Source organism: Dietzia sp. NPDC055877, assembly GCF_053615975.1.
In genome coordinates this window covers 170547-228217 of the sequence record NZ_JBSHCV010000003.1, presented here as the reverse complement: position 1 = coordinate 228217, position 57671 = coordinate 170547, and the positions used below count along the sequence as shown (strand labels likewise).

Sequence of the window (57671 nt, the reverse complement as noted above, 5' to 3'; positions counted from 1 at the left end):
CCTCATGGACGAGCAGGACTTCGAGCAGATCAACGTCTCGCCGGTCGTGATGGGGGACGGCGCGCGCTTCCTGCTCGAGAACACCAGCGTCCAGGTCTCGATGCACGAGGGCCTGCCGCTGTTCGCCGAGATGCCGGTCGCGGTCGACCTGGTCGTCCAGCACACCGATCCGGGCCTGCAGGGTGACAGGTCGACCGGCGGCACCAAGCCGGCGACCCTCGAGACCGGTGCCGAGGTCCAGGTTCCGCTGTTCATCAACACCGGCGACAAGCTGCGCATCGACACCCGTGACGGCCACTACCTCAGCCGGGTGAACGACTGATCATGGCGGAAGAGGTCGATCACCGGAGCCGGGGGTCCCGGTACCGGGCGCGCAGGCGTGCCGTCTCGCTCCTGTTCGAGGCGGAGCTGCGCGATGCCGATGTCGTCGAACTCGCTGAGGAGCGTCGCCGGATGGGCGAGGACTCCCAGGAGTTCCACGATGTCGCACCATTCACCATGGAGATCGTGGCAGGCGTCGCCGAGCGCCTGGACCGGCTCGATTCGATGATCTCCGAGCACCTACGTGAGTGGACGCTCGAGCGTCTGCCCGCGGTGGACCGTGCCGTGCTCCGTGCAGGCGCATGGGAGCTGCTGTTCGGGACCGAGCAGGTCGAATCGGCCATCGTGATCGATCAGTCGGTTCTGCTCGTGTCGGATCTGTCGGCTGAGAAGTCGGTGCCGTACGTCAATGCCGTCCTGGACCGGATCGCCGGCCTCGCCGAGCACATCCGGGCTGCCGAGCAGGCGGTCTCGGTGCTGGGGTCATCGTCGGCGTCGGCGTCGGCGTCGGCGTCCGAGTCGGTCGGGTCGGCAGAGTCGGCAGAGGATACTGCGGAAGCGGATCCCGAGGTGTCGAAGGACGTGTCGGAGGCCACTTCCACCGAGCCGGGAGCGGGGACCGCGGACTGATAGAGTTCGGTATCGAAAACTATCCCTTTAACGAGCCGTCCAGTGAGGCGGACAAGGAGGTGGTGATCGGTGAGCGCTGAAGGTTCGGATACGAACGCGAACTCGGTGTCACTCTTCACGTCCGAAGACGTGGCCAGGACGGTGTCCCGCCTGGCCCATCAGATCATTGAACGTACCGCCGCGGACTCCCCGGATGCGGGCTCCGTCGTCCTGCTCGGCATTCCCACGCGCGGCGTTCCACTGTCCGCCCGGCTGGCGGATCGAATCCGCGAGTTCAGCGGAGTCGCCGTCCATGCGGGATCGATCGACGTCACGTTGTACCGCGACGATCTGGCCGGCGGTCCGCACAGGCCGATGAACCCGACCAGGGTTCCCGCCGAGGGCATCGATGGCGCGACCGTCATCCTCGTCGACGATGTCCTGTTCTCTGGGCGGACGATCCGCGCGGCCTTCGACGCGCTGCGGGATCTCGGCCGCCCCGCCCGCGTCCAGCTGGCCGTGCTGGTCGACCGGGGCCACCGCGAACTACCCATCCGGGCGGACTACGTAGGCAAGAACGTCCCCACGTCGCGGGAGGAGGGCGTGTCGGTGCAGTTGAGCGAGATCGACGGGGCCGACGCGGTGGTACTCCGGCGCCCCGTCCCGGAGGAGAACCGATGAAGCACCTGCTCTCCGCCGCCGAGCTAGACCGGGACACGGCGCTGTCGATCCTCGACGAAGCCGGCAGGCTCAAAGAGACGCTCCTCGGCCGCGAGGTGCGCAAGCTTCCGACCCTGCGCGGGAAGACCGTGCTCACGGTGTTCTACGAAAATTCCACCCGGACGCGCGTCTCGTTCGAGACCGCCGGCAAGTGGATGAGCGCCGACGTCATCAACGTGTCGGCAAGTGCCTCCTCTGTGCAGAAGGGCGAATCACTGCGCGATACCGCCCTGACCCTCACGGCGATCGGCGCCGACGCACTGATCGTGCGGCACCCGGCCTCCGGATCGTCCACGCAGATCGCACGATGGGTGTCTCCGGGCGGCGTCGGGCCGTCGGTGATCAACGCCGGTGACGGGATGCACGAGCATCCGACCCAGGCTCTCCTCGATGCGATGACCCTCCGGGAGCGGATGGGGGGCATCGAGGGCCGTCGGGTCGTGATCGTCGGGGACATCCTCCACTCTCGCGTGGCCCGCTCCAACGCACTGCTCCTGTCAACTCTCGGCGCCGAGGTGGTCCTCGTCGCCCCGCCGACCCTGCTGCCCGTGGGCGTGGACGGCTGGCCCGTCCGCGCGTCCACCGATCTGGACGCCGAACTCGCCGGTGCGGACGCGGTGATGATGCTCCGGGTCCAGGCCGAGCGGATGAACGGCGGGTTCTTCCCGTCCGCCCGCGAGTACGCGGTGCGCTACGGGCTGGGACCCGCTCGCGCCGCTCGGCTGGGCGAGGATGTCGTGGTCCTGCACCCCGGGCCGATGGTCAGGGGGATGGAGATCGGCTTCGATGTGGCTGATGCCCCGTCCTCGGCGATCCTCCAGCAGGTGACCAACGGCGTCCACCTCCGCATGTCTGTTCTCCTCCACACTCTCGTCGGAATGGAAGGAACCACCGAGTGACCGTCCCCGAATCCCCGACCCTGCTGTTGCGTCGGGTCCGTCCCTACGGCGAGGGGGACCCCGTAGACGTCCTCATCCGGGACGGACACATCGCGGCGCTCGGGCCCGGCGCCGGCGAGGGGCCCCCCGCCGACGCGGAGGTCCACGATCTCGACGGCGCGGTCCTCCTCCCGGGTTTCGTCGATCTGCACACGCACCTGCGCGAGCCGGGCCGCGAGGACACCGAGACCATCGCCTCGGGTTCCGCGGCCGCAGCACTGGGCGGCTACACCGCCGTCTTCGCGATGGCCAACACTCAGCCACCTCAGGACAACCAGACGGTCACCGACTCCGTGTGGCGGATCGGGCGCGAGGTCGGATTGTGCGACGTCCATCCCGTCGGAGCGGTCACCGTCGGACTCAAGGGCGAGCAGCTCACAGAGATGGGGCAGATGGCCGACGGTGCGGCGAAGGTCAAGATCTTCTCGGACGACGGCATGTGCGTATACGACCCGCTGGTGATGCGTCGGGCCCTCGAGTATTCGGCCGGGCTCGGTGTCCTCATAGCCCAGCATGCCGAGGAGCCGCGGCTCACCCGTGGCGCCGTCGCACATGAGGGCCCGACCGCGGCTCGCCTCGGTCTCACCGGCTGGCCCCGGTCCGCCGAGGAATCCATCGTCGCCCGTGACGCGATTCTGGCGCGGGACGCCGGCGCGCGCGTGCACATCTGTCACGCGTCGACAACCGGGACGGTGGAACTGCTCGCGTGGGCGAAATCCCAGGGGATCTCGATCACCGCCGAGGTCACCCCCCATCATCTACTGCTGGACGACTCGCGGCTGGAGACCTACGACGGCGTCTACCGGGTCAACCCCCCGCTTCGCGAGGCACACGATGCCCGCGCGCTCCGCGAGGCGCTGGTTTCCGGGGTCATCGACTGCGTCGCGACCGATCACGCACCCCACGCAGCACAGGAGAAGTGCTGTGAGTTCGCCGCGGCCCGCCCGGGAATGCTGGGCCTCGAGACCGCGCTCCCGATCGTCGCCGCACTTCTGATCGACACCGGCGACATGACCTGGCGTGATCTCGCCCGCGTCATGAGCGTCCGGCCCGCCGAGATCGCCGGTCTGACCGACCAGGGGCGACCGATCGAGGTGGGGGAGCCCGCAAACCTCGCCGTCGTCGACCCCGATTCCTCCTGGACGGTGATCGGCGAGGACCTCGCCAGCCTGTCCGCCAATACCCCCTACGAGGGGATGACATTCGCGGCGAGGGTGGTGGGCACCGTCTACCACGGGCGCATGACCAGCCGCGACGGGAAGGTACTCGCATGAACCAGGACTTCTGGACAGCGCTCGTGATGATCGTCCTGCTGCTCCTCCTGATCGGCCTGATGACGCTGGGATGGCGCAACCGCAGCCGGTCACAGGCGGGCCTGTTCGACTCGCTACCGCAGCCCCCCGCCGATCCCGGCGCCGTGGTGCTGGGACCGCTGACCGGCGTCTACGTCGGCAGCACGGTGGCCGGGGACTGGCAGGCCAGGATCGCGCGCCCACCGCTCGGGCACCGTTCGGCCGCGACCCTCACGGCATACACCGACGGGCTTCTCCTCGAACTCGCCACCGACGTGGTGTGGATTCCCCGCGCCGACCTGATCGGCGTGCGCCGGACCTCCGCGCTGGCGAACAAGACCGTCCCCGGCGGAGGCATCCTCGCCGCCCGGTGGCAGGTCACCGCACCAGGAGGACGCACGGTCATCGACTCGGGATTCCGGGCCGACGACAAAGACAGCTATCCGCGCTGGGAGGCGCTCCGCGGTGACGCCGCGCCCTCCGACCGGACCGACACCCCGACCTCCACCACCGAGGAGAAGCAGTGACATCGCAGAACAACACGCCCGCGAAGCCAGGAGCACGCGAGCCCGCCGCGCTCGTCCTCGAGGACGGTCGCATCCATCGCGGCACCGCCTTCGGCGCTCGCGGCACCACGCTCGGCGAGGCTGTCTTCACCACGGCGATGTCCGGCTACCAGGAGACGATGACGGACCCGTCGTACTGCCGGCAGATCGTCGTGACGACCGCACCCCAGATCGGTAACACCGGCTGGAACGACGAGGACGGCGAGTCGCTCCTCGACGGCGAGGACCGAGGCGGTCGGATCTGGGTGTCCGGCCTGGTCGTCCGCGATCTATCGCGACGCGCCTCGAACTTCCGCGCGGAGCGCACCCTCGAGGACGAGATGATCGCCCAGGAGATCATCGGCGTCGCCGACATCGACACCCGCGCGGTCGTACGACACATCCGCGACCGGGGCGCCATGAAGGCCGGCATCTTCTCGGGTGAGGACCTGGCCGATGACGAGTCGATGGTCGCGACCGTGCGTGCGCAGGAATCCATGGCCGGGGCGTCCCTCTCTGACGAGGTCACCACGGAGAACGCGTATGTAGTGGAGCCGGCCGAGGGCGAGGCACGCTACTCGGTTGCCGCGCTGGATCTGGGAATCAAGTCCAACACCCCGCGGATGCTCGCCGAGCGCGGTGTGCGGGTCCATGTCATCCCCGCCTCGTCGACGCTGGCGGATGTGCTCGACCTGGACGTCGACGGCGTGTTCCTGTCGAACGGCCCCGGCGACCCCGCGACCGCCGACGCCGCGGTGCACCTGACCAAAGAGGTCCTAAGCCAGGGCATCCCGTTCTTCGGCATCTGCTTCGGTAACCAGATCCTCGGCCGCGCACTGGGCCTGGAGACCTACAAGATGCGCTTCGGCCACCGGGGAACCAACATCCCGGTGATCGAGAAAGCCACCGGCAACGTGGCGATCACCTCGCAGAACCATGGTTTCGCGCTCCGTGCACCCGAGTCCGAGACCTGGCAGACGCCGTGGGGATCGGCGAAGGTGACGCACATCTGCGCCAACGACGGGACCGTCGAGGGCGTCGCTCTCGCCGACGGCAGTGCGTTCTCCGTCCAGTACCACCCCGAGGCCGCGGCCGGCCCACGTGACGCCGCCAACCTCTTCGACCGCTTCGTCGACCTGCTCGGTTCGTCCGTCGCCGGGTCCGCAGACACCAGAAAGGGCGCCCTCTGATGCCCCGCCGCACAGACATCAACCACGTCCTCGTCATCGGCTCCGGCCCGATCGTCATCGGGCAGGCGTGCGAGTTCGACTACTCGGGCACACAGGCCTGCCGTGTCCTGCGCTCCGAGGGCCTGCGGGTCACGCTGGTCAACTCGAACCCGGCCACGATCATGACCGACCCGGAGTTCGCCGACGCCACGTACGTCGAGCCGATCACCCCCGAGTACATCGACAAGATCTTCACTAAGGAAGCGGCCGAGGGGCACCCCGTCGACGCCGTCCTGGCGACGCTCGGCGGTCAGACGGCCCTCAACGCCGCGATGCAGCTCGATGCGCAGGGGATCCTCGCCAAGCACGACGTCGAGCTCATCGGCGCCGACATCCCGGCCATCAACCGGGGCGAGGACCGTCAGATGTTCAAGGACATCGTCGCCGGCGTCGGTGGGGAGTCCGCCCGCAGCGCTGTCTGCCACACCATGGAGGAGGTCCACGCGACCGTCGCCGAGCTCGGACTGCCGGTCGTCGTGCGTCCGTCCTTCACCATGGGCGGCCTCGGTTCGGGCCTCGCCTACACCATGGACGACCTCGAGCGGATCGCCGGCGGCGGCCTCGCGGCCTCGCCGACCGCGAACGTCCTCATCGAGGAGTCGATCCTCGGGTGGAAGGAGTTCGAGCTCGAGCTCATGCGCGACAACAAGGACAACGTCGTCGTGATCTGCTCGATCGAGAACGTGGACGCGCTGGGTGTCCACACCGGTGACTCGGTGACCGTCGCGCCGTCGATGACGCTCACCGACCGCGAGTTCCAGAACATGCGGGACATCGGTATCGACATCCTCCGCGCCGTCGGCGTGGACACCGGCGGGTGCAACATCCAGTTCGCGATCAACCCGGTGGACGGCCGTCTCGTGGTGATCGAGATGAATCCGCGTGTGTCCCGCTCGTCGGCACTGGCCTCCAAGGCCACGGGATTCCCCATCGCGAAGATCGCGGCGCGCCTCGCCATCGGCTACTCGCTGGATGAGATCACCAACGACATCACGGGCGAGACTCCTGCGAGCTTCGAGCCCACCCTCGACTACGTCGTGGTGAAGGCACCGCGCTTCGCGTTCGAGAAGTTCCCCGGAGCCGACGACACGCTGACCACCACGATGAAGTCGGTCGGCGAGGCCATGAGCCTGGGACGCAACTACCGCGAGGCGCTGGGGAAGGTCATGCGCTCGCTCGAGACCAAGGCCGCCGGATTCTGGACCCTGACCGACGAAGCGATCGCCCCGGGTCGGTCCACGGACGTGGCGGCTGTTCTCGACGACCTGCGTCGCCCGACCGAGGGCCGCATGTACGACGTCGAGCTCGCGCTGCGCCTGGGTGCCACGGTCGAGCAGGTTTACGAGGCCTCGTCGATCGACCCGTGGTTCCTGTACGAGGTCGAGGAGCTCGTCGCCCTCCGCCGCGAGATCGTCGACGCCCCGGTCGTCGATGAGAGCCTTCTGCGCAGGGCCAAGCACAACGGCCTCTCCGATGCCCAGATCGCGGCGCTCCGTCCTGAGTTCGCCGGCGCCGAGGGGGTTCAGCGGCTGCGTCACCGGCTCGGGGTCCGACCGGTCTACAAGACGGTCGACACCTGTGCGGCCGAATTCGAGGCGAAGACGCCGTACCACTATTCGACCTACGAACTGGACCCGGCGGCCGAGTCCGAGGTGGCCCCGCAGACCGAGCGCGAGAAGGTCATCATCCTGGGTTCCGGCCCCAACCGGATCGGCCAGGGCATCGAGTTCGACTACTCGTGTGTCCACGCCGCGCTCACACTCTCCGAGGCCGGCTACGAGACGGTCATGGTCAACTGCAACCCGGAGACCGTCTCCACCGACTACGACACGGCCGACCGTCTGTACTTCGAGCCGCTGACGTTCGAGGACGTCATGGAGGTCTACCACGCTGAGTCGGAGTCCGGGACCGTGGCCGGCGTGCTCGTCCAGCTCGGCGGCCAGACGCCTCTGGGTCTCGCCGCGCAACTCGAGGACGCGGGCGTTCCGATCGTCGGGACCAGCCCGTCCGCCATCGACCTCGCCGAGGACCGCCGTGAATTCGGCGAGGTGCTCGTCAAGGCCGGCCTGCCGGCGCCCGCCTTCGGCACCGCCATCAACGCCGACGAGGCCACCGAGATCGCCGGGAACATCGGCTATCCGGTGCTCGTCCGTCCCTCGTACGTCCTCGGGGGACGTGGGATGGAGATCGTGTACGACGAGGACTCGCTCCGGTCCTACATCGATCGCGCCACCGAGATCAGCCCGGACCGTCCGGTCCTGGTCGACCGCTTCCTCGATGACGCGGTGGAGATCGACGTCGACGTGCTGTGCGACGGCACCGAGGTCTACCTGGGGGGCGTCATGGAGCACATCGAGGAGGCCGGGATCCACTCCGGCGACTCCGCGTGTGCGCTCCCGCCCATCACCCTGGGTCAGGACGACATCGACCGGGTTCGCCGCTCGAGCGAGGCACTCGCCTTCGGAATCGGCGTCAAGGGTCTGATGAACGTCCAGTACGCGATCAAGGACGACATCCTGTATGTCCTCGAGGCGAACCCGCGCGCCAGCCGCACGGTGCCGTTCGTGTCGAAGGCGACGGGTGTCCACCTGGCCAAGGCGTGCGCGCGCATCATGATGGGCGAGTCGATCGCCGACCTGCGTGCGGAAGGTCTGCTGCCCGCGGACCGCGACGGTGGCTCGCTGCCCTCCGACGCCCCTGTCGCGGTCAAGGAAGCGGTTCTGCCGTTCAACCGTTTCCGCACCCCGGAGGGGGACACCGTGGACTCCCTCCTCAGTCCTGAGATGAAGTCCACCGGCGAGGTCATGGGAATCGGCCCGGACTTCGCCGTGGCCTTCGCCAAGGGCCAGCTTTCCGCGGAGGGCGTCCTGCCGACGTCGGGCACGGTCTTCGTCTCCGTCGCCAACCGCGACAAGCGTTCGATGGTGTTCCCGGCCCAGCGCCTCGCGGCTCTCGGGTTCACCGTCCTGGCCACCGAGGGCACGGCTCTGATGCTCCGCCGATACGGGATCGCGTGCGAGACCGTCGCGAAGCTCACCGAGTCGGGCGCGGGACCGGTCGACGCCGACGGTGGGCCGGTTCGGACCATCGTCGATCGGATCAACGCGGACGAGGTCGACCTGATCCTGAACATCGCCTCGTCGACGGGCGGCACGCGCGCGGACGGTTACGAGATCCGTTCCGCTGCGATCTCACGCCGGGTCCCGTGCGTCACCACCGTTCAGGGTGCCACCGCCGCAGTGCACGGCATCGAGGCGATGCGTCAGGGCGACGTGGCGGTCAGCCCGTTGCAGCAGCTGCACTCGTGGTTCGCCACACGATGACCGAAACCGACCCCCGGGCCTCGTTCGGTGCTCGCCTCCGGTCCGCAGTCGCCGACCGCGGGAACCTGTGCGTGGGAATCGATCCGCACCCGGCGCTGCTCGAGGCCTGGGGGTTGGGGGTGGGCCCGGCCGGCGTCGCCGAGTTCTCCCGACGCGCGCTGGAGGCATTCGGCGACCTCGTCCCCGCGATCAAGCCCCAGGTGGCGTTCTTCGAGGAGCACGGTTCCGCTGGTATCGCCGTGCTCGAGGAGGTGCTCTCCTCGATCACTACCGCGGGAGCCCTCTCCGTCGCCGACGCCAAGCGTGGCGACATCGGGTCCACCATGGCGGGATACGCCCGGGCGTGGCTCGCCGACGGATCACCGCTCGCGTGTGACGCGCTCACCGTGTCGCCCTATCTCGGCGTGGGGTCGTTGGATGCCGCGTTCGACGCCGCGGCCTCGACCGGGCGCGGGCTGTTCGTGCTGGCACGTACGTCCAATCCGGAGGCCGGCGGGCTCCAGGGTGCGGTGGGGACGGACGGCACCGTCGCGCAGTCGGTGGTCGACGAGATCGGGCGTCGGAACACCGGTGCGTTCCCGGATGACGTGGGTTCGTTCGGCGTCGTCGTGGGTGCGACCGTCGCGGACCCGCCCGTCCTCGAGCGGCTCCGCGGCCCGGTTCTCATGCCGGGGGTGGGGGAGCAGGGGGGCACACTCGCGGACGTGCGACGAATCGCCGGCCCGGCACTGCCCGCCACCCTGGTGAACGTCTCCCGGCACGTCCTGCGGGCGGGCCCCGACGTCGGCGCGATGCGCGCTGTCGTCACGGATCTCTCGGGGCAGTTCAGCTTTGCCGACGCCCCCTGAGCACCGTTTTCCTCTCGGTACCCACCTCTCACAGCGGTAACGACCGCCGGGGCGTCGAGGAGATCATCGACTGCAATTTTCAGGCGTTTCGAGTCGCATCCACGAGCACGCAGGGCTAGTCTGCCTCTAACCTCAAAACGTCAAACCGCATGTCAGGCAGGGTTCCACACGGGACCCCGTGCGGGTGCACGGCCAACCGGCCGCGTACTGTTGCTGAGGTCATCAGGCCCGATGCGGTCGCCGGCTCCGTCAGGGAGGCGGTACCGCCCGGGTACGGTGAGCACGAGGGAGCGCCCGCTTCCGGAACGATCCGCAGCCCGCGGACGCGCCGGGGACGGTCACCGCACACCAGACGCTGGTGTCCTACCTTGGACATCCGCGTGAGTCATGAGACACACACGAACGAGACGGAGGAATTGTGGCCCTTCCCCAGTTGACCGATGAGCAGCGCGCTGCTGCTCTGGAGAAGGCGGCTGCGGCCCGTCGTGCCCGGGCTGAGCTCAAGGAGCGCCTGAAGCGCGGCGGCACCGACCTCAAGCAGGTGCTCAAGGACGCTGAGACCGATGAGATCCTCGGCAAGATGAAGGTCTCGGCGCTGCTCGAGGCTCTGCCCAAGGTCGGCAAGGTCAAGGCTCAGGAGATCATGACCGAGCTGGAGATCGCGCCCACGCGTCGCCTGCGTGGTCTCGGTGACCGCCAGCGCCGCGCGCTGCTCGAGCGGTTCGACTTCACGGTCGACTGATCGACGCATGAACACACCGTCGCCCGGGGCGAACAACCCGGAGACGACGGCGATGAGGGGCCGGCTGATCGTCTTGGCCGGCCCCTCCGCTGTCGGCAAGTCAACCGTTGTAGCCCGCCTTCGCGAGCGCGTCTCGGATCTCTACTTCAGCGTCTCGATGACCACCCGGGCCCCGCGCCCCGGTGAGGTCCACGGGCACGACTACTTCTTCGTGTCGACGGACGAGTTCCGGGACGCCGTTGCCGAGGGCCGCATGCTGGAGTGGGCGGAGATCCATCGAGGACTCCAGTTGTCCGGCACCCCCGCCGAACCGGTCCACGAGGCACTGGAGGCGGGGCGGCCGGTTCTCATCGAGGTCGACCTCGAAGGCGTCCGCCAGATCCGCGAGTCGATCCCGGAGGGGCGAACGGTCTTCCTGGCCCCGCCGTCCTGGGAGGAACTCGAGCAGCGGCTTCGCGGTCGCGGCACGGAGCCGAACGAGGTCGTGGCGCGCCGCCTCGAGACCGCGAAGGTCGAAATGGACGCTCGCGGCGAGTTCGACGAGGTCGTCGTCAACGACGAACTCGAGACCGCAGTCGAACAATTGGTATCATTGCTGGTCGGCTAGTGCCGTCGCCCGGGCACCACGTCAGTGTGGCCCGGGCCAGGGCCGAAACTTCCCGCATCACCCAGGCTTGTACCCAGAGGAGAACCCATAGTGGCCACCACCGAAGCCGCAGCGGCCACCCCGCTGTACGACACCCCGATCGGCATCACCAACCCCCCGATCGATGAGCTTCTCGAGCGGGCGTCCTCCAAGTACGCACTCGTGATCTTCGCCGCGAAGCGCGCTCGGCAGATCAACTCGTACTACAACCAGATCGAAGAGGGGATCCTCGAGTACGTCGGACCGCTCGTCGATCCCGGTCTCCACGAGAAGCCCCTGACCATCGCCCTGCGCGAACTCCACTCCGACCTTCTCGACTGCGCCGAGGGCGAGTGACCCCCGAGGGGGACGACAGACGCGCGATGCGTGTCGTCGTCGGCGTCGGAGGCGGGATCGCCGCCTATAAGGCCTGTGGCCTCATCAGGCTCCTCACCGAGTCCGGTTGCCACGTCGACGTCGTCCCCACAGAGGCGGCCCTGAACTTCGTCGGGGCCGCCACCTTCGAGGCACTGTCCGGGAACCCGGTGTCCACCGGTGTGTTCTCGGATGTTCCCTCCGTCCGGCACGTCGCCCTGGGGCAGAAGGCCGATCTGGTCGTCATCGCCCCTGCGACGGCGGACCTGATGGCCCGTGCGGCGTCCGGCCGCGCTGATGATCTGCTCACCTCCACCTTGTTGACCGCGAGGTGCCCGGTGTTGCTCGCTCCGGCGATGCACACCGAGATGTGGGAGCACCCGGCGACGCAGCGGAACGTCGAGACCCTGCGCGGAGACGGACTCCACGTGATGCCCCCGGCCCGCGGCCGACTCACGGGAGCGGATACCGGCGCGGGGCGGCTGCCCGAGCCGGCCGACATCGCCCGACTGGCGCGGTTGCTTCTCGACGGCGGTTCGCTTCCCTGGGACCTGGCCGGAAAACACATCGTCGTCACCTCCGGCGGGACGCGTGAGGAGATCGACCCAGTTCGATTCCTCGGCAATCGCAGTTCCGGAAAACAGGGACATGCGCTGGCGGCACTCGCGGTCGCCCGGGGCGCCGAGGTGACACTGGTGACCTCCGCGGACCTCCCGACACCGCCCGCGGTCACCGAGGTGCGGATCGAATCGGCCCGCGAGCTCCGCGAAGAGACGCTGCGCGCGGCAGCCACGGCCGACGTCGTGATCAAGGCGGCCGCTGTGGCCGATTTCCGGCCCAGTCACGTGTCGGAATCGAAATTGAAGAAGGGGACCGGCGCGGAACCGGCCGAGATCCGACTCGAGCGCAACCCCGATATCCTCGCTGATCTCGTCGCCGCGCGCGGCCGCGGCGAGGTGCCCACCTCGTGTCTGCTCGTCGGTTTCGCCGCGGAGACCGGTGACGCGTCCGGGTCCGTCCTCGAGCACGGTCGGGCGAAACTGGCGCGAAAGGGGTGCGACCTCCTCGTCGTCAACGAGGTCGGTCGGAACACCACATTCGGCAGAGACCACAACGGGGGTTGGATTCTCGATTCCGACGGCGGGGAGATACTCGTCGACCGCGCGAGCAAGGATGTCCTCGCCGGGCGCATCCTCGACGCGGTGGTGGAACGGTCCCGCTGACGGACCGCGCGCAGTGACGTGGGACGCACCGACTAGTCTGTTCTCACGCGGTCGGCGACGACCGCACGCGATCCGACGATGGAAGAGAGAATCACTGTGACGCAGGCACGTCGGCTGTTCACCAGCGAGTCCGTGACCGAGGGGCACCCGGACAAGATCTGTGACGCGATCTCAGACGCGATTCTGGACGCGATGCTGGAGCAGGATCCGGCGGCCCGGGTGGCCGTGGAGACGATGGTCACCACCGGCCAGGTCCATGTGGCCGGCGAGGTCAAGACCACCGGGTACGTCGAGATCCCCCAGCTGATTCGCGACAAGATCGTCGAGATCGGCTACGACTCGTCCGACAAGGGTTTCGACGGCATCTCCTGTGGTGTCTCGATCTCGATCGGACAACAGTCGCCCGAGATCGCGATGGGAGTGGATACCTCACACGAGGCCCGCACCTCGGTGGAGTCCGTCGAGGACGAGATCGCGCGTCAGGGCGCCGGTGACCAGGGTCTGATGTTCGGTTACGCCTGCTCGGATACCCCTGAGCTGATGCCGCTGCCGATCGCGCTCGCGCATCGACTGTCGCGCCGCCTGACGGAGGTTCGCAAGAGCGGCACTCTGGCCTACCTGCGTCCGGACGGCAAGACCCAGGTCACCGTCGAGTATGACGGCGACAAGGCGGTCCGGCTCGACACGATCGTGATCTCGACCCAACATGCGGACGGGATCGATCTGGAGACCACGCTTCGCGACGACCTGACCGAGCATGTGATCAAGCCCGTACTGGCAGAGGAAGCCGCCCTGGCGATCGACCAGAGCGATTACCGGCTCCTGGTGAACCCGACCGGCCGGTTCGTCCTGGGCGGGCCGATGGGTGACGCCGGCCTGACCGGCCGCAAGATCATCGTCGACACCTACGGCGGAATGGCCCGCCACGGGGGCGGCGCGTTCTCGGGCAAGGATCCGTCCAAGGTGGACCGGTCGGCTGCGTACGCCATGCGTTGGGTCGCCAAGAACATCGTCGCCGCCGAGCTAGCCGAGCGTGTCGAGGTACAGGTCGCGTACGCGATCGGCAAGGCCGCTCCGGTCGGCCTGTTCGTCGAGGCGTTCGGGACCGAGAAGGTCTCCCTGGACACGCTCCAGCAGGCCGTGTCCGAGGTGTTCGATCTCCGTCCGGGTGCGATCATCCGGGATCTGGACCTCAAGCGGCCGATCTACGCACCCACGGCTGCCTACGGGCACTTCGGCCGTACCGATATCGACCTCCCCTGGGAGCGGACCGATCGTGTCGACGAGCTGCGTAAGGCCGCAGGACTCTGACTCGACCTCTCGTCTGTCGTAACGGGATGCGAGGATCCCGTACGTGACGACCACACGGCCAGCGACCCGGGCCCCGGCGGCTGACGCCCCGGTGGCCCGGGTCCTGCCTCTGCTCGGGGTGCCGCATCTGGACCGCGAGTTCGACTATCAGGTGCCCGAGTCCCTGACGGGGCAGGCCCTGCCGGGCACGCGTGTAAGGGTTCGCTTCGCCGGTCGGTTGGTCGATGGATTCGTCATCGCGCGGTCGGAGGAGTCGGAGCATCGGGGCGAGTTGGCGTGGTTGGAGCGCGTCGTCTCGCCGGAGGCTGTGCTCACGCCCGCGTTGTTCGGGTTGGTGGAGGCGGTCGCGCGCCGGTGGATGGGCATGCGTTCGGATGTCATCCGGTTGGCGGTCCCTCCTCGACACGCCGCCGCGGAGAAGTCCGTGCCGGAGCCCCTCGAGCCGCTCGGGGTGACCACGGGCCCGGTCGAGCTCCCCGAAGGCTGGGACGACCACCCGATGGTCACCAGATTCCTCGAAGCCGCCACCGCCGGGATCCCCGCGCGAGCGGTATGGACGGCCCCGCCCGGCCGGGATTGGGCCACGGCTCTGGCGTCACTGGCGGACTCGGTCAGACGCAGGGGCCTGCAGGTTCTGCTGATCGTTCCGGACCAGCGGGATGTCGACCGTCTCACGGAGGCGTGTCGGGCGGCCGTGGGGGGAGGAGCGGCCGGCCGGGATCTCGTCGCGGACCTGTCCGCGGGTGTCGGCCCTTCCGCGCGCTACCGGCGCTGGCTGAGGGCGACCCGGGGGCATGCGCGAATCGTCGTGGGCACCCGGAGCGCGGTGTTCGCCCCGCTTCCGGAACTCGGTCTGATCGTCCTGCACGATGACGGCGACGATTCCTTCGTCGAACCGCGGGCGCCGTATCCGCATACGCGTGAGGTGGCGGTTCAGCGTTCACTTCTCGACGAGACCCCGCTCATGTTCAGTTCTGTCGACCGGACGCCGGAGGTCGCGGAGTACGTCCGGTCGGGCTGGGCCCACGAGGTACGTCCGCGGACGGGTCTCATCAGGGAACTCGCTCCGCGCGTCACCGCGGTGACCGATGCCGATCCGATCCAGGCGAGGGACGTGGCCGGGGGTCGCACCAGGTTGCCGGCCGTCGCGCTCACCATGGCGCGGGAGGCGATCGACGTGGATGCGCCGGTGCTGGTCCAGGTTCCGCGTAAGGGATACATTCCCACCCTGCTGTGCGGTTCATGTCGTGCGCCCGCGCGGTGCCGACGGTGCAACGGCCCCGTCAGGGCCGGCCGCATGGACGAGGTCTACGGGCCGGTGGATCTCGCGTGTGGTTGGTGTGGCGCACCGGAGACCGGATTCCGGTGCGTCGCGTGCGGGTCCAGGGCACTTCGTGCCGGCGTGGTCGGCGCCGGAAGGACCGCCGAGGAACTCGGACGGATGTTCCCGGGGGTGAGGGTGCGGACGAGCAGGGGAGGAGAGACCCTCGATTCCGTCCCCGCCGCCCCTGCGATCATCGTGTCGACCCCGGGGGCTGAACCGGTCGCCGAGGGTGGGTACGGGGCCGCGCTACTACTCGACTCGTGGGCCCTGCTCGGCAGGCCTGACCTGCGTGCGGTCCAGAAGGCACTGAGGCTCTGGATCGGCGCGGCGGGCCTGGTCCGCCCCGCCGAGGAAGGTGGCCGGGTCTTTCTGTCGGCGGATTCCGAATCGCCGGTGTCGCAGGCGCTGGTGAGATGGGCTCCGCAGGCCTGGGCGGAGCGTGAGCTGGCGGACCGGGCCGAGGTGGGGTTCCCGCCGGCGGTGCACATGATCGCCGTCGACGGCCCGGCCACCGCGCTTTCCGAGTTCCTCGATGGCTTCCGGCTCATCGATCGTGTCGAGGTACTGGGCCCGGTGGACCTCCCTGAGGGTGAGGAGCTTCCGGGTCAGGAGCAGATCGAGGATCCGGAACGACTACTGCTACGGATCCCTCCCGCCGACCTCCCCGTGGTCGTCACGGAGGTGCGGGCGTTCGTGGTCGGTCGATCCGGCAGGCGCAGTTCAGAGCCGGTCCGTGTGCGGCTGGACCCGGTCCACATCGGTTGACCCTACCGGCGCTCGTTCGGTCGGCTGGATTACCCCTAGAATGGACCGTCACCACCACCAGTGCTCGCGAGGAGACCAGATACGCATGCCCGTCCTTCCCGTCCGGCTCTTCGGCGACCCGGTACTCCGGACTCCGACCGACCCGGTCACGTCCTTCGATGACAGGTTGGAGCGGGCGGTGACGGACCTGATGGACACCGTCCGCCACGAGGACGGCGCCGGGCTGGCGGCCCCACAGATCGGGTTGTCCATCCGGGTGTTCGTCTACAGCTGTGGAGGCCGGGAAGGACATCTCGTCAACCCGGAGTGGGAGCCGATCGGTGACGACAGGACCCACGTGAACGAGGGGTGCCTGTCGATCCCCGGGGTGTCCGAGCCGACGGAGCGATTCGCCCGCGTGCGAGCGCGAGGCCGGGACCTCCATGGCCGGCCGGTGAGCTTCGAGGCCGACGGCATCCTCGCGAGGGCCGTCCAACACGAGACCGATCACCTCGACGGGATCCTGTTCCTCCAGCGCCTCGCTCCCGAGCAGAGGAGGTCGGCCATGGCACAGATCCGCTCGTCCTCCTGGTTCGGCAGTGCCGGGATCAGCGCGGGCGTTGTCCATGATCAACTGTCCGAGACGACGGGGGCGAGATAATCATGCGGCTCGTCTTTGCCGGGACGCCGGAGGTGGCGGTCCCCTCGCTCAGGGCGCTGTTGGACAGCGATGCACACGAAGTGGTGGCGGTTGTTTCCCGGCCGGACGCCAGGACTGGGCGGGGACGGGGTCTTTCCCGCAGCCCCGTCGCTGCGGCGGCGGATGCCGCGGGCATCGAGGTCCTGACACCTCCCAGTGCCCGCGACCCCGAGTTCGGTGAGCGTCTCCGAGAACTGGCTCCGGATGCGGCACCTGTGGTCGCCTACGGCCACCTCGTGCCCCGGCCGGTGCTCGAGATCCCCACGCATGGGTGGATCAACCTCCATTTCTCCCTACTGCCGGCCTGGCGGGGCGCTGCCCCCGTGAACGCCGCGATCGCGGCCGGGGATGAGGTCACCGGTGCCACGACCTTCCGACTCGACGAGGGCATGGACACCGGGCCGGTGCTGGGGACCATGACCGAGACCATCCGGCCGCGCGACACGGCGGGGGAGCTCCTGGGCCGATTGGCCGATGCGGGCTCCGGGTTGTTGTTGGCCACCCTCGACGGAATCGAGGCCGGGCGGTTGCGCGCCGAGCCGCAACCGCAGGACGGCGTGTCCTACGCGGGGAAGATCACCGTCGCTGACGCCCGCGTGCGGTGGACGGATCCGGCCATCGCGGTGGATCGTCATATCCGCTCCGTGACCCCGGCTCCGGGCGCGTGGACGACCATGGGGGGTGAGCGCGTCAAGATCGGGGTCGCGCGCCCGGCCGATCAGACCGAGATCGAGGCCCTGGGGCTCGAATCCTCGCTCGCACCGGGACGTATCCGGTGGGGCAAGCGAGCGTTCCTCGTGGGGACAGCGTCGGCCCCGATTCTCATCGAGAAGGTGCAGCCTCCGGGTAAAAAGATGATGGACGCGCTGGACTGGGCGCGCGGTGCACGGCTCGAGTCCGGGACGGTGTTCGAATGAGCGCCGACGATTCACGCGGCCGGGGACAGTCGCCTCGGGGCCGCGGCAAGGGCTCAGGACAGCGTCCACGCGGCGGCGCCGGTGGTCAGGGAACTCGACGGGACAGCGCGCACGGTCGGCGGGGGCCGCAGGGTCCGGGCCAGAACAAGCGTCCGCAGCCGCAGGCGCCCCGCCCCGACGCCCGGGCGGTCGCGCTGGCGGTCATGACCGCCGTGCGGGAACGCTCCGCGTACGCGAACCTCGCCCTCCCGGCCGAACTGCGCCGGGCCCGGCTGGACGCGAGGGACTCCGCCCTCGCGACGGAGCTCACCTACGGAACCCTGCGTGCGCAGGGCCTACTCGACCGCATCATCGCACTCGCGGCGTCACGTTCCGTCGACGAGATCGACCCTCCCGTGTTGGACCTGGTCCGGCTCGGTGCGTACCAGCTGCTGTTCACCCGAATCGGTGCCCACGCGGCGGTCGACACCACCGTGGAAGCCGCGCGGACCGAAGGTCTGGGCCGCGCGGGCGGATTCGTCAACGCGGTTCTGCGCAAGATCGCGGCGCGCACGACCGAGGAGTGGATCGACGCCCTCCGGGAGGCGGTGGCGGATCCGATCGCCCGGATGGCGATCGGCACGGCGCACCCGGAGTGGATCGCCCGGGCCTTCGCCGAGTCACTCGGTTCCGCGGCAGGCGAGCTTCCCGAACTGTTGGCGGCGGACGACGCGAGGCCCAGGGTTCATCTGGCCGCGCGCCCGGGTGCGATCACCGGCGAGGAACTGGCACTGGTGACAGGCGGACGGGAAGGGCGGCTGTCTCCGTACGCCGTGCACCTGGATTCCGGGGATCCGGGATCCCTCGACGCCGTCCGCGAGGGCATGGCCGCGGTACAGGACGAGGGGAGCCAGCTCGTCGCGCTGGCCGCTGCCGGGCTGCCGGTCCTCGGCGAGGACGGCGGGCGTTGGCTGGACCTGTGCGCGGGCCCGGGCGGTAAAGCCGTCCTACTCGGGGCGCTGGCGGAGATCGAAGGCGCCTCACTCACCGCGGTGGAGGTGTCCGAGCACCGTGCCGCTCTGGTGCGTGAGGCGACCAAGGATCTCCCGGTCACGGTGCACACCGCCGACGGTCGGAAACCGGGGCTCGAGCCGGGCTTCGATCGCGTGCTCCTGGACGCACCGTGTTCGGGACTGGGGGCCCTGCGTCGTCGTCCCGAGGCGCGCTGGCGCAAGACCGCGGCGGACGTTCCCGAGCTCGTGTCGCTGCAGCGCGCGCTCCTCGACTCGGCGTTGGATCTGGTCCGGCCGGGCGGGGTGGTGCTGTACGCCACGTGTTCGCCGCACCTGTCGGAGACGGTGTCGGTGGTCCGCGAGGCGGGGCGGCGGGCGGACGTGGAGACGCTCGACGTGCAGGAGGTGCTGGCCGGGATCTGCGTGGAGCCGATCGATGGTCTCGGTACCGGGCCGTGGGCCCAGCTCTGGCCTCACCGGCACGGGACGGACGCGATGTTCATGGCCGCGCTGCGCCGCGTCGGCTGATCAGGGGTGTTCGGCTGAGCGACAGCACGGAACGCCCCTGTCGGGCACGGGCCGCGGGCGAGAATCGAAGCAGCCGTACGCGAGGCCTAGACTGGACGGCATGTCGTACCAGCCGCTCATCGCGCCGTCGATCCTGTCCGCCGACTTCGCCCGTCTCGACCGCGAGATCGAGCGGATCCCGTCCGCCGACTGGATCCACGTCGACGTGATGGACGGCCACTTCGTCCCCAATCTCTCCTTCGGCGCGCCGGTCGCCAAGGCGGTCGGCGCGGTCACGGACAAGCCGATGGACTGCCACCTCATGATCGAGGACCCTGCCCGCTGGGTCGGCGATTACGTGGACGCCGGCGCGTTCAACGTCACCTTCCACGTGGAGGCGACCGACGACCCCGCGGGCGTGGCCGAGCTGCTGCACGCAAAGGACTGCAGGGCGGGGATCTCCCTCAAACCGGACACCCCGGTCGAGCCCTACCTGGAGCTTCTCGACCATGTCGACCTGGTGCTCGTGATGAGCGTCGAGCCCGGTTTCGGCGGCCAGAAGTTCATGCCCGAGATGCTCGACAAGGTCCGCACCCTGCGTGCGGAGATCGATCGTCGTGGGCTCGACGTGCTGATCCAGATCGACGGCGGGATCGACGCCGCCACGATCGGTGAGAGCGCCGCGGCGGGAGTCGACGTCTTCGTCGCCGGGTCGGCCGTCTACGGCGCGCCCGACCCCGACGCGAAGGTCGAGACCCTCCGCGCGGAGGCTCTGGGCGCCCGGGCGTGACCATGGCTGGATCCCCGGGCGCGGGCCGGGAACGCGAGCGGGCGGCACTCGCCGAAGCACTGGCGGTGTCGCGGTCGGCGCTCGGGGTCTCGACGCCCAATCCCCCGGTGGGTGCCGTGGTGCTCGACGCCGCCGGCGCGATCGTCGGACGCGGCGCGACCGAGGCCGCGGGAGGCCGGCACGCCGAGGTCGTGGCACTCGACGAAGCCGGGACCCGGGCTCGGGGCGGGACGTTGGTGGTGACGCTCGAACCCTGCTCGCATCACGGCCGTACCGGCCCCTGCACAACGCGGGCGATCGAGGACGGGATCGCACGGGTGGTGTACGCGGTGCCGGATCCGACGCCTGATGCGGCCGGCGGGGCGGAGACGTTGCGGCGGGCGGGAGTCGAGGCAGTACTCGTCGACGACGACGAGACGGCAGCCGCCCGGTCGGGCCCACTGAAGGCGTGGCTCCACCGGCAGTCCCGGGGCCGGCCGTTCGTGACCTGGAAGTACGCGGCCAGCCTCGACGGTCGAGTGGCCGCGGCCGACGGGAGCAGCATGTGGATCACCGGGCCCGAGGCCAGGCGACACGCACATGCCCGACGGCAGGAGATGGACGTCGTCGTCGTCGGGTCAGGGACGCTCCGCACCGACGACCCGGCACTGACCGCCCGCCTCGACGACGGCACGTCCGCCCCACGGCAACCACTCCGCGCCGTCATGGGGCTCACGGCCGTGCCCCGGGATGCCCGGGTGCGCGGCACCGACGGGCGGTTCCGCCACCTGGCGACGCGGGACCCGGGCGCGGCGCTGGACATGCTCGGTGACGTCCAACACGTCCTGATCGAAGGGGGCCCGCACCTGGCCGGGGCGTTCCTCGCGGCCGGGCTGGTCGACGAGGTGGACGCGTACCTGGCGCCCCTCGTCCTCGGCGACGGGCTGTCCGCGGTGGCCGGGGCCGGGGTCACCACCCTCCTCCAGGCGCACCGTTTCACCGTGCTCGAGTCCAGAACACTGGGCGTCGACGTGCACCTACGGATGACCACAGATCGACACACCGCGGCATCACCGGCCGCGCAGACGGAAGGACCCCGCTGATGTTCACCGGAATCGTCGAGGAGCTGGGCACGCTCGAATCCGTCGAACGGATGGGGGACTCGGCACGCCTGCGGATCCGGGGCCCGGTCGTGACCTCGGATGCCGGGCACGGCGACTCGATCGCCGTCAACGGTGTCTGCCTCACGGTCACCGGACACACCCCCGGCGAGACCTTCGACGCCGACGTGATGGCGGAGACCCTCGACCGCACCGCTCTCGGGGCGCTCGCCCCCGGCGACAGGGTCAACCTCGAGCGGGCGATGCGCGCCGACGCCCGGTTCGGTGGCCACATCGTGCAGGGGCACGTCGACGGCACCGGCGAGCTGCTCAGCCGGGTCGAGCACGAACACTGGCAGGTCGTCCGCTTCTCGCTGCCGGCCGCGCTCGCGAAGTATGTGGTGGAGAAGGGGTCGATGACGGTCTCGGGGACCTCGCTCACCGTCTCCGCGGTCAGTCACGCCGGCGCTACCGAGCCGTGGTTCGAGGTGTCCCTCATCCCGACGACGCTCGAGGCGACCGTCCTCGGGGCGTTGGCCGCAGGAGACACGGTGAACCTGGAAGTGGACGTGCTCGCCAAGTACGTCGAGAGGCTGCTCGGTGGACGCGGTGGCGGGGCCGGCTGACCTGATGCGCCATACTTGAGCCCGCGCCCGCGGCCGACGCGCGGGACACGATCAGACACAGGAGTACCCGAAGCAGTGACCATCTTCGACGGCATAGATCGCGCCATCGCCGACATCGCGGCGGGGAAGGCCGTGGTCGTCGTGGACAGCGAGGACCGGGAGAACGAGGGCGACCTGATCTTCGCCGCCGAGCTCGCGACCCCGGAGCTCATGGGCTTCCTCGTCCGGTACTCGTCCGGGTACGTGTGCGTGGCGCTCGAGGCCGAGGACTGTCTGCGGCTCGACCTGCCGCCCATGCGCGCCATCAACGAGGATCGTCACGACACGGCCTACACGGTGACCGTCGATGCCCGGACAGGCGTGTCCACCGGTATCTCCGCCTCGGACCGTGCGCGCACTTCACGGCTGCTCGCGTCGGGCGAGACCGTGCCGGGGGACTTCACCCGGCCCGGCCACGTCGTCCCGCTGCGCGCCCGGCCCGGCGGTGTGCTCACCCGCCCGGGCCACACGGAGGCCGCCGTGGACCTGGCCCGGCTCGCCGGGCTGCGCCCGGCCGGCGTGATCTGCGAGCTCGTGTCCGAGGACGATCCCACGACCATGGCCCGCACCCCCGAGCTCCGACGGTTCGCCGATGAGTACGGGCTGGCGATGGTCACTATCGAGGCGCTCCAGGCGTGGCGCCGGGCGCACGAGATCCAGATCGTGCACGAGGCCGCCGCCCGCATCCCGACCCCGTCCGGCACCATGACCGCGCACGGGTACCGCGACGTCCTCGACGGTGTCGAGCACGTGGCGATGGTGGCCGGCGACATCACGGGCGACGAACCGGTGTCCGTGCGGATCCACTCCGAATGTCTCACCGGGGACGTCTTCCACTCACTGCGCTGCGATTGCGGCCCCCAGCTCGACGCCGCGGTGGCCGCGGTCTGCGAGGAGGGCAGGGGGGTGGTGCTCTACATGCGCGGTCACGAGGGCCGGGGTATCGGCCTGGTCCAGAAACTCCGCGCCTACCAACTGCAGGACGAGGGCCGCGACACGGTCGACGCGAACCTCGATCTCGGTCTGCCGGCCGACGCCCGCGACTTCAGTCTCGCCGCCCAGATGTTGCGTAACCTCGGTGTCAGCCGGGTGCGCCTGATGACCAACAATCCGGCCAAGGCCGACGCGCTCCGCGCCGGCGGCGTGGAGGTCGTCGAGCGGGTTCCGACGCCCACGGCTGTCACCCCGGAGAACCTGCGATACCTGCGCACCAAGCGCGACCGCATGGGGCACCTGCTGGAGGGACTCGACGACGAGCTCGACGAGGCCCCGACCGATGCACCCGGAACCGACCACGACGGAGAGGAGCTGCGATGAGCGGCAGCGGTAGGCCTGAGCTGGTGATCCCCGACGCTCAGGGCCTGCGGCTCGGGATCGTCGCCGCGACCTGGCACGACGAGATCTGCACCCAGCTGCTCGATCGGGCACTGGCCGTGGCGGGCTCTGCCGGGGCCGCGGTGACCGTGGCGCGCGTGACCGGCGCGGTGGAGCTGCCGGTGGTGGCCCAGGAGCTCGCCCGGACACATGACGCCGTCGTGGCGCTCGGGGTCGTCATCCGGGGCGAGACCCCGCACTTCGACTATGTCTGCGGGTCCGTGACGGACGGACTCACCCGCATCGCGCTCGACGAGTCCACCCCGGTGGCCCACGGCGTGCTCACGACCGACACCGAACAGCAGGCCCGCGATCGTGATGGTCACGAGGGCGCCGTCGAGGACAAGGGTGGAGAGGCCGTCGCCGCGGCGCTCGGCTCCGCCGTCGTGCTCCGGGACCTCAGGAGCGGACGATGAGCGGACAGTCCATGGGCGGAGACGCCGCGGGCTCCGGCTCCGCGCCGGACGCGCGTGCCGCCGCCGCGGCCAGCGCGGCCGACACCTGGGAATTCGACCACCGCCCGACACGTATGCGCCAGATCGTCGTCGGGCTCGCCGTCGTGATCGTCATCGTCCACGTCATCTGGGCGATCATCCTCGTCCGGGGCGACACCGGCGTGACGGTCGGCCTTCCGGACCAGCTCGCGTTCGTGGTGACCGGGTTCATCTTCGCCGGGGTGCTGCTCACCCTGCTCCGCATCCGTGTTCGTGCCGGCGCTACCGGCGTCGAGATCACCGGTCCATTGCGTTCGCGTCTGTGGCCGTGGGCGGACGTCGTCGGGCTCACGTTCCCCCGCTCGAGCTACTGGCCGCGCCTCGAGCTGCCGGCCTACGAGCACGTGGGGATCTGGGCGATCCAGACCTTTGACGGCGCTGACGGGGTGACGGCCATGTCCCGCCTCCGCGAGGTCGTCCACGCGCACAAGCCGTCCGCGGCCGACCCCGAGACCGTCGCAGACCGCTGATCCGCAGTGGCCGACCCGCGCAGCTACCGTCCGGCCCCCGGTTCCATCCCCACGGAACCGGGGGTCTACCGGTTCCGTGACGAGCACGGTCGTGTCATCTATGTGGGCAAGGCCAAGAACCTCCGCAGTCGACTCGGTTCGTACTTCGCCGACCTGACGCTCCTGCATCCACGGACCCGGCAGATGGTGACCTCGGCGGCCGGCGTCCAGTGGACCGTCGTCTCAACAGAGGTAGAGGCGCTCCAGCTCGAGTACACCTGGATCAAGAAGTATGACCCGCGGTTCAACGTCCGTTACCGCGACGACAAGACGTACCCGATGCTCGCCGTGACCGTGGGCGAGGAGGTTCCGAGGGCCTTCGTCTACCGCGGCCCGCGCCGTCCCGGCACCCGTTACTTCGGTCCCTACTCCCACGCCTGGGCGATCCGCGACACGCTCGACACCCTGCAGCGGGTCTTCCCGGTGCGGTCGTGTTCGGCGGGGGTGTACAAGCGTCAGGCACAGCTCGGACGGCCCTGCCTGCTCGGGTACATCGACAAGTGTGCGGCCCCCTGCATCGGTCGGGTGACCCCGGACGAGCACCGCGAGATCGTCAACGAACTGATCGATTTCCTGGCCGGCCGGACCGACGCGATCATGCGCCGGATCGAGAAGCAGATGCTCGAAGCCTCCGCGGATCTGGATTTCGAGCGGGCCGCCCGCCTGCGCGACGACCTCGGGGCGATGCGACGTGCGATGGAGAAGCAGGCTGTCGTCCTCGGTGACGGTACGGATGCGGATGTGGTGGGCGTCGAGGCGGACGAGCTCCAGGTCTCGGTTCAGGTGTTCCATGTCCGCGGGGGACGAATCCGTGGCCAGCGCGGCTGGGTCGTCGAACACTCCCATGGTGTCGACGACGAGGGGCATTTCGACGCACAGAAGGCCGTCCCCGGTGTCGTCTCCGACTACCTCGCGCAGTTCTACGGCGGCGAGGCAGATCTCGCCGAGTCCGCCGAGTCCGGTGATATCGCCGCGGCCGTGCCCCGCGAGGTACTCGTTCCGGCGTTGCCCGAGGACTCGGACGAGCTGACCGACTGGTTGTCGGGTCTGCGGGGCTCACGGGTGTCACTGCGGATCCCGCAGCGCGGGGACAAGCGTGCCCTCGCCGAGACGGTCCATCGCAATGCCGTCGAAGCGCTCACCCAGCACAAGCTCCGCCGGAGCGGGGACCTCACGGCCCGCTCCGCCGCGCTGCAGGAGATCCAGGAGACTCTCGAGCTCGATTCCGCGCCGCTACGGATCGAATGTGTGGACATCTCGCACATCCAGGGCACCGACGTGATGGCCTCGCTGGTGGTGTTCGAGGACGGCATGGCGCGGAAGAGCGACTACCGGCTCTACCGGATCCGTGAGGCCGCCGGCGACGGCCGGTCGGACGACGTCGGCAGTATCGTGGAGGTGACCCGGCGACGGTTCCGCCGTCACCACGAGGATCCCGCTCTCACCCCCGACGAGACCGACGGCCCGGTCGACGACGAGTCGGGCCCCGATGCGAAAGCGACCCCGGCGCGGAGGTTCGCCTACCCTCCGCAGCTGTACGTCGTCGACGGCGGGCGGCCGCAGGTCGAAGCCGCGGCCGAGGTGCTGTCAGAACTCGGGGTCAACGACGTACCGGTGATCGGAATCGCCAAGCGCCTCGAGGAGATCTGGCTCCCCGGCGAGGAGTACCCCGTGATCTTCCCCCGACACGGCGAGGGACTGTTCCTGCTGCAGCGACTCCGAGACGAGGCGCACCGCTTCGCGATCCGGGCGCACCGCGGCGCACGATCGAAGCGGATGACCGCCTCCGTGCTCGACGACGTCCCCGGTCTGGGCCCCTCACGCCGTGCAGCTCTGACGGAGGCGTTCCCCACCGTCTCGGCGTTGCGGAAGGCCTCGACCGAGCAATTGTGCGCGGTACCCGGGATCGGCCCCGGCGTCGCGGCCGCCATACGCTCGGTGCTCGGCGCCGATGCCCGGGACACGGACACGGCCGCCGCCGGCGTGACAGACTCGACCGCACAGAGCGAGGGTGGGACCGATCAGAACGGCACAGACGATGCGAGGTGACACGATGGTCGACGGCGGGGACAAGCGCGAACTGCTCCTGATCAGCGGGATGTCCGGAGCCGGCAAGGGCACGGCCTCCAAGGTTCTCGAGGAGTTCGGCTGGTACGTGGTGGACAACCTGCCGTTGTCGTTCATGAGCGACTTTCTGGAGCGGATCAGCGAATCCGAGACCGGCCCGCAGCGACTTGCCATGGTGGTCGACACCCGCAGCATCGGTTTCGACGAGCACCTCGACGACCTGCTGGGCCACTTCGACGGTTCCGCGGGCGGCCGCATCCTGTTCCTCGAGGCCTCCGACGAGGCGTTGGTCAGCCGCTTCAACAACGTCCGCCGCTCCCACCCGCTGCAGTCCGGCGGCGGGCTCGTGGACGGGATCGTGCGCGAACGACGGATCCTCGAGGGACTGCGGGGGCGGGCCGACGTCGTCGTCGACACCTCCTCCCTCAGCGTCCACGACCTACGACACCGGCTGGAGACGCCCTTCGGCGACCTCGGGTTCGACTTCCACCTCACCGTCGAGTCCTTCGGCTTCAAATACGGCGTCCCGGTGGACGTCGACATGCTGCTCGACATGCGCTTCCTGCCCAACCCACACTGGATCCCCGAGCTGCAGCCGCACACCGGGCGCGACAAACCGGTGCAGGACTATGTGCTGGCCGACGAATCGATCGAGGAGTACCTTCGATCGGCCGAGACCATGATCCGCCTGGCCATGAAGGGCTACCGGCGCGAGGGCAAGCGGTACATGACGATCGCCGTCGGCTGCACCGGCGGCAAACATCGGAGCGTCGCGATCTCCGAGTCACTGGCCGGACGCCTGAGCACACTGGACGCGGTCGAGGTCCACGTGCGCCACCGCGACCTCGGTCGGGAATGAGTCGGTCATGACCGAAGGCAGCACCTCACGGGTCTCATCGCTGGTCGCACTGGGCGGGGGACACGGACTGTCCGCCACCCTCCGGGCGGCGCGGCTCGTCGCCGACGACGTCACCGCGGTGGTCACCGTCGCGGACGACGGTGGTTCCTCGGGTCGGCTACGACGTGAGCTCGGGATCCTGCCTCCCGGCGACCTGCGGATGGCACTCTGCGCCCTGGCCGGGGAAGACGACGAACACGACCGTCTGACCCGGCTGTTCCAGCACCGGTACGGGGGCACCGGTGCGCTCGCCGGGCACGCCGTCGGCAACCTGGTGTTCGCGGGCCTGTGGGAGCTTCTCGGTGATCCGATAGAGGCCCTCGACGCGGTGCGGTCGATTCTCGGTGTGGACGGCCGCGTCCTGCCGATGTCACCGGTGGCGCTGGACATCGCCGCGGAGGTGGTGGGACTCGAGGCCGATCCGCGCGTCGTGCGGACGATCATCGGACAGGTCGCGGTGGCCACCACGCCGGGGAGTGTGCGCCGGGTGCGGCTCATCCCACCCGACCCGCCCGCCGCCGCCGGTGTGGTGGAGGCGATCGACGCCGCCGATCTGGTCGTACTCGGGCCGGGCTCCTGGTTCACCAGCGTGATCCCCAACGTCCTGATCCGGGAGATCGCCGAGGCACTGGCCCGCACGTCCGCGACCAAGGTGCTCGTCCTCAACCTCGCACCGCAACCGGGGGAGACGGCGGGGTTCTCCGCCGAGCAGCACCTGCACGTCCTGCGCCAGCATGCGCCCGACATCGACTTCGACTCGGTCCTGGTCGACCCCCGGATGCCGCTGAGCGCGACCGAACGTGAGCACCTCGAACGCGCCGCCGCAGGACTGGGGGCCCGGGTCGTGACCGCGGAGATCGCGCGGACCCGGGCGGATGGGACCATGATGGCCGTCCACGACCCGGTCCTGCTGGCCTCCGTGCTGGCCGCCTCGACGTCCGCACCCGCGGGCGAGTGAACACAAGAACGAAGGAGCAGGGAGTGTCGCTGACCGCGCAGGTCAAGTCCGAACTGGTGAGGGTCCCGGTGGGGAGCTCGGAGACCAGGAAGGCAGAGGTCGCCGCCATCCTGAGGTTCGCGGGAACCCTGCAGGTCCTGTCGGGCCGCCTGGTGATCGAGTCGGAGGTCGACTCCGGCGACATCGCCGACCGCTTGGCCGCCGAACTCGACTCCCTTTTCGGCGTCTCCTGCGAGATCCACCCGATCGGGGGATCCGGTGGCAGAGCCGCGCGGAAATTCGTCATCCGGGTGATCGACCGCGGCGCCGACCTCGCCCGCCAACTCGGACTGGTCGACGGCGCCGGGCGCGGGGTCCGCGGCCTGCCGGCCGCCGTCGTGGGCGGCCCCGTCACCGCGGCCGAGGCCGCATGGCGGGGCGCGTTCCTCGCCCACGGCTCACTCACCAAGCCCGGCCGGTCGTCCGCCCTCGAGGTGACGGCGCCGGGTTCCGAGGCGGCGATGGCACTGGTCGGCGCCGCGCGCCGACTCGGCGTGACGGCCAAGGCCCGCGAGGTCCGCGGGGGCGACCGCGTGGTGATCCGCGACGGCGAGGCGATCGGGATCCTGCTCGCCCGGATGGGCGCCACGACCACCCGGGACGTCTGGGAGGAGCGCCGCTCCCGCGGCGAGGTGCGTGCGACCGCCAACCGGCTCGCCAATTTCGACGACGCGAACCTGCGGCGCTCGGCGCGCGCCGCCGTCGCGGCGGCCGCCCGTGTTCAGCGGGCATTGGAGATCCTCGGCGAGGACGTCCCGGATCATCTGCTGGCCGCCGGCGAACTCCGGGTTCAGCACCGGCAGTCCTCGCTCGAGGAACTCGGTCAGCTCGCCGACCCGCCGATGACCAAGGACGCCGTCGCGGGCCGGATCCGGCGCCTGTTGTCCATGGCGGACCGCAAGGCTTCCGAACTCGGTATCCCGGACACCGAGTCCGTCGTCACCGAGGACATGCTCGACGACGCCTGACCGCCGGTAGGACCCTGCACAGCGCCGGACGGCGGCGGGTAGTCTGGATCACGTCCCCGGGCTGTACCCGGCCCCGGTGACGTCCAGCGTTCTCGCACCACCAATAAGGAGACATCGAAGTGACCGTGCGCGTAGGCATCAACGGATTCGGACGTATCGGCCGCAACTTCTACCGCGCGGTGGAGGCTCTCAAGGCCGAAGGCAAGACGGACATCGAGATCGTGGCCGTCAACGACCTGACCACGAACGACATGCTCGCTCACCTCCTCAAGTACGACTCGACGCTCGGTCGTCTCGGCAAGGACGTCACCTTCGACGACTCGTCGCTGACCGTTGGTGGTACCAAGATCGGCGCCCTGGCCGTCAAGGAGGGACCCGCCTCCGTGCCGTGGGGCGACTACGGTGTCGACGTCGTCGTCGAGTCGACCGGCATCTTCACCGACGCCGAGAAGGCCCGCGGCCACCTCGAGGGTGGCGCCAAGAAGGTCATCATCTCGGCCCCCGCCTCCGGCGAGGACCTCACCGTGGTCATGGGCGTCAACGACGACCAGTACGACGGCTCGCAGACCATCATCTCCAACGCCTCCTGCACCACGAACTGCCTCGCCCCGGTGGCCAAGGTCCTGTCGGACGAGTTCGGCATCATCAAGGGCCTCATGACCACCGTCCACGCGTACACGGCCGACCAGAACCTGCTGGACGCCCCGCACAAGGACCCGCGTCGTGCCCGCGCCGCCGCACTGAACATGGTGCCCACCTCCACCGGTGCCGCGAAGGCCGTCGCCCTGGTCCTTCCCGAGCTCAAGGGCAAGTTCGACGGCTACGCCGTGCGCGTCCCCCTGCCCACCGGCTCGCTCACCGACCTCACGGTAGAGCTCGAGAAGAAGGCCTCGGTCGACGAGGTCAACGCCGCCGTCAAGGCTGCCGCCGAGGGGCCGATGAAGGGCATCCTCAAGTACACCGAGGACCCGATCGTCTCCTCGGACATCGTCACCGATCCGCACTCGTCTATCTTCGATGCGCCGCTCACCAAGGCGATCGACGGCCAGGTCAAGATCGCCTCCTGGTACGACAACGAGTGGGGTTACTCCAACCGCCTCGCCGACCTCATCGGCCTCGTCGGCAAGTCACTCTGACGGGTCGGAAGACCACGACGAGCCACGAGCACCACCACCGGGCCCGGCCCCGGGACGTCCACAGCGTTCCGGCCGGGCCCGGTACGGCATCACCCACCACCCAGACCACCACACAGCACCTCCCGGAGGAGTCCACCCCATGGCAGTGAGCATGCTCAAGGACCTGCTCGAGGCCGGCGTCGAGGGTCGCAAGATCCTCGTCCGCTGCGACCTCAACGTCCCGCTCGACGGCAATACCATCACCGACGCCGGACGCATCACGGCCTCGCTGCCCACACTCAACGCACTGCTGGACGGCGGCGCCGCCCTGGTGATCACCGCTCACCTCGGACGCCCCGGGGGTCAGGCGGATCCCGAGTTCTCGTTGGCGCCGGTCGCCGAGAAGCTCGGAGACGAACTGGGCCGGTACGTGCAGCTCGCGGGTGACGTGGTGGGCGCCGACACCCGCGAGCGTGCGAACGGGCTCACCGACGGGGATGTGCTGCTCGTCGAGAACGTCCGCTTCGACCCCCGCGAGACGAGCAAGGACGAGTCGGAGCGCGCCGCGTTCGCCGCCGAGTTGGCCGAGCTCGTCGGCGAGGACGGGGCGTTCGTCTCTAACGGCTTCGGTGTGGTCCATCGCGCCCAGGCCTCCGTCTACGACGTCGCCAAGCTGCTCCCGGCCTACGCGGGCGATCTTGTCCAGAGCGAGGTCGAGGTCCTGGCAGACCTGACGGGCGATCCGCAGCACCCCTATGCCGTCGTGCTGGGTGGCTCGAAGGTCTCCGACAAGCTGGCCGTCATCGAAGCGCTCGCCCCGAAGGTCGACACCCTCGTCATCGGTGGCGGCATGTGCTTCACCTTCCTCGCGGCGCAGGGTCACGGAGTGGGTTCGTCACTTCTCCAGGAGGAGATGATCGACACCTGCAAGGACCTGCTCGCCAAGTTCGGGGACGTGATCAGCCTGCCCGTGGACGTCGTGGCCGCTGACGGGTTCGCCGCCGATGCGCCGCATACCACCGTGCCCGCCGACGCGATTCCGGACGGCAAGATGGGCCTGGACATCGGACCCGAGTCGGTCGCCGCCTTCGCGGAGAAGCTCTCCGTCGCCAAGACCGTGTTCTGGAACGGCCCCATGGGCGTGTTCGAGTTCGAGGCGTTCTCCGCCGGCACCCGCGGTGTCGCGGAGTCCATCATCGAGGCCACCAGGAACGGCGCGTTCTCGGTCGTCGGCGGGGGCGATTCCGCGGCGGCGGTCCGCACCCTCGGCCTGGGGGAGGAGAACTTCTCCCACATCTCCACCGGTGGCGGCGCCTCGCTGGAGTACCTCGAGGGCAAGGAACTCCCCGGGGTCACCGCGCTCGAGCGCGGCAACTGACACCGACCGTCGACAACAGGAGAGAACATGGCACGCACCCCGCTCATCGCCGGCAACTGGAAGATGAACCTCAATCATCTCGAGGCCATCGCCCTCGTGCAGAAGGTCGCCTTCGCGCTGCCCGAGAAGTACCTCGAGAAGGTGGATGTGGCATTCATCCCGCCCTTCACCGATATCCGCGGCGTCCAGATCGTGATCGAGGGCGACAAACTCGGCTTCGCCTACGGCGCGCAGGACGTGTCGGTCCATGAATCCGGGGCGTACACCGGCGAGGTCTCGGCGGCGATGCTCGCCAAGCTCGGTTGCACCTACATCGTGGTCGGGCACTCCGAGCGTCGCGACTACCACGCGGAGTCCGATGAGCTCGTCGCCGCCAAGGCCGCGGCCAGCCACAAGCACGGTCTGACCCCGATCGTGTGCGTCGGCGAGAAGCTGGACGTCCGCGAGGCCGGTCAGCACGTCTCGTACGTGGTCGACCAGCTCAAGGGATCGCTCGCGGGCCTCTCCAGGGAGCAGCTCGCCGGCACCGTGATCGCCTATGAGCCGGTCTGGGCCATCGGCACCGGAAAGACCGCCTCGGCTGCGGACGCCCAGGAGGTGTGCGCCGCGATCCGCGCCGCACTGGCCGAGCTCGCGGACAACGAGATCGCTGAGAAGATGCGCGTACTGTACGGGGGCAGCGTCAACGCCTCGAATGTCGGCGAACTGCTCGAGCAGGCGGACGTCGACGGCGGCCTTGTCGGCGGCGCGTCCCTCAAGCCGGATGAGTTCGCGCAGCTCTCGGCGATCGCCGCCGGCGGCCCGCTGCCCTGACACATCCTTCCCGGCGCGTCCGGCCCTCGGGCCCGGGCGCGCCGGGATTCGCCATGAACATCCGACCGGGTAGTCTGGAGCGGTCGCTATCCGACCGCCCGACCTGACGTGAGGCACGATCTCTACATGAAGCTCGCCCTGGACCTCTTCCTCATCATCTCCAGCTTGCTGTTGATGCTGTTCATCCTGCTGCATCGCGGCAAGGGTGGCGGTCTGTCCTCGCTCTTCGGCGGCGGTGTCCAGTCGAGCCTGTCCGGATCGAGCGTCGTGGAGCGGAACCTCGACCGTGTCACCGTGATCGTGGCCGTTCTCTGGCTGATCGGCATCATCGCGATGGGGCTCGTGGTTCGCTTCGGCTGACCTCCCGGTCACCGACACACACCGCGCGCGGTTGCCCGCGCAAACAAGCGGGGTGCGTCATTTCCTGCACAACCGCGTGATGCGGGTCCCGCTCACGACAGCATCGACGCAGCCGGCCCGTCCAGGTGGTACGTCGTGGACACGACGCCCCGCGCTCCCGCGACCGGCCAGTCCACCGGATCCGCGCCCTCGATGCCGCGGGCGACCGCTTCGGCCTTGCCGTCCCCGGTGGCCACCACGATCACGTGCCGCGACCGGCATACGGCGGGAAGGGTGAACGTGAGCCGTTCCGGCGGCGGCTTGGGACAGTCGCGCACGCCGACCACCAGTTGCTCGCTCTCCGCGACCGCCGGGGTGTGGGGGAAGATCGAGTCGATGTGTCCCTCGGGCCCCATCCCGAGAAGCGTCACATCGAACAGCGTCTCGTCCCCGGCGGGCATGGGGTGTGCGGCGCGGAACGCGCTCGCCGCGGCATCGACATCGTCGTGCTCCGCGCCGCGTGCGGGCCAGCGGTGCACCGTGGGTCCTCCGCCCAGTGCATCGAGAAGGACGTCGTCGATCTGGCCGTCGTTACGCTCGGGGTCGTCAGCGGGAACGAATCGCTCGTCACCGAAGTAGATGGTGACCCGCTCCCACTCGATGGCCGCGTCGGCCAGCGCCGCTGCGGTCTTGACGCCCGCGCTCCCACCGGTCAGCGAGAGGACAGCTTGACCGGTGGCGGCGATTCGCTCATTGAGATGGCCGGTGACGGCCTGCGCCGCGGCGGCGGCGAGGCTGTCGATGTCCGGATGGACGAGATGGCGGATGTCTGACATCGGTGCTCCTGTCGTGGGCTTGATTCGGCGTACTGCCCGAGGCCGCGATCTGCGTCAGCGGACCGAGGCTGAGGTGTAGATGACCCGATCGAAGTTGGCCAGTGCGTCGGCGTAGACCCCGTCGGTATCCATGCGTCTGAGTTCTTCCGCCAGGCAGTCGGCGATACTACGACCGACCAGGGCGACCCGGGTGGGCGAGTGTCCGGTGATGTGAAGCTCTGCTGCCGTGGGGCTGACCTGCTTGAGCACAATCGATCCCGAGGCGCGCTCGAGGACGACCATCGACGGGCCCACCGCGCGGTGCACGTCGATCCCCAGGCGGGACGCCAGCCACGCGCCGGCCAGGTCGACCGATGCGGCGCGTTCGGGACCGCAGACCGTGGCGGCCGTGATGGGCTCGTACGGCGGGCGGTCCAGCGTTGCGGCGAGCAGCGACCGCCAGTGGGTGATCCGTGCCCACGCCAGATCGGTATCGCCCGGCGAGTAGCCCGCCGCACGTTTGACCAGCGCGTCAGTCGGGTGCCCCTCCGTGTCGGAGTCGACGATGCGACGCCGTGCCAGCCGCCCGACCTTGTCCTCGGACAACAGGGTCGGGGAGTGCCGGGGCCACCACACCGCCAGGGGGGTGTCGGGCAGGAGCAGGGGAGTGACGATCGCGGCCGATTGCGATGCCAGGCCGCCGGAGGTCCGCAGCACGACCACCTCCGCCGCGCCGGCGTCTCCACCGACCCGGATCTGTCCGTCGAGGCGATCACCGTCGGCGCGGCGTCCGCGGATCACCACGATCACGCGACAAGGGTGCTCGCGGCTCGCCTCGTTGGCGGCATCGATCGCCGCTTCGCTCCCACGGACATGGTCGGTGAGCACGATGAGCGTGAGGACGCGGCCGATGGTGCTGAGGCCGGATTCCTCACGGATCTGGACCAGCTTCTTGGCGATCTCCCGCGTGGAGGTGTCGGGAAGGTCGATGATCACGGTCGCCTCCATGCCCGGCCGCTACGGGCCAGTATCTCGTCGGCGCCCTCCGGCCCCCACGTTCCGGCCTGGTATTGCTCAGGGGTTCCCTGCGACGCCCACTCCCGGAGCACGGGATCGAGCAACATCCAGCTCAGTTCGACCTCTCGGGAGACGGGGAACAGGGACGGCTCGCCCAGGAGGACATCGAGGATGAGACGCTCGTACGCCTCCGGGGAGGACTCGGTGAACGCCTCGCCATAGGCGAAATCCATGTTGACGTCGCGGACCTCCATAGCCGTCCCCGGGACCTTCGAGCCGAATCGGAGCGTGACCCCCTCGTCGGGCTGAACCCTGATGACCAGCGCGTTCTGACCCAGCTCCTGGGTCATGGTCGCGTCGAACGGCAGGTGCGGGGCGCGGCGGAACACCACGGCGATCTCGGTGACGCGGCGTCCGAGACGCTTGCCGGTGCGCAGATAGAACGGCACGCCAGCCCATCGCCGATTGTGGACCTCGAGCGTGATCGCGGCGTACGTCTCGGTGGTGGACGAGGGGTCGTACCCCTCCTCCTCCTTGAGCCCGACGACGTGCTCGGAGCCCTGCCACCCGGCCGAGTACTGACCGCGCGCAGCGGTCTCGGCGATGGGCAGCGCCAGGGAAGTCGACTCCAGGACCTTGGTCTTCTCCGACCGGAGTGCTGCTGCGGAGAAGTCGGTCGGTTCCTCCATCGCCACCAGCGCCATCAACTGGATGAGGTGGTTCTGGATGACGTCCCGTGCCGCTCCGATCCCGTCGTAGTAGCCGGCACGGCCACCCAATCCGATGTCCTCGGCCATCGTGATCTGCACGTGGTCCACGTGATTGGCATTCCAGACGGGCTCGAACAGCTGGTTCGCGAACCGGAGGGCCAGAATGTTCTGGACGGTCTCCTTGCCCAGGTAGTGGTCGATCCGGAAGACGGAGTCCTCCGGGAATACCGCCCCCACCACGTCGTTCAGTTCTCTCGCGCTGTCGAGGTCATGACCGAACGGCTTCTCGATCACCACCCGTCGCCAGGAACCGTCCGGACCCCTGGTGGCGCCGGTCCGGTCGAGGTGCCGACAGACCGTGGGGAAGTCGTCCGGGGGAATCGACAGGTAGAACGCATAGTTCCCGGCTGTGCCGCGCTCTGACTCCAGCACTCCCAACTCATCCGCGAGGCGGTCGAAGCCCTCGTCGTCGTCGAACGTTCCGGTCACGAACCGGAGTCCGGCGGCGAGTTGGTCCCACACATCCTCGCGGAACGGGGTCCGGCACTTCTCCCGCGCGCACTCGCGCGCGAACTCCGCGAACTGTTCGCTCGACCATTTCCTACGGCCGAAACCGATGAGCGAGAACCCGGGAGGGAGCAGACCGCGGTTGGCGAGGTCGTACACCGCCGGGATCAGCTTCTTCTTGGACAGATCACCGGTGACGCCGAAGATCACCAGGCCCGACGGCCCGGCGATCCGGGGGAGACGTCGGTCGCGCGGATCGCGTAGTGGGTTGGTCCGCTCCGGAACCTCGGAGCCGACCGCGCCGGGGCGGTGCCCCGGGGCCGACTCGCTCACGAACCCGCCGGGATCTCGTCGATCCGCGACCTCACGGTGTCCGAGAGGTCGTCCCACGCCGTGACGAACTTCTCCACGCCCTGCTGCTCGAGCAGCGCGAAAACCTCGTCGAGGTCGATCCCGTCCGCGCGGAGGGCATCGAGGGTCGCACGGGAGGCAACAGCCGAGCCACGCACGGTGTCACCCTCGAGTACCCCGTGATCCGCGAATGCCTCCATGGTGGCGAAGGGCATCGTGTTGACCGTCCCGTGCGTGACCAGCCCCGTCACGTACAGCGTGTCGGGGTAGGCGGGGTCCTTGACGCCGGTCGATGCCCAGAGCAGGCGCTGCGGGCGAGCACCGCGATCTGCGAGTGCGCCGAAACGCCCGGACGGATCGAACAGCTCGTCGTAGACCTCCTGGCACAGACGCGCATTCGCGAGCCCGGCCTGACCCCGCAGCGCGGAGTCCTCCGGGAGACGTGAATCGATCTCGGTGTCGAGTCGGGAGACGAAGACGGACGCGACCGAGTGGATCGTCGACAGGTCATGACCTGCCTCCGCTGCCTGTTCGAGACCGGCGATGTACGCCTGCGCGACTCTGCGGTACTGATCGACCGAGAAGATCAGCGTGACGTTGACGTCGATGCCCTTACCGATCACCTCGGTGATGGCCGGCAACCCGGCCGCGGTGGCGGGAATCTTGATCATGACGTTCGGACGGTCCACGACGTCGGCGAGTTCCACGGCCTGGGTGACCGTGGCCTCGGTCTGATCCGCGAGGCGAGGATCGACCTCGAGGGACACCCGTCCGTCGACACCATCGGTCGACCGGAAGGTGTCCGCCAGGACATCGCACGCGTCGCGGACATCCGCGGTGGTGAGCGCACGGAGGACCGCATCGACGTCGCGGTCGGCGGCCACCGCCTCCGTGAGAGCCGACTCGTACGCCGACGAATCGGACAGAGCCGACTGGAAGATCGCCGGGTTGGTGGTGACACCCACCACCGAGTAGGTCGACATCCGCGAAGCCAACTCACCCGAGCCGATGAGCTGGCGCGACAGATCGTCGAGCCAGACGGACACGCCGGCAGCGCTGAGCGCGGCGAGATTTGCGTTGGTCATCATGCCTCCTCGGCAACAGCCGCGAGCGACTCACGGGCGGCCGCGACCACCGCGTCGGCGGTGATCCCGAACTCGGTGAACAGGGTCTGATAGGGCGCCGAGGCGCCGAAATGCTCCAGCGAGACGGCCCGGCCGGCATCACCGAGGAAGCGGTACCACGGCATCGCGATTCCCGCCTCGACCGAGACACGGGCGCGGACGGCCCGGGGCAGCACCGACTCGCGGTACTCAGCGTCCTGCTGATCGAAGAACTCGACACACGGCACCGAGACGACCCGGGTCGGCACACCCTCGGACTCGAGGACCTCGCGCGCGGCCACCGCGAGCTGCACCTCGGAACCCGTGCCCATCAGGATCACCTCGGGGACGGCAGTGGACGCCTCCACGAGCACGTACGCACCGCGCTCGACGCCCTCGCGCGCCGCCTCGGCTGTGCCCTCGAGAACCGGAACGTCCTGACGGGTCAGGCACAGCCCCTTGGGGCCGTCGAGGGCCATCAGCATGGCCCGCCACGCGGCTGCCGTCTCGTTGGCGTCGGCCGGACGCAGGATGGCCAGACCGGGGATGGCGCGCAACGCGGCCAGTTGCTCGACAGGCTGGTGCGTGGGCCCGTCCTCGCCGAGGCCGATCGAGTCGTGGGTCCACACGTAGTACGCGTTACTGCCCTGGAGGGCGGCCAGCCGGACCGCCGGCCGCATGTACTCGCTGAAGATGAGGAACGTCCCGCCGTACGGCCGGGTGGGACCGTGGAGGGCGATCCCGTTGAGGATCGCACCCATCGCGTGCTCGCGGATACCGAAGTGGAGGTTCCGTCCGTAGGGGGACGCGGTCCAGGTGTCCGTGGAGATGGTGGTGGGTCCGAAGGAGTCCGCGCCCTTGATCGGGGTGTTGTTGGATCCGGCGAGGTCCGCGGAGCCACCCCACAACTCCGGGAGGGTGGCCGCGAGGGCCTGGATGGCTGCGGCCGAGGCCTTACGGGTGGCCACGCCCTTCGCATCCGCCTCCCAGGTCGGGAGTCCGGCGTCCCAACCCTCCGGCAGCGCGCCGGAGTAGAGCCGGTCGAACAGCGCCTTGCGCTCCGGGTTCGCCTCGGCCCAGGCGTGGAACATGTCGCTCCACTGCGCATGGACCCTGGCACCGCGGTCGCGGGCACCGCGCGTGTGCGCGATCACCTCGTCGGCCACTGTGAACGGCTCGGTGCCGCCCATACCCAGAGCCGTCTTGACGGCATCGACCTCCTCCTGACCCAGAGCGGCGCCGTGGGACGCGCCCGTGTTCATCAGCTTCGGGGCGGGGAAGGCGATGATCGTGCGGAGGACGATCAGCGAGGGCCTGTCGGTGACGGAACGGGCATTGGCGATCGCCTCTTCGATCGCCTCGACGTCCTCGCCACCGTTGACCGTCTGGACGTGCCAGCCGTAGGCCTCGTACCTGGCCGCGACGTCCTCGGTGAAGGCGATCTTCGTATCGTCCTCGATCGAGATCTCGTTGTCGTCGTACACCGCGATGAGATTGCCCAGCTTCTGGGTCCCCGCCAGCGACGACGCCTCCGCGGTGACGCCCTCCTGGAGATCACCGTCGGAGGCGACCACGTAGATGAAGTGGTCGAACGGGCTCTTGCCTGCCGGGGTGTCCGGGTCCAGGAGACCACGCTCATACCGGGCCGCCATGGACATGCCCACGGCCGAGGCGAGCCCCTGGCCGAGCGGGCCGGTCGTGATCTCCACACCGTCGGTATGGTTCCACTCCGGGTGCCCGGGGGTGCGGGAGCCCCACGTACGCAGCGCCTTCAGATCGTCGAGCTCCAGCCCGAATCCCGCGAGGTACAGCTGCACGTACTGGGTGAGCGAGGAATGTCCGCAGGACAGGACGAAACGGTCACGGCCGATCCACTTCGGATCAGTCGGGTCGTGCCGCATCACACGCTGGTAGAGCGTGTAAGCCAGGGGAGCCAGGCTCATCGCGGTGCCCGGATGGCCACTGCCGCAGTTCTGCACTGCTTCTGCGGCGAGGACACGCGCGGTGTCCACGGCTCGGGTGTCCAGTTCAGTCCAATCGGACGGGTGGCGGGCGGTGGTGAGCTCGGTGATCTCCGACGCGCTGGTCACTTGTGGTTCTCCCGGGTCGAGGGTGCGGCGCGGATCCGCGCGTATGTCGTCCACCACCTTAGTGGTCGGCAGCGGCCGGGGTCGCCAGGTCCCCGCCCCCGCTCTTTCGCGGACGCCGAGGGCGGCACGTAGTATCGGCCGAGTAGTGCGTTCACGTCTGCGGCAAGGAGTTACGGTGCACGATTCCACCCCGACCCGGAGTGGGGGGCCGTCAGTCTCTCCTCCCGCGCTTTCGGGGCGACCGGCTCGGTCCGGCGGACCCTCCCGCGTCCTCGACGTGGTGATGGCATACATCGCCCTCACCAAGCCGCGGGTCATCGAGCTCCTCCTGGTCGCGGCGATCCCCGCACTCCTGCAGGCCGATCGCGGCCACATCCACCTCTCACTGGTGCTGTTGACCCTCGTCGGTGGCTGGCTCGGGGCGGCGAGTGCGAACTCGCTCAACATGGTCGTCGACTACGACATCGACCAGGTGATGAAGCGCACCGAGCGCCGCCCGTTGGCCCGCCACGCGATCACGCGCCGCGCCGCGTTGATCTTCGGCCTGGTGCTCGGTATGGCCAGCATGCTCTGGCTGGGGCTACTGGCGAAGAGCTGGCTCGCGGCCTTCTTCATCCTCATCACGATCCTCTTCTACGTGATCGTCTACTCGATGATCCTCAAGCGCCGCACCGCGCAGAACGTCGTCTGGGGCGGAGCCGCCGGATGCATGCCGGTGTTCGTGTCGTGGGCGGTCATCACGGACCACCTGCCCGAGGGCCAGCCGCACAACTGGTGGCAGGCGGTCGTGCTGTTCCTGGTCATCTTCTTCTGGACTCCGCCCCACACGTGGGCGCTCGCGATGCGCTACAAGGAGGACTACAAGGCGGCCGGCGTCCCGATGCTGCCGGTTGTCATGTCCGAAGAGGGAGTCACCAGGCGAATCACGATCTACACCTGGGTCACGGTCCTGTGCACGTTTGCTCTCGTCCCCGCGGCGGGATGGGTGTACGCACTCGGCGCCGTCGGTTTCGGTGTCTGGTTCATCGTGATGGCGCACCGCTTGGAGGCAGGCGTCCGCCGTGGCATCGAGGTCAAGCCGCTGAAGCTGTTCATCCTGTCGAACAACTACCTCGCGGGGGTGTTCGTCGCACTGTCCATCGACGCCGTCCTGGGACTGCAGACCATCTCGGAGATGCTGCCGATCCTCTGATCGGCCACAGGGATCCCGACCGGGGCGGCGCCCGGGGTCCCACTCCGCGTACCGGCCGGAGACCCGACAGGGTCTCCGGCGGGCCTTTTCACCGGGTCGGATCGAGAACCAGTGAGCCCGTCGTGCTCCGAGACTGCAGGGCCCGGTGTGCCTCAGCAGCCTCGGACAGACCGAACCGCGCGCCTACGGTCAGGCGCAACGAGCCGTCGACTATCCCCTCGAGGACCTCGGAGGCCCGCTCGCGGTAGTCCTCCGTGGACGCGATGTAGTCGGCCAGCGTCGGCCTGGTCAGGAACACCGATCCGGCCTCATTGAGCCGCTGGGGATCAACCGGCGGCACGGGACCACTCGCAGCACCGAAGAGAACCATCGACCCCCGGCGGGCCAGCGACGCGAGACTGTCATCGAAGGTGTCCTTTCCGACCCCGTCGAACACGGTTGCCACACCGCCCTCCGAGAGTTCACGCACACGTTCCGGCGTCGCATCCGGGTACAGCAGAACGTGATCCGCACCGAGTGCGCGACACAGCTCGGCCTTCTCCGCGGTCGAGGTGGTGGTGACGACGCGGAAGCCGCGACTCACGGCGAGTTGGATGAGCAACTGCCCGACCCCGCCGGCGCCCGCGGTGATGAGGACGGTGTCACCCTCCGTCGCCCGATGCGTGTCGGAGATGAGGTAGTGGGCTGTCAGGCCCTGAAGGAGCATCGAGGCGGCGACGTCGTCGTCGATTCCCTCGGGCACCGCCACGAGCGAGTCGGTCGGTGCCACGACGTACTGCGCATAGGAGCCCGGGACCTGACACCAGGCTACGCGGTCGCCCACGACCAGATCCGTCGCGTCCGGGCCGACCGCCTCGATCACCCCCGCGCCCTCGCTTCCGGGGATGAACGGCAGGTCCCGCGGGTAGATGCCCTCGCGGAGGTAAGTATCGATGTAGTTCACACCCACCGACGTCGTCCGCACCAGAACCTCACCCGGCCCGGGCACCGGCACATCGATCTCGACGGGGGTGAGGACCTCGGGGCCGCCGTGCTGGGCGATCTGAATGGCTCGCATGTCGCCCAGTATCCGGAACCATGGAAGATCTCGCAGGAGAAGGATCGTCACCTCTCCGGTCGGGGGACGGGAGTGGCGGACTGCGGGGGAGAGCCGAGGCGATAAGGTACACCGTATGAGCCTGCAGATCCTTTCCCAGTACGCCGGGGGACCGCACGTCAGGGCGACCGGCTGGCCCGCCATCGTCATCAGCGGCTCCGGCGGGACACCCGCGGCTGCGGCACCCGCGGCTGCGGCGCCGGCGGCTCCCGCCGAGCAGACCGCGGGGACCGCGGCGTCGGCTGAGGCGGCTGATGCTGCGGCGCCGGAGTCCACGACTTCTGAGACCGCTACCGTTGAGACAGCGGCCGCAGCAACTGCTCCTGTTGCTGCAGCGGCGGCTGCTGGCGGCGCGATCACGCTCGGGCGGCGCGCCCCGAAGGCGCCCGGTGGTGGGGCGTCGACGCTCCACGGGTCCCGTATCACGGAGTCCGAGGGCGCGGCGCCCGCTCCGAAACCCGCGTCGGCGGCCGAGGCGGAGCCTGCGACCGAGGCGAAGGCCGATTCGGCAGCCGAGGCGAAGCCCACATCGGCAGCAGGCGATGCCGCCGAGCCCACCACCGAGGCACCGGCAGTCGAGACGCCTGCTGACGCCGGCCCACCGAAGCCTGCCACCGCCACGGGCGGGGGGCTCCAGCTGGGCGGCGGTTCTAAAGCCAAGGCACCCGGCGGCGGATCTGCGGGCAAGCTCGTTCTCGGCGGTGGCGCCGCCGCCGCGGCTGCAGGTGCGGACACGGCCGACACAGTCGGTGACGCCGAGGCCGAGACCGGCGCGCCCGCTGATGCAGGAGCGCCCACCGACGCGCCGGCCGCCGAGTCCGCCGAGACGGCGCCGGCAGCCAAGCAGTCGTCGGAGACGACCGCCGGGGCCACTGCCGCGAAGGCCCCGGGTGGCGGGAAGTCCGGCGGGCTGACCCTCGGTGGCGGCTCCGGCGCCAAGGCCCCCGGCGGGGGCAAGTCCGGCGGGCTGACCCTCGGTGGCGGCTCCGGCGCCAAGGCGCCGGGCGGCGGGAAGAGCGGCGGGCTGACCCTGGGCGGCGGTGCCGCAGCGAGCGGCGCCGCGGCGGCGGGCGCTGCCGCAGCATCGTCGACCGAGGATGACAAGGCTCACGCCGCCGCGAAGGAGACGCAGGCGGACGAGGCGGCGGCGAAGTCCGCCACCCCGGCGCCCGCCCGGGAGCCGGAGAAGGAGGCCGCCGCCGAGGACTCCACGTCCGCCGCATCGGCCGAGAAGGCCGCCTCGGAGAAGATCGAGGCGACGCCGACTCCCGCTACTCCGGCTCCTCCCGCCAGGGCCGCCAAGCTCGTGAGCAGGTTCCTGTCCCGCCACGGCGGCACCGCGGACGTCGTCCTGCAGCCGACCGGCCGTCGGGGTGTCCGCGTGACCCTCGTCGGCGCCGACGGTGTCATGGGCGATGTCATGGTCGACACGCTGTCCCAGGCCGAAGCGGTGCGCGACGGCATCCAGGGCCTGACCGGCTCGGACTGGACCCGCGAGCTCATCTCCCGGGCTGATGTGCCGGCCGGCCACTGGAAGCGTATGGCCGGCTCCGGGTCACTTCTCTAGAGGGGTACGAATCGACGGCGGCCCCGCCACCAGGCGGGGTCGCCGTCGTCGTACCGTCCGACGCCACCCGGCAGCGCATCCGGCCGGTGGCCGGGGCCGGCCGGATGCGATGGGGCGGAAGATCAGGCGGTGATGCGTTCCCGAATGGTCCCGGCGGCCCACAGCGCCCCGGTGACCGCGGTGATGGCGCCCGCGAGCGTGACGTGGACGATCACCAGCAGTTCGGGCACACCGAGCTGGTACTGGGTGATACCGATGACCGCCTGAGCGGCGATCAGCCCGATGAGGATCGCAGCACGCCGGACGGCGGGGCCCGGGGTACGCAGTGCGATGAGGCCCGCGAGCAGCCCGATGAGCAGGCAGACGTATCCGATCATCAGCTCCGCGTGGAAATGCACCAACCACTGGATGGGCAGCTGCAGTCGGTCGGCAGCGCCGATACGGGCGTCGCCGGCGTGTGGCCCGGCGCCGGTGACCATCGTGCCCGAGACGAGTACGCCGGCGAGCAGCACCACGGACAGCCCCGTCAGCCAGGTCAGCGGCCTGGGGATGACGCGTCGGGCGGGCGCGGAGTCGTCCTCGCCGATCCGGACGAAGACTATCCCGGCGAACCACGCCAGGAACATCGACGGCAGCAGATGTAGCGCGACCGTCCACCAGGCCAGCCCGGCGAGCACGGTGATCCCGCCGATCACGGCCTGGGCCACGATGCCGAACGGCATCAGCCAGGCGAGCAGGAGAAGGTCCTGGCGCCGCCCTGCGCGGTGGAGGGCCAGGATCAGCGCGACGGCGACGGCCACCAGCACGAACGTCAGCAGGCGGTTACCGAACTCGACGGCCTGGTGGAGCGCGGGAGCCGCGCCGGCGACGGGGACGAAGCTGTCCTGATTGCAACGGGGCCAGGTCTCACAGCCGAGCCCGGACGCGGTGACGCGGACGGTGACGCCGGTCGTCATGATGCCGATCTGGGCGAAGACGTTCGCCAGGGCGATGCCCTTCTGGACCCGCAGCGACGGCATCGGCAGCCTGGACAGCAGCCCTCCGGGCTTCGCCGGTGTGGTCTCGGCCGGGGTTCCGGAGGACGGGGCGCGCGATGTCGAGGTCACGTTCCCGATTCTAGGCCGCGAGCTGTCGGGGTCTGCTATCAGGTGAAAGAGAAGTGACGTACGGCAAACCAGCCGCACACGGCGGTCCAACCGAGCAGGACCGCCGCGGCGAGCGCGGGGAGGCCGCCGCTGTCGGCGGTGAGGAGCGCGTCGGTCAGTGCGTAGGAGGGGACGACGACGAGGAGGTCGGCCACCCGGGCGGGGAGGTCGACCACCCCGATAGCGAGTCCCGCGGCTCCGATGAGCACGAACCAGATGAGGTTGGCCAGTCCGAGGACGATCTCGGCACGCATCGTGCCGCCGAGGAGGAGGCCCATCGACGAGAAGGCGGCGGATCCGAGCGCGATCATCACCGCGCCCACCAGGGCACCGGCGAGGTAGGGCCGCCACCCCATCGCGATGGCGATCGCGCCGAGGATGACCGTCTGCCCGGCCACCAGGATGAGCGTGGCCAGGATCTTCCCCGCGATGATGACGGCCGGCGGGAGAGGCGTGCCCCCGAGCCGCTTGAGCGCGTCGTACCTGCGGTCGAAGGCCACGGCGATCGCCTGCCCGGTGAACGAGGTCCCCATCACCGACATCGTCAGAACCGCGGTGATCGCGTGGTCGACGCGAGGTTCCGGAACGGCTCCGAAGTCGATCGCGACGAGGGCGATCAGCGCGGCGAGCGGAATGATGAGAGCTACCAGCAGCTGCTCTCCGTTGCGCAGGAACAGGGTCAGTTCCATACGGGTCTGGGCGGCGGCCATGCGCCGGACCGGTGCCGGGGCCGAGGGCCGGGCGAAGGTACCGGGGGCGAACCGGTTGTGCGCGGTCTGGGGGTGGCTCATCGCAGATCCCGTCCGGTCAGGTCGAGGAAGACCTCCTCGAGACTCCTGGTCCGTGTGGCCAGGGAGGTGAGTTGGACGCCGGCCCGCTCCAGTGCGGTGCACAGCGCGGTCATCAGTTCCGGGGAGACAGGGCCGTGGACCTCGAGCACGCCGGCGGCGCTGCCGGCCGTGACGGTGTGGTCCGGCCCGAGCACGCCGTCGAGGAGGGACGGGACCACGTCGGTGTCGACGACGAGGGTCACGCCCTCGGTCGTACCGTCCCGTTCTAGTTCGGCGGGGCTGCCGGAGGCGACCTGCCGCCCGCGGTCGACGATCACCACCTCGTCGGCGAGCGCCGCGGCCTCGTCCATGAGATGGGTGGTGAGCAGGACCGCCACCCCGTCAGCGCGGAGCGCCCGGACCAGGTCCCAGACCGCGAGTCGCGCCTGGGCGTCGAGCCCGGCGGTCGGCTCGTCCAGGAACACCAGCTCGGGCCGGCCCATGACGGCGATCGCGAGGGAGAGCCGCTGCTGTTGGCCGCCCGACAGCCGTCGGTACGGCGTGTTGACGTGATCGCTCAGTCCGAGCTCGTCCAGTAGCCAGTCCGGGTCCAGGGGGTCGGAGTAGTACGCGGCCACCAGTCGGAGCATCTCGCCGGCGCGGACTCCGGGATACGCCCCTCCGCCCTGCAGCATCATGCCGATCCGGTTTCGGACACCCTGACGATCTGTGACGGGGTCCATCCCCAGTACCCGTACGGTCCCGGCATCCGGGCGGAGGAAGCCCTCGCAGATCTCGACCGTGGTGGTCTTGCCCGCGCCGTTGGGCCCGAGCAGGGCCATGACCTGACCGCGCTCGAGGGTCAGATCCAGACCGGCGACGGCAGTGGTGGCGCCGAACGTCTTGACAAGTCCTTCGACCTGTAGCGCGGGGGAGTGGGTCGATGGGGTCACGGCTGCCGATTGTAGGCCGACGCGCCTAGCGGTAGCGCAACAGCCCGGGCCACCGGAAGAGGGCGACGAGCACGATCAGAACGGTCACCACCGTCGCAGCCCAGGCCTGGACTGTCACGAAAGGGGGCAGACCGGCACCGGGCGGGAGTGTGAAGCAGGCGAGCACCGCACTGACGGCCACCACCGGGATGCGGAATTCCACACGCGATGCCCATGCGGCCAGGGGCACGAGGGCCCACAGTACGTACCAGGGGTGGACGACGGGGAAACACAGGACGATCGCGGCCATGGACACGCCCAGTCCGCCCACCGGGTTCATCCGGCCGGCCTGGACCGCGAACAGCATGCGCACCGTGAACGCCGCGGCAGCGATGAGGGCCGCGGTCTGCACCATGACGAGGATCTGCTCGGTGTGATCGCCCAACCCCAGGTACTGGCCTGTTCCTCCGGCGATCACGCCGAGAGCGGTGGGGGGCGAGAGCCAGCTCCGCAGCGAGGTGGCCGCCCCGAGCTTGGTGATCCATCCCAGCCCCGAGGAGGTCACGAGCATGGCGACGCCGGTGGTCACCCCGCTCACCGCGAGCATCGCGAGAGCCGCCCTGACGGTGGCGCGCCACCCCGCACCCCACCGTCGCGCGAGCGCCATCCCGACGAACCCGAGCGCGACCACGGTCGGCAGTTTCACCAACGCCGACCCGGTAACCAGGACCGTGCCGAGGACGAACATGGCGGTGGTGCGTCGACCCGGTGGGGCCTCGACGGCCCGCAGTGCCAGCACGAGCCCGATCGCCAGCAGCCCCATCATGAGCGCTTCCGAGTGGATGCCCGAGACAAGGTGGAACAGGACGAGCGGGTTGGCCACGGCCAACCACAACGCGGCCACGTCCGAGACCCCGCAGTACTCGGCGAGGCGGGGGACGGCCCAGCCGAGCATGAGGATGCCGATCACGGCCACCACGCGGTGCAGGATGATGGCGGGCACGACCTCCTCGCCGGTGATGGCGTGGATGAGTTTCTGGACGCCCAGGAACAGCGGCCCGTACTGGTTCGGGGTGTCACGCCAGATGTCCGGCACGTTGATGGCCAGGGCGTGCGAGGTGCCCAGCGCGGACACGGGGCCGAGCGCGTAGGGGTCGTCCTGCGAGTTCCCGATCGCCCCCTGTGCGAGATAGCTGTAGACGTCCTTGCTGAACATCGGTGGGGCCACCGCCAGAGGCAGCGCCCACGACGCGATGATGCGGTCCAGGGTCGCCCGGTCGATCCGCCCGCTGAGTCGCCCGCGCCTGTCCCGGCCCAGGACGTACGGGGCGAGCAGCAGCCAGCAGATGACCACCACGACCATTCCCGCCATGACGACGGTCATCGAGGACTGCTGCAGCCGGAGCCACAGACCGAACAGCCGCTCCCCCGCAGCGGGGTTCTGAAGCACGGGCAACGCGCCGGCGCCCAGCGCACCGACCGCCATCGCGACCGCAGCGGTGGTCCCGGTCAACCGGATGCGCCGGAGCCGCGCCATCTCGGCGGACATCGGCGAGCCGGTGGGCAACTCCGCGGTGTGCAACCGGGCGGTCACCGCACCCGCGCCGCGCAGGGGGAATTCGCGTGCCACTGTCCCGACCTCCTCCACCGCAGGCGCCGTCGGACCACCCTCGACCACCCCTGTCGGAGCGCCCGGGGGTGGGGGAATATTTCCGACACAAGTTTGTTGCGTAATATCAGGTGGTGCGTCCCACTCGGGGCGCAACGAGCATAACCGGAAGGGAGTGACGCATGAGCGTGCAGCACGCATACGCCACCAGCGCACGCCCGGACACGCGCTCGGCGATCCGTGAACTCCTCCTCGCCCGAGGAGCGCTCACCGCGACGGAGATCGGACGCGAACTCGGCCTCACCGCCGCAGGCGTCCGACGACACCTCGACAACCTCGTCGAGGTCGGCGAGGTGGAGCCCGCGCACACGCGTCCGGCCGGAACCCGCGGCCGACCGGCGAAGGCCTTCCAGGTCACGGCCTCCGGACGCAGCACGGCCAAGCACGGGTACGATCACCTGGCCGTCGAGGCACTCACGGCGCTGCGCCGGATCGGCGGCTCCGAGGCGGTTATCGACTTCGCCCGAGAGCGAGTCCGTTCGGTGATCGGACACGTCCGACCAGCTGAGGGGCCGCACGATGTCGAACGCGCCGCGTCCGACATCGCGTCCGCGCTGTCCGAGGCCGGATACGCCTCGTCCGTCGAGGAGGTGGGGACCGGCCTGCAGGTCTGTCAGCACCACTGCCCGGTCTGGAACGTCGCCTCTCGTTTCCCGGAACTGTGCGAGGCCGAGCAGGAGGTGGTGTCCGAGATAGTGGGCACCCACGTCCAGCGCCTCGCCACCATTGCGGGCGGCAACTGCGCCTGCACCACGAACATCCCGACAGGGACCGTGTCCGCGGAGTTCCTCGCGGCCACGATCCCCGCACCGGCCGGCGCACCCGCGCCGGCTTCGACCGCCGAAAGGACAGTGCGATGACCATCACCCCAGACCAGGTGACGGCCGACGTCACCGAGCCGACCACCGACGAGGAGCGGATCGCCTCCATCGGTCAGTACAACTATGGCTGGCACGATTCGGACGACGCCGGTGCCACCGCGCAGCGTGGACTCTCCGAGGCGGTCGTGCGTGACATCTCCGCCAAGAAGAACGAGTCCGACTGGATGCTCGAGAAGCGACTCAAGGCGCTGAGCATCTTCGACAAGAAGCCGATGCCGGCCTGGGGTTCCGACCTCTCGGGGATCGACTTCGACAACATCAAGTACTTCGTCCGTTCGACCGAGAAGCAGGCCACCAGCTGGGAGGACCTGCCCGAGGACATCAAGAACACCTACGACAAGCTCGGCATCCCCGAGGCCGAGAAGCAGCGTCTGGTGGCCGGTGTCGCGGCGCAGTACGAGTCCGAGGTGGTCTACCACCAGATCCGTGAGGACCTGGAGAGCCAGGGCGTCATCTTCATGGACACCGACACCGCCCTCAAGGAGCACCCGGAGTACTTCGAGGAGTACTTCGGCTCGGTGATCCCGTCGGGCGACAACAAGTTCTCCGCGCTCAACACCGCGGTGTGGTCGGGCGGCTCGTTCATCTACGTCCCCAAGGGCGTGCACGTCGACATCCCCCTGCAGGCCTACTTCCGCATCAACACCGAGAACATGGGCCAGTTCGAGCGGACGCTGATCATCGTGGACGAGGACGCCTACGTGCACTACGTCGAGGGCTGCACCGCGCCGATCTACAAGTCGGACTCGCTGCACTCGGCCGTGGTGGAGATCGTCGTCAAGAAGGGCGGTCGCTGCCGCTACACGACCATCCAGAACTGGTCGAACAACGTCTATAACCTGGTGACCAAGCGTGCCCGTGCCGAAGAGGGCGCCACCATGGAGTGGATCGACGGCAACATCGGTTCCAAGGTCACCATGAAGTACCCCGCCGTGTGGCTGACCGGTGAGCACGCCAAGGGAGAGGTCCTCTCCGTGGCGTTCGCCGGCGAGGGCCAGCACCAGGACACCGGCTCGAAGATGCTGCACCTGGCGCCCAACACGTCGTCGAACATCGTCTCCAAGTCGGTGGCGCGCGGCGGCGGGCGCTCCGCCTACCGCGGGCTGATCCAGATCAACCCCGGCGCCAAGGGCTCCAAGTCCAACGTCGAGTGCGACGCGCTGCTGGTGGACAACATCAGCCGCTCGGACACCTATCCGTACATCGACATCCGCGAGGATGACGTGACGCTGGGGCATGAGGCCACGGTCTCCAAGGTGAGCCAGGACCAGCTGTTCTACCTCATGAGCCGCGGCCTGGCCGAGGAAGAGGCCATGGCGATGATCGTCCGCGGATTCGTGGAGCCCATCGCCAAGGAGCTGCCGATGGAGTACGCCCTCGAGCTCAACCGCCTGATCGAACTGCAGATGGAAGGATCGGTGGGCTGACCACCATGACCGACACCACCACCACCCCCACCCCGGCCTCCGCGCCGGCCCCGGTGACCGACCGCTACGGGATCCCCGTCGGCGCGACGAAGGGCGACCAGTTCTCCTCCTTCGACGTAGGCGCCTTCGAGGTCCCGAGCCACAAGGACGAGATCTGGCGGTTCACCCCGCTGCGGCGCCTGCGTGGCATCCACGACGGCTCGAACGTCGAGGCCACCGGCCGGATCCTCGTGTCCCTCGCCGAGCAGGACGGACTGACCGTCGAGACCGTCACCACCGGTGACAAGCGCGTCGGCGAGGCCGGTGCGCCCCGCGATCGGGTCGCGGCCCAGGCCTTCACCGCCGCGGACGAGGCCACCATCATCACCGTGGCGAAGAACAAGGTGATCGACGAGCCCGTCTACGTCACCGTCGACGGCCCGGGCGAGGGCAACGTGGCGTTCGGCCACACGCAGGTCCGTTTGGAGCCGTTCGCCAACGCCACATTCGTGGTCGATCAGCGCGGCGGCGGCACCGTCGCCGAGAACGCCGAGTTCATCGTCGGCGATTCCGCCCACCTCGAGGTCGTGCTCATCCAGGACTGGGATGACGACGTGGTGCACCTGGCCGGCCATCACCTGCAGGTCGGCCGCGACGCCACCGTGACGTACACCGCCGTCACCTTCGGTGGCGAGGTCGTACGAATCGCCCCGTCCGTCCGGTACACCGCACCCGGCGGCACGGCCCACCTCAATGGTCTGTACTACGCGGATGACGGGCAGCACATCGAGCACCGTCTCCTCGTCGACCACGAGGTCCCGAACTGCACCTCGCGGATCCTCTACAAGGGCGCCCTCCAGGGCGACGCGAAGTCGAACCTGCCGGATGCGCACACCGTCTGGATCGGTGACGTGCTCATCCGGTCGCAGGCGCTCGGCACCGACACCTACGAGATGAACCGCAACCTCGTCCTGACCGACGGGGCGCGTGCGGACTCGGTGCCCAACCTCGAGATCGAGACCGGTGAGATCGCCGGCGCGGGCCACGCCAGCGCCGTCGGCCGGTTCGACGAGGAGCACCTCTTCTACCTCATGTCGCGCGGTATCGCCGAGGACGTCGCACGACGCCTCGTCGTCCGCGGCTTCTTCGGCGAGGTGATCAACCGAATCGGTGTGCCCGAGGTTCGCGACCGGATCACCGAGGCCGTCGAGCTGGAGCTGCAGTCCTCCGGTATCTGACGTCCGGCCCCGAGTAATTCCCCAAGACCTTTCACACAGATTGCGAGCACTGAAATGACCATTCTCGAGATCAAGGACCTGACGGCCCGCGTCGCCGCCACCGAGGACGCCCCGGAGACCGTCGAGATCCTCAAGGGCGTCAACCTGACCATCGAGTCCGGCCAGACCCACGCCATCATGGGCCCCAACGGCTCCGGCAAATCGACCCTGGCATACGTCATCGCCGGCCACCCCAAGTACGAGGTCACCGGCGGAACCGTCACCCTGGACGGCGAGAACGTCCTGGAGATGGAGGTCGACGAGCGGGCGCGCGCCGGCCTGTTCCTGGCCATGCAGTACCCGACCGAGATCCCCGGAGTCTCCACCGCCAACTTCCTGCGCACCGCGGCTACCGCCGTGCGTGGCGAGGCCCCGAAGCTGCGCCACTGGGTCAAGGAGGTCAAGGAAGCCATGTCCGACCTGGACTTCGACCCGGCGTTCTCCGAGCGCAGCGTGAACGAGGGCTTCTCCGGCGGCGAGAAGAAGCGCCACGAGATCCTTCAGCTCGACCTCCTCAAGCCGAAGATCGCCGTTCTCGACGAGACCGACTCCGGCCTGGACGTCGACGCCCTGCGCGTCGTCTCCGAGGGCGTCAACCGCTACAAGGCGGAGGAGAACGGCGGGATCCTGCTCATCACCCACTACACGCGGATCCTGCAGTACATCAAGCCCGACACGGTTCACGTGTTCGTCGACGGCCGCGTCGCCGCCTCCGGTGGCGCCGAGTTGGCCGACGAGCTCGAGGCGAACGGTTACGAGAAGTACCTGACGCCCGCGAACGCCTGATCAGACAGCTGGGAGACCATGACCACGACTCTCGATCTCACCGCGGTCCGCGCGGACTTCCCGATCCTGCACCGGACCGTCCGAGACGGAAAGCCCCTGGTGTACCTGGACTCCGGGGCCACCTCGCAGCGCCCCGTCCAGGTGCTCGACGCGGAGCGGGACTTCCTCCTGCACTCCAACGCGGCCGTGCACCGTGGCGCCCACCAGCTGGCTGAGGAGGCGACGGACGCCTATGAGGGCGCCCGCGCCGATATCGGTCGGTTCGTCGGCGCTGACGTCGACGAGTTGGTCTTCACCAAGAACGCCACCGAGGCCCTGAACCTCGTCGCGTTCGCCCTGGGGGACCCCCGCTTCGGCGAGTACACGCTCGGGCCGGGGGACGAGGTGGTGATCTCTGAACTCGAGCACCACGCGAACCTCGTTCCGTGGCAGGAGCTGTGCCGGCGCACCGGCGCCACCCTGCGCTGGTACGGCGTCACCGATGACGGACGCATCGACCTCGACTCGGTCCGGCTGACCGATGCGGTCAAGGTCGTGGCCGTGACCCACCAGTCCAACGTGACCGGTGCGGTCACCGACGTCGCACGCGTCGTCGAGTCGGCACGGGCGGTGGGCGCGCTCGTCGTCCTGGATGCGTGCCAATCGGTGCCGCACATGGCCGTCGACTTCCACGCTCTGGGTGTGGACTTCGCGGCGTTCTCGGGCCACAAGATGCTCGGCCCCACCGGGATCGGCGTCCTTTACGGGCGTCGAGAGCTCCTGCAGGCGATGCCTCCGGTGCTCACCGGGGGATCGATGATCGCCACGGTGACGATGGAGGAGTCCACCTACGCGGATCCCCCGCAGCGCTTCGAGGCCGGCGTGCCGATGGTGTCGCAGGCCGTGGGCCTGGCCGCCGCCGTGCGCTACCTCGAGGGGGTGGGCATGGAGACGATCGCCCGCCACGAAGAGGCGCTGACCGTGGCCGCGCTCGACGCGCTCGCCTCGATCCCGGGTATCCGGATCGTCGGGCCGACTGACATGGTGTCGCGCGGCGGCGCCGTCTCCTTCGTCGTCGACGGGATCCACGCCCACGACGTGAGCCAGGTCCTCGACGACGACGGCGTGGCCGTGCGGGTCGGGCACCACTGCGCGTGGCCGCTCCATCGGCGACTCGGGGTACAGTCCACGGTCCGCGCCTCGTTCGCGCTGTACAACACGCTCGACGAGGTCGAGGTGCTGGCGCGGTCGCTGCGCAGGGCGCAGGAGTTCTTCGGCGTGGGAGGTCAGGGTCTGTGAAGCTCGAGCAGATGTACCAGGAAGTGATCCTCGACCACTACCGCCGCCCGCAACACAGCGGGTTGCGGGAGCCCTTCGGGTGCGAGGTGCACCACGTCAATCCGACCTGTGGTGACGAGTTGACGCTGCGCCTGCAACTCTCGGACGACCAGTCCACGGTCGCCGACGTCTCCTACGACGCCCAGGGCTGTTCGATCAGCCAGGCCTCCACGTCGATGATGGCCGAACTGCTGGTCGGCAGGCCGGTCTCGGAGTCCCTCGAGATCTTCGAGGCGTTCCACGCCATGATCTCGTCCCGCGGCCAGGACGAGGGCGACGAAGAACTTTTGGACGATGCCGTGGCACTGGCCGGAGTGTCCCGCTACCCGGCGCGCGTCAAGTGCGCCCTACTGGGCTGGATGGCGTTCAAGGACGCCCTCGCACAACAGACCGAACACCAGGAGTGATGTGACATGACCGAGCAGATGACACCTGCCAACGACCCGTCCGTCGACGATCCGATGTCGGGGGCGGAGAACGACACGGACCCGGGCACTGCCTACAACGGCGAGTTCCGGCCCGACCCCAACCGGCCGGAGCAGTCCGAGGACGACCTCGCGTTGGTGGCCGATCTCGAGGAGGCCATGCGTGACGTGGTCGACCCCGAACTCGGCATCAACGTCGTCGACCTGGGCCTGGTCTATGACATCTGGGTCCGACCGGGCGAGACCGAGGGGTCGACCATCGCACGCGTGGACATGACACTCACGTCCGCCGCGTGTCCGCTCACCGACGTGATCGAGGACCAGGCGCGCAGCGCCACCGTCGGTTCGGACCTCGTCAACGAGCTCGAGCTCAACTGGGTCTGGATGCCGCCGTGGGGCCCCCAGATGATCACCGACGACGGCCGCGAGCAGCTCCGCGCCATCGGGTTCACCGTCTAGTCAGAACCCGACGAGCCGGCATGGTCGCGCGGATCCTTCTTCAGGACCGCGGCGATCATGCCGGCTTTCTGCTGTACCGGCATGTCGGCCCACATGCCCCACATCGCCGATCCCACCTGATACGACGGGCTGGCCGCGTCTAGGAACCACCGCTGCTTACGGGACTCCAGCCTGCCGAAGGCGGAGAACAGTTCCCGTACCGTTTCGTGATCCGCGCGCAACAGTGCCCGCAGTCCCAGGGAGTGCAGAGCGGTGGTCAGGGGGGAGCGGGGCTCAGGAATCGGCCGGCCGGTACCCAATGCCACGACCGCCCCCGGGACCGCCCCGAGCGCGGCCGCGACCGAGTAGCCGGTCGCAGCGTGACCGTACCCACCGGCGGTGCCGAAGGCCTCAACCCGCGGGTTCGCGGCGTAGCGGGGGCGGGGCGTGAGCGGGATGCGTACACGCTCCACCGCGAGCGGCTCGTCGAGCGCGGCCCGGTCCACGCCCCGACGCCGCAGCCGCGAGCGCAGGCGGGTCTCGAGGACGGCCGGTCTCGGGGCCGGCCACCCGGCGAGGCACGTCTCCTCGAGGAGGACACGGTCCGGGCCCACGGGTATCGCGTACAGGAATCCGGGGCCGGCCTCGTCGTCGTCGTGATCGGAGCGCCAATCCATGAACAGCGCGGACTCACCGCCGAGGGCGGGCGCCGCGGCGTCGGCCTCCACGACGATCCCGTAGGCGGTCTGTAGTGGGCCACGGTTGCGCTGGCCACCGGCGCCGCGACAGTCCACGACACGATGCGCCCGCTCGGTGAGGGCGAGCACCCCGGAGTCGTCAAGGGTGTCACGCTCGACGGTGACCCCGGGGCCGAGCGGCAGGGCGGCGTGCAACTCCTCGGTGTCGAGTACCGCGTACTCCCGCTCGAGGACCGCTCGCTCGGGCGCGTACATCGCGGGGCCGTACACCCGGTTAGCGAGAACGTCGGTGCCACAGGCGTCCGCGCGTAGCCACGGGGGAACCTGATCGGCCCACAGCGACAGGGTCTGACGCCACACCGCATCCGGCGCCGGGTCCACCGCCAATACCGTGAGTCCGGCGCCCGCGCACCGGGAGGCCAGCGCGCGACCGGCCGGACCCAGGCCGACGATCGCGACGTCGAACAGCCCGCCACCCGTAGCATCCATGGGGATCGACCCTACCGCCGTCGCCCGAAGGGAGTCCCATGTCCGGTTCGTTCTACCAGCAGGTTGACCGGGGGCGATTCGAGTCGACGCCGTTGACCGCCGGCCCCTGGTCGGCCGAATCGCAGCACGCGGGACCCCCGAGTGCGCTGCTGGTACGGGCACTGGAGCAGTTCGAGGCCGAGCCCGAGGTGCGGCTGGCGCGGCTGTCGGTGGACGTACTCGGGCCCGTGCCGATCGCACCATTGGACATCGAGGTGCACCGGATCCGGCCCGGGCGCAGCGTGGAGCTGCTCGAGGCCACTGCGTCTGTCAACGGCCGGCCCGCGCTCGTCGCCCGGGGATGGCGGATGCGCCGCACGCCCGCGGATTTTCCGACCGTCGGCACACATGCAGGACCGCCGGCTCCCGATGTCCTGGAGCGTGGGGCGATGATGAGTTACGCCTATCAGGACGGGTATTTGTCGGTGGTGGATTTCGCGTTCATCTCCGGCAGCGGTGACGAGCTCGGCCCCGCCCGGGCCTGGGGCCGCTCCCGCGCGGACCTGATCGAGGGGGAGGCCATGACCGGCTGGCAGCACACCGTCGTGGTGGCGGACTCCTCGAGCGGCGTGTCGATGGGCAGTGATCCGCTGACCCACCCGGCGATCAACTGCGACCTGGTCGTGTCGCTGCACCGCGATCCCCGCCCCGGGTGGGTCCACCTCGACACCGAGACGATCGGCTCACCGGAGCAGGGCGTCCTCACCGACACCAGGATCTCCGACGACCACGGCAGCCTCGGGCGGTGCGTGCAGAACCTGTACGGGCGACGCTCGGGGTGACCCTCTGCCGACGGCCCGTGACGTCGGCGCGGAGACCCAGGTCACCGGACTCGTCGCCGCGCTCGGAGCGCCGGTAGAGTTGCGAGTCGGCCCGAAAACCCCCCGAGAACAAATGAGGTACCCGCGCACGTGATCACCATCGACGACCTGGAGGTGCGCGCCGGCGTACGCACCCTGCTCCACATGGACGGGTCCTCGTTGCGGGTCCAGCCCGGCGACCGGATCGGCCTGGTGGGACGTAACGGCGCGGGGAAGACGACGACGATGAGGATCCTCGCCGGCGAGGGTGAACCCTACGCGGGGTCCGTCACGAGCTCCGGCGAGGTGGGTTACCTCCCGCAGGATCCCCGCGAGGGCAACATGGACCAGCTGGCCCGGTCCCGCGTGCTCTCCGCCCGCGGACTCGATGTGCTCATGGCGGATATGGCCACGGCGCAGGCGCAGATGGTCGACGCCCCGGACGATGCGGCGATGGACAAGGCCGTCCGTCGATACGGTCGGCTCGAGGACGAGTTCTCCGCGCGCGGCGGATACGAGGCCGAGAGCGAGGCCGCCCGCATCTGCAGCAGCCTGGGGCTCGAAGACCGCATCCTCACCCAGAACCTGGGAACGCTGTCCGGCGGACAGCGTCGACGCGTGGAGTTGGCACGGATCCTGTTCGCCGCGTCCGACGGCGCCGGCAAGTCGCGGACGATGCTGCTCCTCGACGAGCCGACCAACCACCTCGACGCCGACTCCATCACCTGGCTGCGCCAGTTCCTGGAGAAGCACGAGGGCGGATTGATCATCATCTCCCACGACGTCGAACTCCTCGAGGCCGTCGTGAACAAGGTGTGGTTCCTCGATGCCGTCCGCGGCGAGATCGACGCCTACAACATGGGGTGGAAGAAGTACCTCGACGCCCGCGCCACCGATGAGGCTCGGCGCAGGCGCGAGAAGGCGAATGCGGAGAAGAAGGCGTCGCAGCTCAAGATGCAGGCCGCCAAGCTCGGGGCGAAGGCCACCAAGGCCGCGGCCGCCAAGCAGATGATCCGTCGCGCCGACGCGATGATCGACGATCTCGACGAGGTCCGGGTGGCCGACAAGGCCGCTCGGATCAAGTTCCCCACGCCCGCCGCGTGTGGCAAGACGCCGATGTTCGCCAAGGGCCTGACCAAGATGTACGGCTCGCTCGAGGTGTTCGCCGGCGTGGACCTGGCCATCGACCGCGGTAGCCGCGTTGTGGTGCTGGGGTACAACGGCGCCGGCAAGACGACCCTTCTCAAGCTGTTGGCCGGGGTGGAGCGCACCGACGGCGAGGGCGGCGTGGTGTCCGGCCATGGTCTGAAGGTCGGCTACTTCGCGCAGGAGCACGACACCCTCGACATGTCCACGAGCGTGTGGGAGAACATCCGTCAC

Annotated in this window: 54 protein-coding genes (2 of these 54 cut by a window edge); 43 read left to right on the top strand and 11 right to left on the bottom strand. The window is 69.3% G+C overall.

What is annotated here, in order from left to right:
• From efp to secG, 32 genes are all read left to right on the top strand, one after another.
• Positions 1 to 322: the 3' portion of an elongation factor P gene (efp, locus tag ACWGLC_RS05440; RefSeq protein ID WP_230928871.1), read on the top strand. The gene continues 242 nt to the left of window position 1, outside the view; 322 of the gene's 564 nt are visible here — the last part of the coding sequence; its start codon lies beyond the left edge, outside the window; the stop codon is at positions 320 to 322.
• A gap of 2 nt (positions 323 to 324) precedes the next feature.
• Positions 325 to 951 carry a transcription antitermination factor NusB gene (nusB, locus tag ACWGLC_RS05435; protein ID WP_452098924.1) on the top strand — a complete coding sequence of 209 codons (627 nt, stop codon included), beginning with the start codon at positions 325 to 327 and terminating at the stop codon, positions 949 to 951.
• 69 nt (positions 952 to 1020) lie between these two features.
• On the top strand, positions 1021 to 1611 hold the full coding sequence (gene pyrR, locus ACWGLC_RS05430; protein ID WP_452098923.1) for a bifunctional pyr operon transcriptional regulator/uracil phosphoribosyltransferase PyrR: 591 nt from the start codon (positions 1021 to 1023) through the stop codon (positions 1609 to 1611).
• Positions 1608 to 2549, top strand: coding sequence for an aspartate carbamoyltransferase catalytic subunit (locus ACWGLC_RS05425; protein WP_452098922.1), 942 nt, complete (start codon positions 1608 to 1610; stop codon positions 2547 to 2549). Before pyrR ends, ACWGLC_RS05425 begins: the two co-directional genes overlap by 4 nt.
• Complete coding sequence (locus tag ACWGLC_RS05420; protein ID WP_452098921.1) at positions 2546 to 3862, top strand: dihydroorotase; 1317 nt, start codon at positions 2546 to 2548, stop codon at positions 3860 to 3862. The genes ACWGLC_RS05425 and ACWGLC_RS05420 overlap by 4 nt, the downstream gene beginning before the upstream one ends.
• On the top strand, positions 3859 to 4407 hold the full coding sequence (locus ACWGLC_RS05415) for a PH-like domain-containing protein (RefSeq protein WP_452098920.1): 549 nt from the start codon (positions 3859 to 3861) through the stop codon (positions 4405 to 4407). The genes ACWGLC_RS05420 and ACWGLC_RS05415 overlap by 4 nt, the downstream gene beginning before the upstream one ends.
• Entirely contained in the window at positions 4404 to 5615 is a 1212-nt protein-coding gene (gene carA / locus ACWGLC_RS05410) for a glutamine-hydrolyzing carbamoyl-phosphate synthase small subunit (RefSeq protein WP_452098919.1), read from the top strand. The genes ACWGLC_RS05415 and carA overlap by 4 nt, the downstream gene beginning before the upstream one ends.
• Positions 5615 to 8977, top strand: a complete 3363-nt coding sequence (carB, locus tag ACWGLC_RS05405; protein WP_452098918.1) for a carbamoyl-phosphate synthase large subunit — start codon at positions 5615 to 5617, stop codon at positions 8975 to 8977. The genes carA and carB overlap by 1 nt, the downstream gene beginning before the upstream one ends.
• On the top strand, positions 8974 to 9825 hold the full coding sequence (pyrF, locus tag ACWGLC_RS05400; protein WP_452098917.1) for an orotidine-5'-phosphate decarboxylase: 852 nt from the start codon (positions 8974 to 8976) through the stop codon (positions 9823 to 9825). The genes carB and pyrF overlap by 4 nt, the downstream gene beginning before the upstream one ends.
• A 418-nt stretch (positions 9826 to 10243) precedes the next feature.
• Positions 10244 to 10567: an integration host factor, actinobacterial type gene (gene mihF, locus ACWGLC_RS05395; protein ID WP_182633042.1), complete on the top strand. Its 324-nt coding sequence runs from the start codon at positions 10244 to 10246 to the stop codon at positions 10565 to 10567.
• Positions 10568 to 10574: 7 nt separating this feature from the next.
• Positions 10575 to 11174 (top strand): guanylate kinase, encoded by a 600-nt coding sequence (gene gmk / locus ACWGLC_RS05390; protein ID WP_452098916.1) that lies wholly within the window; start codon positions 10575 to 10577, stop codon positions 11172 to 11174.
• A gap of 90 nt (positions 11175 to 11264) precedes the next feature.
• A complete protein-coding gene (gene rpoZ / locus ACWGLC_RS05385; protein ID WP_061228655.1) occupies positions 11265 to 11549 on the top strand; it encodes a DNA-directed RNA polymerase subunit omega in 285 nt (94 codons plus the stop codon).
• Between the two features lie 26 nt (positions 11550 to 11575).
• A complete protein-coding gene (gene coaBC / locus ACWGLC_RS05380) occupies positions 11576 to 12790 on the top strand; it encodes a bifunctional phosphopantothenoylcysteine decarboxylase/phosphopantothenate--cysteine ligase CoaBC (RefSeq protein WP_452098915.1) in 1215 nt (404 codons plus the stop codon).
• A gap of 96 nt (positions 12791 to 12886) precedes the next feature.
• Positions 12887 to 14101, top strand: a complete 1215-nt coding sequence (metK, locus tag ACWGLC_RS05375) for a methionine adenosyltransferase (RefSeq protein WP_452098914.1) — start codon at positions 12887 to 12889, stop codon at positions 14099 to 14101.
• A 43-nt stretch (positions 14102 to 14144) separates the two neighbouring features.
• Positions 14145 to 16190 carry a primosomal protein N' gene (locus ACWGLC_RS05370; RefSeq protein ID WP_452098913.1) on the top strand — a complete coding sequence of 682 codons (2046 nt, stop codon included), beginning with the start codon at positions 14145 to 14147 and terminating at the stop codon, positions 16188 to 16190.
• Positions 16191 to 16275: 85 nt separating this feature from the next.
• Positions 16276 to 16830, top strand: coding sequence for a peptide deformylase (gene def, locus ACWGLC_RS05365; protein WP_452098912.1), 555 nt, complete (start codon positions 16276 to 16278; stop codon positions 16828 to 16830).
• A gap of 2 nt (positions 16831 to 16832) precedes the next feature.
• Positions 16833 to 17786 carry a methionyl-tRNA formyltransferase gene (fmt, locus tag ACWGLC_RS05360; RefSeq protein WP_452098911.1) on the top strand — a complete coding sequence of 318 codons (954 nt, stop codon included), beginning with the start codon at positions 16833 to 16835 and terminating at the stop codon, positions 17784 to 17786.
• Entirely contained in the window at positions 17783 to 19306 is a 1524-nt protein-coding gene (locus tag ACWGLC_RS05355; RefSeq protein ID WP_452098910.1) for an RsmB/NOP family class I SAM-dependent RNA methyltransferase, read from the top strand. Before fmt ends, ACWGLC_RS05355 begins: the two co-directional genes overlap by 4 nt.
• 100 nt (positions 19307 to 19406) lie before the next feature.
• Positions 19407 to 20075: a ribulose-phosphate 3-epimerase gene (rpe, locus tag ACWGLC_RS05350; protein ID WP_452098909.1), complete on the top strand. Its 669-nt coding sequence runs from the start codon at positions 19407 to 19409 to the stop codon at positions 20073 to 20075.
• A 2-nt stretch (positions 20076 to 20077) separates the two neighbouring features.
• Complete coding sequence (gene ribD, locus ACWGLC_RS05345) at positions 20078 to 21157, top strand: bifunctional diaminohydroxyphosphoribosylaminopyrimidine deaminase/5-amino-6-(5-phosphoribosylamino)uracil reductase RibD (protein WP_452098907.1); 1080 nt, start codon at positions 20078 to 20080, stop codon at positions 21155 to 21157.
• Entirely contained in the window at positions 21157 to 21780 is a 624-nt protein-coding gene (locus tag ACWGLC_RS05340) for a riboflavin synthase (protein WP_452098906.1), read from the top strand. The genes ribD and ACWGLC_RS05340 overlap by 1 nt, the downstream gene beginning before the upstream one ends.
• 75 nt (positions 21781 to 21855) lie before the next feature.
• Positions 21856 to 23136 (top strand): bifunctional 3,4-dihydroxy-2-butanone-4-phosphate synthase/GTP cyclohydrolase II, encoded by a 1281-nt coding sequence (locus ACWGLC_RS05335; RefSeq protein WP_452098905.1) that lies wholly within the window; start codon positions 21856 to 21858, stop codon positions 23134 to 23136.
• Positions 23133 to 23609 (top strand): 6,7-dimethyl-8-ribityllumazine synthase, encoded by a 477-nt coding sequence (ribH, locus tag ACWGLC_RS05330; RefSeq protein WP_452098904.1) that lies wholly within the window; start codon positions 23133 to 23135, stop codon positions 23607 to 23609. The genes ACWGLC_RS05335 and ribH overlap by 4 nt, the downstream gene beginning before the upstream one ends.
• On the top strand, positions 23606 to 24157 hold the full coding sequence (locus tag ACWGLC_RS05325; protein ID WP_452098903.1) for a PH domain-containing protein: 552 nt from the start codon (positions 23606 to 23608) through the stop codon (positions 24155 to 24157). Before ribH ends, ACWGLC_RS05325 begins: the two co-directional genes overlap by 4 nt.
• 6 nt (positions 24158 to 24163) lie before the next feature.
• A complete protein-coding gene (gene uvrC / locus ACWGLC_RS05320; protein WP_452098902.1) occupies positions 24164 to 26245 on the top strand; it encodes an excinuclease ABC subunit UvrC in 2082 nt (693 codons plus the stop codon).
• 4 nt (positions 26246 to 26249) lie between these two features.
• A complete protein-coding gene (gene rapZ / locus ACWGLC_RS05315) occupies positions 26250 to 27122 on the top strand; it encodes an RNase adapter RapZ (protein ID WP_452098901.1) in 873 nt (290 codons plus the stop codon).
• A gap of 7 nt (positions 27123 to 27129) precedes the next feature.
• The gene (locus ACWGLC_RS05310) at positions 27130 to 28119 is read left to right on the top strand and encodes a gluconeogenesis factor YvcK family protein (RefSeq protein WP_452098900.1); all 990 of its coding nucleotides are present in this window, start codon (positions 27130 to 27132) and stop codon (positions 28117 to 28119) included.
• A 23-nt stretch (positions 28120 to 28142) separates the two neighbouring features.
• On the top strand, positions 28143 to 29126 hold the full coding sequence (whiA, locus tag ACWGLC_RS05305; protein ID WP_344991432.1) for a DNA-binding protein WhiA: 984 nt from the start codon (positions 28143 to 28145) through the stop codon (positions 29124 to 29126).
• A 119-nt stretch (positions 29127 to 29245) separates the two neighbouring features.
• Entirely contained in the window at positions 29246 to 30262 is a 1017-nt protein-coding gene (gap, locus tag ACWGLC_RS05300; RefSeq protein WP_230928896.1) for a type I glyceraldehyde-3-phosphate dehydrogenase, read from the top strand.
• Between the two features lie 139 nt (positions 30263 to 30401).
• A complete protein-coding gene (locus tag ACWGLC_RS05295) occupies positions 30402 to 31619 on the top strand; it encodes a phosphoglycerate kinase (RefSeq protein WP_452098899.1) in 1218 nt (405 codons plus the stop codon).
• A gap of 27 nt (positions 31620 to 31646) precedes the next feature.
• A complete protein-coding gene (gene tpiA / locus ACWGLC_RS05290; protein ID WP_452098898.1) occupies positions 31647 to 32432 on the top strand; it encodes a triose-phosphate isomerase in 786 nt (261 codons plus the stop codon).
• A gap of 126 nt (positions 32433 to 32558) precedes the next feature.
• Positions 32559 to 32792 (top strand): preprotein translocase subunit SecG, encoded by a 234-nt coding sequence (secG, locus tag ACWGLC_RS05285; protein ID WP_230928899.1) that lies wholly within the window; start codon positions 32559 to 32561, stop codon positions 32790 to 32792.
• Positions 32793 to 32884: 92 nt separating this feature from the next.
• Here secG and pgl read toward each other — a convergent pair whose 3' ends face one another.
• From pgl to tkt, 5 genes are read right to left on the bottom strand one after another with little or no spacing between them, the layout of a single operon-like run.
• On the bottom strand, positions 32885 to 33607 hold the full coding sequence (gene pgl, locus ACWGLC_RS05280; RefSeq protein WP_452098897.1) for a 6-phosphogluconolactonase: 723 nt from the start codon (positions 33605 to 33607) through the stop codon (positions 32885 to 32887).
• Positions 33608 to 33661: 54 nt separating this feature from the next.
• Entirely contained in the window at positions 33662 to 34582 is a 921-nt protein-coding gene (locus tag ACWGLC_RS05275) for a glucose-6-phosphate dehydrogenase assembly protein OpcA (RefSeq protein ID WP_452099061.1), read from the bottom strand.
• Positions 34579 to 36153: a glucose-6-phosphate dehydrogenase gene (zwf, locus tag ACWGLC_RS05270; RefSeq protein ID WP_452098896.1), complete on the bottom strand. Its 1575-nt coding sequence runs from the start codon at positions 36151 to 36153 to the stop codon at positions 34579 to 34581. The genes ACWGLC_RS05275 and zwf overlap by 4 nt, the downstream gene beginning before the upstream one ends.
• Entirely contained in the window at positions 36150 to 37259 is a 1110-nt protein-coding gene (tal, locus tag ACWGLC_RS05265) for a transaldolase (RefSeq protein WP_452098895.1), read from the bottom strand. The genes zwf and tal overlap by 4 nt, the downstream gene beginning before the upstream one ends.
• Positions 37256 to 39364: a transketolase gene (tkt, locus tag ACWGLC_RS05260; protein ID WP_452098894.1), complete on the bottom strand. Its 2109-nt coding sequence runs from the start codon at positions 39362 to 39364 to the stop codon at positions 37256 to 37258. The genes tal and tkt overlap by 4 nt, the downstream gene beginning before the upstream one ends.
• A 283-nt stretch (positions 39365 to 39647) precedes the next feature.
• Between tkt and ACWGLC_RS05255 the strand changes: the two genes are divergently transcribed.
• A complete protein-coding gene (locus ACWGLC_RS05255) occupies positions 39648 to 40556 on the top strand; it encodes a heme o synthase (protein WP_452098893.1) in 909 nt (302 codons plus the stop codon).
• An 88-nt stretch (positions 40557 to 40644) separates the two neighbouring features.
• Here the strand turns inward: ACWGLC_RS05255 and ACWGLC_RS05250 are convergent, their stop codons facing one another.
• The gene (locus tag ACWGLC_RS05250; RefSeq protein ID WP_452098892.1) at positions 40645 to 41613 is read right to left on the bottom strand and encodes a quinone oxidoreductase family protein; all 969 of its coding nucleotides are present in this window, start codon (positions 41611 to 41613) and stop codon (positions 40645 to 40647) included.
• Between the two features lie 115 nt (positions 41614 to 41728).
• Between ACWGLC_RS05250 and ACWGLC_RS05245 the strand changes: the two genes are divergently transcribed.
• Positions 41729 to 43219 (top strand): hypothetical protein, encoded by a 1491-nt coding sequence (locus ACWGLC_RS05245; protein ID WP_452098891.1) that lies wholly within the window; start codon positions 41729 to 41731, stop codon positions 43217 to 43219.
• A 122-nt stretch (positions 43220 to 43341) separates the two neighbouring features.
• On the opposite strand, the gene ACWGLC_RS05240 is transcribed toward ACWGLC_RS05245, so the two are convergent.
• The 4 genes from ACWGLC_RS05240 to mptB all read right to left on the bottom strand — a co-directional run bounded on the left by ACWGLC_RS05240 (position 43342) and on the right by mptB (position 47696).
• Entirely contained in the window at positions 43342 to 44238 is an 897-nt protein-coding gene (locus ACWGLC_RS05240; protein WP_452099060.1) for a COX15/CtaA family protein, read from the bottom strand.
• Positions 44239 to 44363: 125 nt separating this feature from the next.
• Positions 44364 to 45155: an ABC transporter permease gene (locus ACWGLC_RS05235; protein WP_452098890.1), complete on the bottom strand. Its 792-nt coding sequence runs from the start codon at positions 45153 to 45155 to the stop codon at positions 44364 to 44366.
• Positions 45152 to 46087: an ABC transporter ATP-binding protein gene (locus ACWGLC_RS05230; protein ID WP_452098889.1), complete on the bottom strand. Its 936-nt coding sequence runs from the start codon at positions 46085 to 46087 to the stop codon at positions 45152 to 45154. Before ACWGLC_RS05230 ends, ACWGLC_RS05235 begins: the two co-directional genes overlap by 4 nt.
• Before the next feature lie 25 nt (positions 46088 to 46112).
• Entirely contained in the window at positions 46113 to 47696 is a 1584-nt protein-coding gene (gene mptB, locus ACWGLC_RS05225) for a polyprenol phosphomannose-dependent alpha 1,6 mannosyltransferase MptB (RefSeq protein WP_452098888.1), read from the bottom strand.
• Between the two features lie 161 nt (positions 47697 to 47857).
• Between mptB and ACWGLC_RS05220 the strand changes: the two genes are divergently transcribed.
• Genes ACWGLC_RS05220 through ACWGLC_RS05190 form a run of 7 tightly spaced genes read left to right on the top strand, consistent with a single transcriptional unit; the run spans position 47858 to position 54286 of the window.
• A complete protein-coding gene (locus tag ACWGLC_RS05220) occupies positions 47858 to 48595 on the top strand; it encodes a helix-turn-helix transcriptional regulator (protein WP_452098887.1) in 738 nt (245 codons plus the stop codon).
• Entirely contained in the window at positions 48592 to 50043 is a 1452-nt protein-coding gene (gene sufB, locus ACWGLC_RS05215) for a Fe-S cluster assembly protein SufB (protein ID WP_230928912.1), read from the top strand. Before ACWGLC_RS05220 ends, sufB begins: the two co-directional genes overlap by 4 nt.
• 5 nt (positions 50044 to 50048) lie before the next feature.
• Entirely contained in the window at positions 50049 to 51260 is a 1212-nt protein-coding gene (gene sufD, locus ACWGLC_RS05210; RefSeq protein ID WP_452098886.1) for a Fe-S cluster assembly protein SufD, read from the top strand.
• Between the two features lie 54 nt (positions 51261 to 51314).
• Positions 51315 to 52085: a Fe-S cluster assembly ATPase SufC gene (gene sufC, locus ACWGLC_RS05205; RefSeq protein WP_230928914.1), complete on the top strand. Its 771-nt coding sequence runs from the start codon at positions 51315 to 51317 to the stop codon at positions 52083 to 52085.
• Positions 52086 to 52103: 18 nt separating this feature from the next.
• Complete coding sequence (locus ACWGLC_RS05200) at positions 52104 to 53363, top strand: cysteine desulfurase (protein ID WP_452098885.1); 1260 nt, start codon at positions 52104 to 52106, stop codon at positions 53361 to 53363.
• A complete protein-coding gene (sufU, locus tag ACWGLC_RS05195; RefSeq protein ID WP_230928916.1) occupies positions 53360 to 53809 on the top strand; it encodes a Fe-S cluster assembly sulfur transfer protein SufU in 450 nt (149 codons plus the stop codon). The genes ACWGLC_RS05200 and sufU overlap by 4 nt, the downstream gene beginning before the upstream one ends.
• Positions 53810 to 53815: 6 nt before the next feature.
• Entirely contained in the window at positions 53816 to 54286 is a 471-nt protein-coding gene (locus ACWGLC_RS05190; protein ID WP_230928917.1) for a metal-sulfur cluster assembly factor, read from the top strand.
• Here the strand turns inward: ACWGLC_RS05190 and ACWGLC_RS05185 are convergent.
• Positions 54283 to 55452, bottom strand: coding sequence for a lycopene cyclase family protein (locus ACWGLC_RS05185; protein ID WP_452098884.1), 1170 nt, complete (start codon positions 55450 to 55452; stop codon positions 54283 to 54285). The genes ACWGLC_RS05190 and ACWGLC_RS05185 overlap by 4 nt on opposite strands.
• A 38-nt stretch (positions 55453 to 55490) precedes the next feature.
• On the opposite strand from ACWGLC_RS05185, the gene ACWGLC_RS05180 reads away from it, so the two are divergent.
• Both ACWGLC_RS05180 and ACWGLC_RS05175 read left to right on the top strand, forming a co-directional pair.
• Positions 55491 to 56273: a thioesterase family protein gene (locus ACWGLC_RS05180; protein WP_452098883.1), complete on the top strand. Its 783-nt coding sequence runs from the start codon at positions 55491 to 55493 to the stop codon at positions 56271 to 56273.
• Between the two features lie 129 nt (positions 56274 to 56402).
• Positions 56403 to 57671 carry the 5' portion of an ABC-F family ATP-binding cassette domain-containing protein gene (locus ACWGLC_RS05175; RefSeq protein ID WP_452098882.1) on the top strand. It continues 363 nt past the right edge of the window, so 1269 of the gene's 1632 nt are visible here — the first part of the coding sequence; it begins with the start codon at positions 56403 to 56405; its stop codon lies beyond the right edge, outside the window.

Excerpts from the sequence above, each read along its gene's own strand:
- def (WP_452098912.1), top strand. The coding sequence starts at position 16,276 with ATGCCCGTCCTTCCCGTCCGGCTCTTCGGCGACCCGGTACTCCGGACT.
- carB (WP_452098918.1), top strand. The coding sequence starts at position 5,615 with ATGCCCCGCCGCACAGACATCAACCACGTCCTCGTCATCGGCTCCGGC.
- ACWGLC_RS05255 (WP_452098893.1), top strand. The coding sequence starts at position 39,648 with ATGGCATACATCGCCCTCACCAAGCCGCGGGTCATCGAGCTCCTCCTG.
- secG (WP_230928899.1), top strand. The coding sequence starts at position 32,559 with ATGAAGCTCGCCCTGGACCTCTTCCTCATCATCTCCAGCTTGCTGTTG.
- ACWGLC_RS05325 (WP_452098903.1), top strand. The coding sequence starts at position 23,606 with ATGAGCGGACAGTCCATGGGCGGAGACGCCGCGGGCTCCGGCTCCGCG.
- coaBC (WP_452098915.1), top strand. The coding sequence starts at position 11,576 with ATGCGTGTCGTCGTCGGCGTCGGAGGCGGGATCGCCGCCTATAAGGCC.
- nusB (WP_452098924.1), top strand. The coding sequence starts at position 325 with ATGGCGGAAGAGGTCGATCACCGGAGCCGGGGGTCCCGGTACCGGGCG.
- ACWGLC_RS05185 (WP_452098884.1), bottom strand. The coding sequence starts at position 55,452 with ATGGATGCTACGGGTGGCGGGCTGTTCGACGTCGCGATCGTCGGCCTG.
- ACWGLC_RS05425 (WP_452098922.1), top strand. The coding sequence starts at position 1,608 with ATGAAGCACCTGCTCTCCGCCGCCGAGCTAGACCGGGACACGGCGCTG.
- ribD (WP_452098907.1), top strand. The coding sequence starts at position 20,078 with ATGGCTGGATCCCCGGGCGCGGGCCGGGAACGCGAGCGGGCGGCACTC.
- rpe (WP_452098909.1), top strand. The coding sequence starts at position 19,407 with ATGTCGTACCAGCCGCTCATCGCGCCGTCGATCCTGTCCGCCGACTTC.
- ACWGLC_RS05200 (WP_452098885.1), top strand. The coding sequence starts at position 52,104 with ATGACCACGACTCTCGATCTCACCGCGGTCCGCGCGGACTTCCCGATC.
- sufD (WP_452098886.1), top strand. The coding sequence starts at position 50,049 with ATGACCGACACCACCACCACCCCCACCCCGGCCTCCGCGCCGGCCCCG.
- sufB (WP_230928912.1), top strand. The coding sequence starts at position 48,592 with ATGACCATCACCCCAGACCAGGTGACGGCCGACGTCACCGAGCCGACC.
- ACWGLC_RS05310 (WP_452098900.1), top strand. The coding sequence starts at position 27,130 with ATGACCGAAGGCAGCACCTCACGGGTCTCATCGCTGGTCGCACTGGGC.
- pgl (WP_452098897.1), bottom strand. The coding sequence starts at position 33,607 with ATGTCAGACATCCGCCATCTCGTCCATCCGGACATCGACAGCCTCGCC.
- gmk (WP_452098916.1), top strand. The coding sequence starts at position 10,575 with ATGAACACACCGTCGCCCGGGGCGAACAACCCGGAGACGACGGCGATG.
- ribH (WP_452098904.1), top strand. The coding sequence starts at position 23,133 with ATGAGCGGCAGCGGTAGGCCTGAGCTGGTGATCCCCGACGCTCAGGGC.
- ACWGLC_RS05295 (WP_452098899.1), top strand. The coding sequence starts at position 30,402 with ATGGCAGTGAGCATGCTCAAGGACCTGCTCGAGGCCGGCGTCGAGGGT.
- ACWGLC_RS05220 (WP_452098887.1), top strand. The coding sequence starts at position 47,858 with ATGAGCGTGCAGCACGCATACGCCACCAGCGCACGCCCGGACACGCGC.
- ACWGLC_RS05245 (WP_452098891.1), top strand. The coding sequence starts at position 41,729 with ATGAGCCTGCAGATCCTTTCCCAGTACGCCGGGGGACCGCACGTCAGG.
- fmt (WP_452098911.1), top strand. The coding sequence starts at position 16,833 with ATGCGGCTCGTCTTTGCCGGGACGCCGGAGGTGGCGGTCCCCTCGCTC.
- ACWGLC_RS05415 (WP_452098920.1), top strand. The coding sequence starts at position 3,859 with ATGAACCAGGACTTCTGGACAGCGCTCGTGATGATCGTCCTGCTGCTC.
- sufC (WP_230928914.1), top strand. The coding sequence starts at position 51,315 with ATGACCATTCTCGAGATCAAGGACCTGACGGCCCGCGTCGCCGCCACC.
- tal (WP_452098895.1), bottom strand. The coding sequence starts at position 37,259 with ATGATGACCAACGCAAATCTCGCCGCGCTCAGCGCTGCCGGCGTGTCC.
- ACWGLC_RS05235 (WP_452098890.1), bottom strand. The coding sequence starts at position 45,155 with ATGAGCCACCCCCAGACCGCGCACAACCGGTTCGCCCCCGGTACCTTC.
- ACWGLC_RS05340 (WP_452098906.1), top strand. The coding sequence starts at position 21,157 with ATGTTCACCGGAATCGTCGAGGAGCTGGGCACGCTCGAATCCGTCGAA.
- pyrF (WP_452098917.1), top strand. The coding sequence starts at position 8,974 with ATGACCGAAACCGACCCCCGGGCCTCGTTCGGTGCTCGCCTCCGGTCC.
- ACWGLC_RS05355 (WP_452098910.1), top strand. The coding sequence starts at position 17,783 with ATGAGCGCCGACGATTCACGCGGCCGGGGACAGTCGCCTCGGGGCCGC.
- ACWGLC_RS05250 (WP_452098892.1), bottom strand. The coding sequence starts at position 41,613 with ATGCGAGCCATTCAGATCGCCCAGCACGGCGGCCCCGAGGTCCTCACC.
- rapZ (WP_452098901.1), top strand. The coding sequence starts at position 26,250 with ATGGTCGACGGCGGGGACAAGCGCGAACTGCTCCTGATCAGCGGGATG.
- ACWGLC_RS05240 (WP_452099060.1), bottom strand. The coding sequence starts at position 44,238 with ATGCCGTCGCTGCGGGTCCAGAAGGGCATCGCCCTGGCGAACGTCTTC.
- ACWGLC_RS05180 (WP_452098883.1), top strand. The coding sequence starts at position 55,491 with ATGTCCGGTTCGTTCTACCAGCAGGTTGACCGGGGGCGATTCGAGTCG.
- ACWGLC_RS05190 (WP_230928917.1), top strand. The coding sequence starts at position 53,816 with ATGACCGAGCAGATGACACCTGCCAACGACCCGTCCGTCGACGATCCG.
- tpiA (WP_452098898.1), top strand. The coding sequence starts at position 31,647 with ATGGCACGCACCCCGCTCATCGCCGGCAACTGGAAGATGAACCTCAAT.